This window comes from Holdemania filiformis (assembly GCF_003459085.1).
Classification (GTDB): Bacteria; Bacillota_I; Bacilli_A; order Erysipelotrichales; family Erysipelotrichaceae; genus Holdemania; species Holdemania filiformis.
Genome location: NZ_QRUP01000016.1, coordinates 1 through 57,671, shown reverse-complemented (window position 1 = coordinate 57,671; position 57,671 = coordinate 1). Strand labels below are relative to the sequence as shown.

Annotated in this window: 49 protein-coding genes and 1 other annotated feature (1 of these 50 running past the window's edge); of the genes, 39 read left to right on the top strand and 10 right to left on the bottom strand. The window is 52.5% G+C overall.

Features of this window, described 5'->3' with window-relative positions:
* Positions 1-932, bottom strand: the 5' portion of a protein-coding gene (locus DWY25_RS12540) for an RNA polymerase factor sigma-54 (RefSeq protein WP_181981816.1). Its footprint begins 259 nt before the window's first position; only the first 932 of its 1,191 coding nucleotides appear in the window; its start codon is at positions 930-932; its stop codon lies off the left edge, out of view.
* A gap of 182 nt (positions 933-1,114) precedes the next feature.
* On the opposite strand from DWY25_RS12540, the gene DWY25_RS12535 reads away from it, so the two are divergent.
* From DWY25_RS12535 to nagA, 6 genes are all read left to right on the top strand, one after another.
* The gene (locus DWY25_RS12535; protein WP_117895508.1) at positions 1,115-3,919 is read left to right on the top strand and encodes a sigma 54-interacting transcriptional regulator; all 2,805 of its coding nucleotides are present in this window, start codon (positions 1,115-1,117) and stop codon (positions 3,917-3,919) included.
* Positions 3,920-4,081: 162 nt separating this feature from the next.
* Positions 4,082-4,585, top strand: coding sequence for a PTS sugar transporter subunit IIB (locus tag DWY25_RS12530; protein WP_117895507.1), 504 nt, complete (start codon positions 4,082-4,084; stop codon positions 4,583-4,585).
* 13 nt (positions 4,586-4,598) lie between these two features.
* The gene (locus tag DWY25_RS12525; protein ID WP_117895506.1) at positions 4,599-5,402 is read left to right on the top strand and encodes a PTS mannose/fructose/sorbose/N-acetylgalactosamine transporter subunit IIC; all 804 of its coding nucleotides are present in this window, start codon (positions 4,599-4,601) and stop codon (positions 5,400-5,402) included.
* Positions 5,399-6,223: a PTS system mannose/fructose/sorbose family transporter subunit IID gene (locus tag DWY25_RS12520; protein ID WP_117895505.1), complete on the top strand. Its 825-nt coding sequence runs from the start codon at positions 5,399-5,401 to the stop codon at positions 6,221-6,223. Before DWY25_RS12525 ends, DWY25_RS12520 begins: the two co-directional genes overlap by 4 nt.
* 4 nt (positions 6,224-6,227) lie before the next feature.
* A complete protein-coding gene (locus DWY25_RS12515) occupies positions 6,228-6,647 on the top strand; it encodes a PTS sugar transporter subunit IIA (RefSeq protein ID WP_117895504.1) in 420 nt (139 codons plus the stop codon).
* Positions 6,648-6,704: 57 nt separating this feature from the next.
* Positions 6,705-7,898, top strand: a complete 1,194-nt coding sequence (nagA, locus tag DWY25_RS12510) for an N-acetylglucosamine-6-phosphate deacetylase (protein WP_117895503.1) — start codon at positions 6,705-6,707, stop codon at positions 7,896-7,898.
* Positions 7,899-8,003: 105 nt separating this feature from the next.
* On the opposite strand, the gene DWY25_RS12505 is transcribed toward nagA, so the two are convergent.
* Both DWY25_RS12505 and DWY25_RS12500 read right to left on the bottom strand, forming a co-directional pair.
* Complete coding sequence (locus DWY25_RS12505; RefSeq protein ID WP_117895502.1) at positions 8,004-12,656, bottom strand: diguanylate cyclase domain-containing protein; 4,653 nt, start codon at positions 12,654-12,656, stop codon at positions 8,004-8,006.
* Between the two features lie 349 nt (positions 12,657-13,005).
* Positions 13,006-13,587: an ATP-dependent Clp protease proteolytic subunit gene (locus DWY25_RS12500; protein ID WP_006057391.1), complete on the bottom strand. Its 582-nt coding sequence runs from the start codon at positions 13,585-13,587 to the stop codon at positions 13,006-13,008.
* A 154-nt stretch (positions 13,588-13,741) separates the two neighbouring features.
* Between DWY25_RS12500 and gap the strand changes: the two genes are divergently transcribed.
* From gap to DWY25_RS12485, 3 genes are all read left to right on the top strand, one after another.
* The gene (gene gap / locus DWY25_RS12495; protein WP_006057390.1) at positions 13,742-14,752 is read left to right on the top strand and encodes a type I glyceraldehyde-3-phosphate dehydrogenase; all 1,011 of its coding nucleotides are present in this window, start codon (positions 13,742-13,744) and stop codon (positions 14,750-14,752) included.
* 213 nt (positions 14,753-14,965) lie between these two features.
* Positions 14,966-17,065 carry a helix-turn-helix domain-containing protein gene (locus DWY25_RS12490; protein WP_117895501.1) on the top strand — a complete coding sequence of 700 codons (2,100 nt, stop codon included), beginning with the start codon at positions 14,966-14,968 and terminating at the stop codon, positions 17,063-17,065.
* Positions 17,052-17,318: a DUF4339 domain-containing protein gene (locus tag DWY25_RS12485; protein WP_117895500.1), complete on the top strand. Its 267-nt coding sequence runs from the start codon at positions 17,052-17,054 to the stop codon at positions 17,316-17,318. The genes DWY25_RS12490 and DWY25_RS12485 overlap by 14 nt, the downstream gene beginning before the upstream one ends.
* 175 nt (positions 17,319-17,493) lie before the next feature.
* On the opposite strand, the gene DWY25_RS12480 is transcribed toward DWY25_RS12485, so the two are convergent.
* Both DWY25_RS12480 and DWY25_RS12475 read right to left on the bottom strand, forming a co-directional pair.
* Positions 17,494-19,305: an ABC transporter ATP-binding protein gene (locus tag DWY25_RS12480; RefSeq protein WP_117895499.1), complete on the bottom strand. Its 1,812-nt coding sequence runs from the start codon at positions 19,303-19,305 to the stop codon at positions 17,494-17,496.
* A 3-nt stretch (positions 19,306-19,308) separates the two neighbouring features.
* Entirely contained in the window at positions 19,309-21,039 is a 1,731-nt protein-coding gene (locus DWY25_RS12475) for an ABC transporter ATP-binding protein (protein ID WP_117895498.1), read from the bottom strand.
* 105 nt (positions 21,040-21,144) lie between these two features.
* Here DWY25_RS12475 and DWY25_RS12470 point away from each other — a divergent pair, with 105 nt between their 5' ends.
* The 6 genes from DWY25_RS12470 (at position 21,145) to DWY25_RS12445 (ending at position 31,589) form a co-directional block, all read left to right on the top strand.
* Positions 21,145-21,960, top strand: a complete 816-nt coding sequence (locus DWY25_RS12470) for a MerR family transcriptional regulator (RefSeq protein WP_117895497.1) — start codon at positions 21,145-21,147, stop codon at positions 21,958-21,960.
* Between the two features lie 202 nt (positions 21,961-22,162).
* Positions 22,163-23,854: an ATP-binding protein gene (locus DWY25_RS12465; protein ID WP_117895496.1), complete on the top strand. Its 1,692-nt coding sequence runs from the start codon at positions 22,163-22,165 to the stop codon at positions 23,852-23,854.
* Positions 23,851-27,243: a leucine-rich repeat domain-containing protein gene (locus tag DWY25_RS12460; RefSeq protein WP_117895495.1), complete on the top strand. Its 3,393-nt coding sequence runs from the start codon at positions 23,851-23,853 to the stop codon at positions 27,241-27,243. Before DWY25_RS12465 ends, DWY25_RS12460 begins: the two co-directional genes overlap by 4 nt.
* Positions 27,240-28,190: an AAA family ATPase gene (locus DWY25_RS12455; protein ID WP_117895494.1), complete on the top strand. Its 951-nt coding sequence runs from the start codon at positions 27,240-27,242 to the stop codon at positions 28,188-28,190. Before DWY25_RS12460 ends, DWY25_RS12455 begins: the two co-directional genes overlap by 4 nt.
* A complete protein-coding gene (locus tag DWY25_RS12450; RefSeq protein WP_117895493.1) occupies positions 28,187-29,341 on the top strand; it encodes a DUF58 domain-containing protein in 1,155 nt (384 codons plus the stop codon). The genes DWY25_RS12455 and DWY25_RS12450 overlap by 4 nt, the downstream gene beginning before the upstream one ends.
* 10 nt (positions 29,342-29,351) lie before the next feature.
* Positions 29,352-31,589, top strand: a complete 2,238-nt coding sequence (locus DWY25_RS12445) for a transglutaminase-like domain-containing protein (protein ID WP_117895492.1) — start codon at positions 29,352-29,354, stop codon at positions 31,587-31,589.
* A 236-nt stretch (positions 31,590-31,825) separates the two neighbouring features.
* Here DWY25_RS12445 and DWY25_RS12440 read toward each other — a convergent pair whose 3' ends face one another.
* From DWY25_RS12440 to DWY25_RS12430, 3 genes are all read right to left on the bottom strand, one after another.
* Positions 31,826-32,974 (bottom strand): MupG family TIM beta-alpha barrel fold protein, encoded by a 1,149-nt coding sequence (locus tag DWY25_RS12440; protein ID WP_117895491.1) that lies wholly within the window; start codon positions 32,972-32,974, stop codon positions 31,826-31,828.
* A 113-nt stretch (positions 32,975-33,087) separates the two neighbouring features.
* Positions 33,088-34,206: an aldo/keto reductase gene (locus DWY25_RS12435; protein WP_117895490.1), complete on the bottom strand. Its 1,119-nt coding sequence runs from the start codon at positions 34,204-34,206 to the stop codon at positions 33,088-33,090.
* 60 nt (positions 34,207-34,266) lie between these two features.
* Positions 34,267-34,863 carry a recombinase family protein gene (locus tag DWY25_RS12430; RefSeq protein ID WP_117895489.1) on the bottom strand — a complete coding sequence of 199 codons (597 nt, stop codon included), beginning with the start codon at positions 34,861-34,863 and terminating at the stop codon, positions 34,267-34,269.
* Between the two features lie 308 nt (positions 34,864-35,171).
* On the opposite strand from DWY25_RS12430, the gene DWY25_RS12425 reads away from it, so the two are divergent.
* From DWY25_RS12425 to DWY25_RS12395, 7 genes are all read left to right on the top strand, one after another.
* Positions 35,172-35,876, top strand: coding sequence for an N-acetylmannosamine-6-phosphate 2-epimerase (locus tag DWY25_RS12425; protein WP_117895488.1), 705 nt, complete (start codon positions 35,172-35,174; stop codon positions 35,874-35,876).
* 98 nt (positions 35,877-35,974) lie between these two features.
* Positions 35,975-36,736 carry a PTS mannose/fructose/sorbose/N-acetylgalactosamine transporter subunit IIC gene (locus tag DWY25_RS12420; protein WP_006057367.1) on the top strand — a complete coding sequence of 254 codons (762 nt, stop codon included), beginning with the start codon at positions 35,975-35,977 and terminating at the stop codon, positions 36,734-36,736.
* Positions 36,736-37,587, top strand: coding sequence for a PTS system mannose/fructose/sorbose family transporter subunit IID (locus DWY25_RS12415; protein WP_006057366.1), 852 nt, complete (start codon positions 36,736-36,738; stop codon positions 37,585-37,587). The genes DWY25_RS12420 and DWY25_RS12415 overlap by 1 nt, the downstream gene beginning before the upstream one ends.
* A 56-nt stretch (positions 37,588-37,643) precedes the next feature.
* Complete coding sequence (locus DWY25_RS12410; protein WP_006057365.1) at positions 37,644-38,123, top strand: PTS sugar transporter subunit IIB; 480 nt, start codon at positions 37,644-37,646, stop codon at positions 38,121-38,123.
* Between the two features lie 58 nt (positions 38,124-38,181).
* Positions 38,182-39,105 (top strand): hypothetical protein, encoded by a 924-nt coding sequence (locus DWY25_RS12405; protein ID WP_117895487.1) that lies wholly within the window; start codon positions 38,182-38,184, stop codon positions 39,103-39,105.
* Between the two features lie 101 nt (positions 39,106-39,206).
* Positions 39,207-39,650 carry a PTS sugar transporter subunit IIA gene (locus DWY25_RS12400; RefSeq protein WP_117895486.1) on the top strand — a complete coding sequence of 148 codons (444 nt, stop codon included), beginning with the start codon at positions 39,207-39,209 and terminating at the stop codon, positions 39,648-39,650.
* A gap of 222 nt (positions 39,651-39,872) precedes the next feature.
* Positions 39,873-40,601 (top strand): DUF2238 domain-containing protein, encoded by a 729-nt coding sequence (locus DWY25_RS12395; protein WP_117895485.1) that lies wholly within the window; start codon positions 39,873-39,875, stop codon positions 40,599-40,601.
* A gap of 125 nt (positions 40,602-40,726) precedes the next feature.
* Here DWY25_RS12395 and DWY25_RS12390 read toward each other — a convergent pair whose 3' ends face one another.
* Positions 40,727-40,909, bottom strand: coding sequence for a hypothetical protein (locus tag DWY25_RS12390; protein ID WP_117895484.1), 183 nt, complete (start codon positions 40,907-40,909; stop codon positions 40,727-40,729).
* Between the two features lie 325 nt (positions 40,910-41,234).
* Between DWY25_RS12390 and DWY25_RS12385 the strand changes: the two genes are divergently transcribed.
* The 15 genes from DWY25_RS12385 (at position 41,235) to DWY25_RS12320 (ending at position 52,176) form a co-directional block, all read left to right on the top strand.
* Positions 41,235-41,636: an SHOCT domain-containing protein gene (locus tag DWY25_RS12385; protein ID WP_117895483.1), complete on the top strand. Its 402-nt coding sequence runs from the start codon at positions 41,235-41,237 to the stop codon at positions 41,634-41,636.
* 13 nt (positions 41,637-41,649) lie between these two features.
* Positions 41,650-41,860 (top strand) — a binding site (T-box leader).
* Positions 41,861-41,975: 115 nt separating this feature from the next.
* Positions 41,976-43,304: a cysteine--tRNA ligase gene (gene cysS, locus DWY25_RS12380; RefSeq protein ID WP_117895532.1), complete on the top strand. Its 1,329-nt coding sequence runs from the start codon at positions 41,976-41,978 to the stop codon at positions 43,302-43,304.
* Positions 43,304-43,705 (top strand): Mini-ribonuclease 3, encoded by a 402-nt coding sequence (locus tag DWY25_RS12375; RefSeq protein ID WP_117895482.1) that lies wholly within the window; start codon positions 43,304-43,306, stop codon positions 43,703-43,705. The genes cysS and DWY25_RS12375 overlap by 1 nt, the downstream gene beginning before the upstream one ends.
* Positions 43,706-43,989: 284 nt before the next feature.
* Positions 43,990-44,718 (top strand): 23S rRNA (guanosine(2251)-2'-O)-methyltransferase RlmB, encoded by a 729-nt coding sequence (gene rlmB / locus DWY25_RS12370; RefSeq protein ID WP_117895481.1) that lies wholly within the window; start codon positions 43,990-43,992, stop codon positions 44,716-44,718.
* Positions 44,719-44,732: 14 nt separating this feature from the next.
* Positions 44,733-45,371: a sigma-70 family RNA polymerase sigma factor gene (locus DWY25_RS12365; protein WP_181981814.1), complete on the top strand. Its 639-nt coding sequence runs from the start codon at positions 44,733-44,735 to the stop codon at positions 45,369-45,371.
* A gap of 101 nt (positions 45,372-45,472) precedes the next feature.
* Positions 45,473-45,628 (top strand): 50S ribosomal protein L33, encoded by a 156-nt coding sequence (gene rpmG, locus DWY25_RS12360; protein WP_006057355.1) that lies wholly within the window; start codon positions 45,473-45,475, stop codon positions 45,626-45,628.
* Positions 45,629-45,640: 12 nt separating this feature from the next.
* Complete coding sequence (gene secE / locus DWY25_RS12355; protein ID WP_006057354.1) at positions 45,641-45,826, top strand: preprotein translocase subunit SecE; 186 nt, start codon at positions 45,641-45,643, stop codon at positions 45,824-45,826.
* Between the two features lie 3 nt (positions 45,827-45,829).
* Positions 45,830-46,378, top strand: a complete 549-nt coding sequence (nusG, locus tag DWY25_RS12350; RefSeq protein WP_006057353.1) for a transcription termination/antitermination protein NusG — start codon at positions 45,830-45,832, stop codon at positions 46,376-46,378.
* A gap of 257 nt (positions 46,379-46,635) precedes the next feature.
* On the top strand, positions 46,636-46,764 hold the full coding sequence (locus tag DWY25_RS18050) for a hypothetical protein (protein WP_261795727.1): 129 nt from the start codon (positions 46,636-46,638) through the stop codon (positions 46,762-46,764).
* Positions 46,749-48,659, top strand: a complete 1,911-nt coding sequence (locus DWY25_RS12345) for a BglG family transcription antiterminator (protein ID WP_117895479.1) — start codon at positions 46,749-46,751, stop codon at positions 48,657-48,659. The genes DWY25_RS18050 and DWY25_RS12345 overlap by 16 nt, the downstream gene beginning before the upstream one ends.
* A 113-nt stretch (positions 48,660-48,772) precedes the next feature.
* A complete protein-coding gene (locus DWY25_RS12340; RefSeq protein ID WP_117895478.1) occupies positions 48,773-49,195 on the top strand; it encodes a PTS sugar transporter subunit IIA in 423 nt (140 codons plus the stop codon).
* Between the two features lie 3 nt (positions 49,196-49,198).
* Complete coding sequence (locus tag DWY25_RS12335) at positions 49,199-49,669, top strand: PTS sugar transporter subunit IIB (RefSeq protein ID WP_117895477.1); 471 nt, start codon at positions 49,199-49,201, stop codon at positions 49,667-49,669.
* Between the two features lie 12 nt (positions 49,670-49,681).
* Entirely contained in the window at positions 49,682-50,443 is a 762-nt protein-coding gene (locus DWY25_RS12330) for a PTS mannose/fructose/sorbose/N-acetylgalactosamine transporter subunit IIC (protein ID WP_006057347.1), read from the top strand.
* Between the two features lie 12 nt (positions 50,444-50,455).
* On the top strand, positions 50,456-51,286 hold the full coding sequence (locus tag DWY25_RS12325; protein ID WP_117895476.1) for a PTS system mannose/fructose/sorbose family transporter subunit IID: 831 nt from the start codon (positions 50,456-50,458) through the stop codon (positions 51,284-51,286).
* Positions 51,286-52,176, top strand: coding sequence for an N-acetylmuramic acid 6-phosphate etherase (locus DWY25_RS12320; RefSeq protein ID WP_117895475.1), 891 nt, complete (start codon positions 51,286-51,288; stop codon positions 52,174-52,176). The genes DWY25_RS12325 and DWY25_RS12320 overlap by 1 nt, the downstream gene beginning before the upstream one ends.
* A gap of 173 nt (positions 52,177-52,349) precedes the next feature.
* Here DWY25_RS12320 and DWY25_RS12315 read toward each other — a convergent pair whose 3' ends face one another.
* Positions 52,350-52,943, bottom strand: a complete 594-nt coding sequence (locus tag DWY25_RS12315) for a TetR/AcrR family transcriptional regulator (protein ID WP_006057344.1) — start codon at positions 52,941-52,943, stop codon at positions 52,350-52,352.
* A gap of 174 nt (positions 52,944-53,117) precedes the next feature.
* Here DWY25_RS12315 and DWY25_RS12310 point away from each other — a divergent pair, with 174 nt between their 5' ends.
* Positions 53,118-55,196 carry an efflux RND transporter permease subunit gene (locus tag DWY25_RS12310; protein WP_117895474.1) on the top strand — a complete coding sequence of 693 codons (2,079 nt, stop codon included), beginning with the start codon at positions 53,118-53,120 and terminating at the stop codon, positions 55,194-55,196.
* Complete coding sequence (locus tag DWY25_RS12305; RefSeq protein WP_117895473.1) at positions 55,193-57,355, top strand: phage tail tape measure protein; 2,163 nt, start codon at positions 55,193-55,195, stop codon at positions 57,353-57,355. Before DWY25_RS12310 ends, DWY25_RS12305 begins: the two co-directional genes overlap by 4 nt.
* Positions 57,356-57,671 lie beyond the last annotated feature (316 nt).

The window sequence follows — 57,671 nt, the reverse complement described above, 5'->3', positions numbered from 1 at the left end:
TACTTATCCTGGATTGCCCGTGTCAGCGTGGAAGGATGAATACCCACGCGCCGGGCGATCGTTTTTTTCTGGCAGACATGCAGCGGCATCCGGCGGATTAGCGGGAGTTCCTGAACTTGAAGCAATTCGTTCATAATCAGGCTTAACGTGAGCGAACGCCGGTTCAGGGCGTCGAGAAAGAACCGCGCTTCCTGAAGCGCTTGAGCCAGCTCTGGCTTCGGTGTTTCGTTTAATTCCAGGTCCGGCTCCTGGAGGCTTTCCAGGACGCAATGATCATCTTCGATACGAACTTCAAATTCCGGCAGAATCCAGCTGACCGCTTCCGGTTCATCAGCGGCGCAGGGAAACGGCGTGCATTCTTGAAGCTGTTGGAAATATGCCTCAATTTCCTGTTCGCTGCACCGCATTTGGGCCGCAGCACCGGCCCAGTTATGGGACAGAATCTCAGCTTCACATTGCGTTAAAAAGTTGATCGCGCCGGTCTGACCGCGGCGCTGCAGCTGCAGGATCAGGCATTCCTGCGCGGAACGGGCCGCGATGCCCGCGGGTTCCAGCTGCTGCAAAAGCCGCAGTTGTTCTTCCCAAACAGACAGCGGGGAATGAAACGTTCGCGCTAATTCCTCGAGCGATTCATCAAGAAGGCCCCGGTCATTCAAGGATTCGATCAAGATCTGACAGATCGTTTCCTCATGCGGTTGATTTAAAGTATGCAGCTGAGTATAAAGATCCTCCTTAAACGAGGAAGATTGAGTCTGAAAATCAAGCCAGCTGGATTTCAGATCCCGCAGATAAGGATTGGTTCGCTGCCTTCGGCGCAGCTGGGCGATCAGCTCAGCCCGGTTCCAGGTCAGGATCTGCAGCGACTGGTCAAAAGCCGGCGTATAACGCAGGGCTGGTTTAGGAACCGGCCGGATTTTAATTTCTGATCGCATTCGGAACTCCTTTCTCATTTCACTCAGGTTTACGTGGAAAATATTTTTTTGAGAATGTAAAAAGCTGGAATAAATTGGTTTCAAAAAAGATTACAATCACCTTAACTATAATTGATTCATTCTCTTAAAATGATTATACTAAATTTATTAAAATACTACTATTTTTCTTTGAAGGAGATGCGATGAGGGAAAATCAAACCTGGATTCAGAATGAGATTCTATCGGTTTTAAAAACGACGCCGTTATGTGCTGAGAATGCCGAACGGTTTACGGCCGCCTGGTTATCGCAGAAATTGAATTACAGCCGGAATTTTATCAGTCAGTTGCTTAACGACTTAGTAACACAGAAGCAATGCGTGAAAATTAACACCCGCCCGGTATATTATCTGAGTCGTTCCCAGCTTTTAGCTCAGGGGTACAGCGTTCCTGATTCCGTCAGCGTTTTGCCGGGATGGCGGGAGCTGGAGGGTTACAAGACTTCCAGCGAAAGCGACGTCTTCGATCGCCTTATCGGTAAAAACGGAAGTCTGGCCTATGCGATCGAGCAGGCCAAGGCCGCGATGACCTATCCGCCGCAGGGGCTGCCGATGCTGCTGACCGGTGCGACGGGAACCGGAAAGAGTTTTTTAGCGCGGTTAATGGTACAGTATGCCCGCAGTCAGGGAACGCTTCAAGAGAATTGCCCGTTTGTAACGATCAACTGCGCGGAATACGCGGATAACCCGGAATTGTTCCTGATCCATCTGTTCGGTTATAAAAAAGGCGCGTACACCGGTGCGGACAGCGACCGCCAGGGTTTTTTAGCCGCGGCTGACGGCGGTGTGCTGTTTCTCGACGAGGTCCACGCGCTGAAACCTGAGTGTCAGGAGAAAATCTTTCTGTTTCTGGATCAGGGCATTTATCACATGATCGGCGATCACGACACCTGGTATTCCTGCAAAGTGCGGGTGCTGATGGCGACGACGGAGAATCCGCAGGAGATTTTATTGAAGACGCTGCTGCGGCGGATTCCAATTCTGGTGCAGCTGCCGGATCTGGATCATCGCCCGCCAACAGAAAAACGGGAGTTGATTTTATCGCTGCTGCAGAAAGAACAAGCCAAGCTGGGCTGCTCGGTCTTGATCAGCGATCTGGCCTATCATACGCTGGAAACCGCACATTTCCCGGGGAATGTTGGTCAGCTTGAAAACACGGTGAAGGTCAGCGTCGCTAATGCTTTTCTGCGCAGAACCGAGAACCGGCTGGAGATTCATATTCAAGATCTGCCCGCATACTTGGGGTCGGGGATGACGTTTGATCTGCTTCAATGCTCGGATCAGACTTTGCATCCGCTGCAGTCTGTCGCCGGAGAGACACAGGTTCAAAGTGGTTACGGGGTATTCAATCGGGCGCTGCTGCATACGTTTCAAAGCTACCTTGACCGGCAGATGAGCTTCGACAGCTTTCTGGCCGTTGCTTATATCAAACTGGAACAATATGCCGACACGCTGATTCAAGACCGCTGGATCACACCGCAGGAAGAAATCTTCCGCAATTTGTCCGGGCTGATTCTGTCGCTGACCTCCGCGCACAGTTCCCGCCGCCGACTGTCCAACAATAAAATTAAAATTCTGACCCGCTATTTAGCTGACGCTGCCCGCCAGCGCCAGCAGGAGTTTCCGCTGGACGCGCAGGATAAGGAAACTGTGGAAGCGTTTCAGGCCCTGATTCAGCAGCGATACCCGCTGGAAGCGAGGCAGATCCGTGAAATTCTGGAATTGGCGGTCAACACCCTTTCGCTTTCATCGACCCTGCTGCCGACGCTTGATTTGTTTGTTTTCCTCCAATATTTCAGCCGGGATCTGCAGCGATCGTCGGTGCCCGTGGTCATCCTGGCGCATGGATATGCGGTGGCCAGTGGGATTGCCGAGGTGGCCAATCAATGGCTGCGGACGCAGATGTTCGATGCGATCGACATGCCTGCGGACTGCCGTTTCGACGATGTGACCGCGCGGCTGAACGAATATATCGATTCGCTGGAAGGGTGTCTGGAACTGATTATTCTGGTTGATATGGGTTCCTTGGAAAATATCAGCGAAACGCTGGGACGCGAACGGAAGATGAACATTGGGATTTTGTCCAATGTTTCAACCAAGCTGGCCTTAGATGTGGGGGCAATGATCATGGAAGGCACGCATTCATTAAAGACAATTCTGGAAGAAGCCTGCAGGCGCAGCGTACATCGTTATGAAATGATCGAAAATCAGCACAAAGCCAACGCGATCCTGGCCGTTTGTTCGACGGGAATTGCAACGGCGGAAAAAGTATTGGCGTTGTTTCAGTCCAGTCTGCCGGCGACTGCCAAGGTAGAACTGATTCCGGTGGACTACGCCTCGCTTCATCAGGGCCGGATGACGAGTTTAAGTGCGCAGTACCATGTCCTGCTGATCGTCGGCACCCTTGATGCGGCGGTGCCGGGGATCCCGTTTGTTTCTGTGGAGGAGTTAGTCGATCAGAAAAATATGGACGTCCTCGACCGTTGCCTTAAGGGGATCCTGACAGAGGATCAGATGCGGCGATTCAAACGCGGCATCATCAAGAACTTTTCTCTGGAGAATCTGTTGAACTATCTGACGATTCTCAATCCAAACCGGATTTTAGTCTACGTCGAGGAAATTCTCGACCGGATCCAGGAAAAATGTCAGTGCAGCTTCAGCGGCCGCACGATCATCGGACTGTATCTGCATATCAGCTGTCTGATTGAACGCTTGGTAATCGGCAAGGAACCGGCGCAGTATCCGGATCTGGAAACGTTCACGCAGCGTCAGGCTGAATTTATTCAGGTTGTCCAGGACAGCTTCGCTCCCGTCTGCAAGGCCTACAACATCACGCTGCCTGTCAGCGAAATCGGCTATCTTTACGATTATATCGAACAAGGCAGTGTCGCAAACAAGGCAGACAGTGTCGCAGAGATTCAAAATGACGATTTTTTTGATGTCCATTCGTGAAGATCAGAGCAGTACAATAAAAAAAGAAACAGAAAAAAGCGCGAGAATCCGAGAAAAAAAACGGAAATTGCGTCTTTTTTTCTCTTTGGGCCGGAAAACGACAGGTTGCCACGAAAATTGCTAGGAAGAGGGCAGAACAACCTAGAGGAGGTGGAAAAAAGGATGATTAAATTATTGCGCGTGGACGACCGGCTGATTCATGGACAAGTGGCAACAACGTGGACGAAAACGCTGCAGGCGGATTCCATTATCGTCGCGAATGATGAAGTCATTCACAATGAGCTTCAGATCATAGCGCTGAAGCTGGCGGTACCGGCGGGGATGAAGGTGGCAATCCGCAGTGTGGAAGATGCGATCGGTCTGCTTCAAAATCCGAAAGCTCAGCCGATGAAAATCTTCGTCGTCGTCAATCATCCCCGGGACGCGCTGCGCATTGCAGAGGCGGTTCCGGAAACTGTGGAGGGAATCAACATCGGGAATTACTACGGAAGCAAACAGCTGCGGACTGAGGAAAAAATCAAACTCGACCGCAATATCTATCTCGATCCTCAAGACGTCGATACGTTGAAGAAAATCTGCGCCCTGCCGATCGAGTTTACCATTCAGATGGTACCGCATGAACCGAAGAAAAAGGTCAGCGACTGTCTGCAGCACCTGGGATGTTAAGGAGGAATAAAAAATGATGATCGTCCAAGGTTTGTTAGTCGGGCTTGTCTACTACGTCTGTGATTTGCTTTCCCTGGCCTGGTGTGCCAATCCGATGGTGAACCGTCCGATTGTGCTGGGGCCGCTGGTTGGTCTGGTTCTTGGCGATTTGCAGCAGGGTATCCTGATCGGCGCTTCAGTGGAATTGGTTTTCTTAGGCGTCGCCAGTATCGGGGCGACAATGCCGGCCAACGCGGCGCTGGGCGGCACGATCGCTACGGCGTTCGTCATTCTGACTGGCGCGGATATGGAGGTCGCCCTGGCCTTAGCCGTGCCGATTGGGATGCTTGGTGTATTCACGAACGAGCTGCGCAAACTGATCACGGCGAATTTCCTGCCGATGTTTGACCGCTTCATCGAACAGGGGAATATCAAAGCCTATGACCGTTCGATTTTGTGGGTTTCCGCGCTTGTCCAGTCGTTCCAGGCGATTCTCGTCTTCCTGTGCGTAGCGTTCGGCACGCAGTCGATCGACGTTATGTTAGCGGCCATTCCCACCGCGATTATCGACGGAATTAAGGTTGCCGGCGGAATGCTTCCTGCGTTAGGCTTAGGCATTCTTACGATTATGCTTCTGGGGAAGAAAGGCGCGTTTCTGTACTATCTGCTCGGTTTCGTGCTCGTGATTTTCTTTAACGTTTCAACGACAGCCGTTGCGTTGATCGCTTTCATTCTGGCGGGGATTGAACTTTACCGGGAACTGGACTTCCAGGCTTTAGTCAAGCTGAAACAGCCGGCGGCGGATCCTGCGGAAAAAGAGGAGGAATTCTTTCTATGAATAAAAATTTACAAGCCTATCCAAAAGAAGAAGTCACCGCTTTAAAACGGATGTACTGGCGTTCCAATTTTCTGGAATCCTGCTTCAACATGGTTCGTCTGCAGGGGCTGGGCTTCGGCTATGCGATGATTCCAATGCTCGAGTATTATTATAAGGATAACCCGGAAGGCTTAAAAGAAGCCTTAAACCGGCATACGCAGTTCTTCAACACCTGCCCGAACGTCGTTACGTTTAATCTTGGCGTGGCAGCGGCCATGGAAAAAGAAGCGGCCTCCAATCCGAACTTCGATCCGGCCGCAATCAATTCTGTTAAGACCGCGCTGTTAGGCCCGACAGCGGGAATCGGCGACGCGATCTTCTGGGTCGTCTTACGCACGCTGGCAGCCGGCATCGGGATTTCTTTAGCCCAGACGGGTTCCATTTTGGGGGCTATCGTATTTGTTCTGTTCATTAACGTGCCAAGTTTCATCGGCCGTTGGTATCTGGAAATTGCTTCGTACACTACCGGAACCAAACTGGTTCAGAAAATGGATGAAAGCGGTCTGATCACCTTGATTTCCAAAGCCGCTGGAATCATCGGTCTGACGATGGTCGGCGCTATGGTCGCCTCCAACGTGAGCTTGTCGACTCCGCTCACTTTAAATTTCGGCGACGTTCCGTTTGAGCTGCAGAGCGCCTTCGATATGATTATGCCGGGATTTCTGCCGCTGATGCTTTCACTGCTGGTCATCGCACTGCTGCGTAAGAACGTCAAAGCCAACTGGATTATTATCGGGATGATGGTCGTCGCCATTGCGGGACGGTTTATCGGGATCCTGTAAAACGATGCGGAAGTTCTTAATCGCAACGCACGGCACACTGGCTTCAGGCATTCAGAACGCGCTGCGGATCATCACGGGCGAGATTGACCGGGTCATGGTCATCGACGCCTTTGCCGGCCCGGAAAATCCGGTCAATCAAATTCAAATCTATTTTGATCAGCTAAACGATCAGGACGAGGTGATCATTCTCACCGATTTGCCCGGGGGCAGTGTCAATCAGATGCTGATCCGGTATGTAAAGCGGCCGCAAACTCATCTGGTCAGCGGCGTGAATTTAAGTCTGGTTTTGGCGTTGATACTGGATCCTGGCGAAATGGATACGTGTTCGCTGATCCGTCAGGCGATCCCGGAGGCCCGGCAGCAGATGCTGTATATCAATGAAAAAGTCGAACAGATGAGTGCGGAGCTGAATGCTTTTTTCTAAGCGCATAGAAATGGAAGTCTGTTCCATAGACTACAAAAAAGAAAGGTGGAATGGTTCATGAAAAGTATTCGCAGTCATCACATCGTTACGGAAACTGAAGTCGTTGACGGGTGGCTGACAATGGATGACGAAGGCCGGATTGCGGCGATTGGCGATACCCCTGTTGGAGAACGGATTGAGGAGGTTCAGGACGACTGGATTTTACCTGGTTTAATCGATCCTCATCTGCATGGCTTTATGGGCTGGAACGCATCAAAAACAACGGATGAAACCCAGATTCTCCGCATGGCTGACGCCTTGTTGTGGGCGGGCGTAACGGCGTTTGTTCCCTCTTGTATTTCCTCTTCGATGATGCTGGACAACGTCCGTGCGCTGCATGCCGCGAGAACGCATCAGCGGCAGGGTGCTGAAATCTTAGGCTTATATATGGAAGGCCCGTTTTACAATCCGGAGTATAACGGCGGAACACCGGTCCAGTATTTCCAGGCGCCTTCGATCGAGCGGGCCTTGCGCTTTTATGAAGCGGCGGGCGGTGATTTAGTCAGTCTAGGCTTGGCGCCGGAGTTGCCGGGGGCCATGGAGGTGGTTTCGTTTTTGAGCCAAAACGGCGTGCGGGTTGGAATCGCACATACGGGAGCCGACTATGAACAGACGATTGCCGCCATTGATGCCGGCTGTAAGATGGCGACGCATTCGTTCAACGCGATGCGCGGATTACATCACCGTGAAGTCGGAGTTACCGGTGCAATTTTGCTTGATCCGCGGATATACAATGAAATCAACTGCGATTTTATCCATGTCTGCCCGCAGATGATTGAAATTCTGCTTAAGATGAAATCCTGGGATAAAATCCTGATGATGACCGACAGCGACAGTCTGACCGGGATGCCGCCGGGGACTTATCAAATTGGCGAAACCCCGGAAACGCTTGAACAGAATGGAAAAATCCATTTGCCGGACGGTACAATTTACGGCAGCGGCCGGCTGCTTCTTCAAGATGTGTTCAACCTGATCGACATCCTGAATATTCCAGTACCGGAAGCGGTAGCCATGGCGTCGCTGAACGCCGCGCGCTTCCTGAACGTCGACGACCGGCTAGGTTCGCTGAAAGTTGGGAAACAGGCCGATTTCATCGTCGTTGATGATCAGCGGCGGTGTCGGATCACCGTGCAGAAAGGTGTTAAAGTCTGCGATATGAATCAACGTTCTTCCTTGGTCAATCCTCAGTTTATGAACTTGAAAATCGCATAACGAAAAAAAGAGAACGCTCCGCTTGGCAAACCGGACGTTCTCTTTCTTTCTGATTTTTATGGGCGTGAGGAAGCTTGTTTTTCCGCCCCTCTCTGGAAATTTAAGTTATTCCCCATTCTTATTGAACAACGTGCGGAAATCCCCTACCGGCATCGGCTTGCCGAACAAGTAGCCCTGGCCTAATCCACACTGCAACTGGCGGAGCATATCCCGCTGCGCTTCGGTTTCCACCCCTTCGGCGATGACGCTGACGCCCAGCTGACGGCACATGGAAATAATGCTTGCGACGATAATCTGATTCTGCGGGGAAGCGACCAGCTCCTGAATCAAACTGCGGTCCAGCTTTAACACATCAAAATCCGCGACGGTCAGCATGCTTAAATTGGTATATTTGGTCCCGAAATCATCCAGGGAAATCCGCAGATGCAGCCGTTTCAACGACTGAATGACCGTGCGCAGCGTTTCCTTTTCAATTTCGCCGACCGTTTCGGTGATTTCAATTTCGATCAGGGACGGATCGAAGTCGTAATGCGAAAGAATTTTTTCCACTTCCAGCGCCATATTTTCTTCCAGCAAGGTGAGCCGTGAAAAATTCAGAGACAGGACTACCGCATCCCGGCTCTGCTGCTGACGGCGCTGCTGCATCCGGCAAACTTCGTCAAGAACAAATAAGTCGATGATCCGGATCAAATGCTCATTTTCCAGGACGGGGACAAAGCGCGCCGGCGGAATAACGCCGAGCTGCGGATGCAGATAGCGGATCAAGGCCTCCCCGCCCAGAATCCGTCCGCTTTCCAAATCCGCTTTCGGCTGGATATAAACGGTAAACCGGTTTTCCTTGAGTGCCTCCATGACCTGCTGATAGGTTTCCGGCCGGTAATGCTTAGACAAATTGTAAGTCGTTTTATAATAATTCTGCTTGGCGATATACATTAACTGGTCGGCATGATTCATCAAGGCGTTGATGTCCGGTTCATCCCCGCTCCAGCTGCTGCCCATCGACACGCCGTTGACGATGATCGTAAACGCGTTTTTCAGCCGGGCCAGCCGCTGTTGAAATTCCGCGTAGGAAATCTCTTCGTAAACGGCGATGAATTCATCGCCGCCTAAGCGGAATAACTGATCCGGCCGGGCATGCAGATTCAGAATACGCGCGAGTTCGATCAAGACCTGATCGCCATAGTGATGACCATACAATTCGTTAAGCTGCTTCAATCCGTTGACATCGCACACCAGCACGCCGGCCTGCGAGAGCGGATGTTTCTGCCATTTCTGGAGCTGTTCGACATACCGGTTGCGGTTGCCCAGCCCGGTCAGCGGGTCATGATAACTCATAAACCGCAGCTGCTCCACCGCCTGATATTTGAGCAATTCACTGACTAAGAAAGCCGCCAGCGATTCGACAAAGCTTAAGTCCTGTCCCTGTGCCGACGAATTGACAATCGCGCAGCAGCCGATGATCTTTTCCTGGGAAAGCAGCGGCACTACGAGCAGCGACCGCACGCCCAGCCGCAGAAAGGCCCGCACCAGTTCGGCATTCTGACTTTTTAACAGGTCGATGTCCATTAAAACATACGCGTCATGCTTATGAAAATAGGCATAACCCGGCTCCAGCAGAACTTCCGCCAGGCCGTTCCAGGCTTCTTTGAAGGAGGTCTGCTGAACGGACGCCCATTCATAAACGGAGTCGTTTTCCTCCAAAAAACTAAGCAGAACCCGGTCTGCCGCATAGTAGCGGCCGATCCCTTCCAGACTCTCATCAATTGCCTGACTGACAGAATCAGCGTCTACGATCTGGCGTACATTACGAAGCAGGGCGTTGCCGCGCTCCAGCTGTATCGACAGTTCCTTGCTTAGATGATTATGTTCCGCGATATCCATCGCAAATTCCATCCGCGCGGTCCGGCCCTGCCACTGGATCAGCTTATCCTTAACGATGAAATCACGGTTCATCAGCTCGTTGGTATGCTCCCAGACATAATATTCGTTGAATTTCAATTTATCGTTTGTGCAGAACGGACATGGCGTATCGCGCCCTTGCAGCACCTTATAACACTTTTTACCGATATAGTCGTCGATGATGTTGAGATCTTCTTTGATCGTTCGGTTGATGAATAATAATTCGTAGGTTTTCGGATCGCTGACATAGATGACGTCATTCAATTCCTCAAGCAGCTGGGAGGTCAGATGTTCCTCCATTTCCGGCGCCGCGATGACCGGCATTTCCGTTCGCAGCTCGTCAATTTCAGTACTGTTGACCGTCCAGCTTTCCTGCTTCATCGACGGCAGGTAAAACTGGACCTGATTCTTACCCTGACGTTTGGATTGATAGAGCGCAATATCCGCATTTTGATAAAGTTGATAGAAATAAGTTCCATCCTTGGCGAAAAAGGAAACACCGATGCTGCAGGAAACACCGTCAGCGAACAACGTCGTCAGCTTCTGACACAGCTGTTCCGCTTTGTCGCGGACAATCTGTTCCGTCTTGCAATTCTTCATTAAAATTGCGAATTCATCGCCGCCGATCCGGCCCAGAACATCGTTTTCGCGGAAAACCTCGCGGATTTGCCGGGCAATCCGGGACAGGACCTGATCGCCGTAAAGATGGCCGAAGGTATCGTTAATTTTTTTAAATTCATCAATATCCAGAACTAATAATGCATGCAGCGCCTGCGGATCGTTTTCCAGAACCGACTGGATCTGGGCTTCAGTGGAGCCTTTGTTTAACAGACCGGTCAGCGAATCCCGCTGGGATTGATATTGCAGAATCAGCTCATGTTTCTTTTCCTTATCGATATCGCGGATGAAAAATAATACTTTCAGATGCTGCGTCGCCGGATCCTGAATGATATGCGCGGTCGTTTCCACCCACACCATCTGACGTTTCTGCGATAAACGCCGGTATTGCAGAGGAATCTCCCGGCGTTCCTGATTGTATGCCGTTTTCAAGGCTTCCCGGCTGAACGTCTGAAGGAATGCCCGGCGGTCGTCAGGATGGATCTGTTGGCGGGCAACGTTTCGCTGAAATTGATCGTAAGGTGTCCGCGTTGCTTCGTCGATCAGAAAGCTCCAGTCACCGCTGATTTTTTCCACAAGATTGTCGCACAGATTGATTTCAATCATCAGGCAAGCCCCGGCTGCGATAGCCTTGCGGTACTGCTGTTCCTTGGCATAGGCCAGCTCCGCGTCTTTCTGCAGCGTGATATCTTCAATGATGCCGACAGCCTGCCGGGCGCAGCCGAATTCATCAGCCAGCGTGATCAGCGTTAACTGCGACCAGTGAACGATCCCGTCATGATTGCGGTTTTTAATAATGCAGCTGACGCGTTCTTCTCCCTGGCGCAGCCGGTGAATCATGGTGAGAAACGATTCGCCGAAGGGGGAAAGAATCAGCCCGTGATCGATAAAATATTCCGGGTTGACAGCCTCGGCCGGGAAGTCATAACGAGCGCAGGCTTGCGGTGTTCCAAGAATTTGATTGGTTTTAAAATAATAGTCGAACAGGACGCAGCCGACCTGATCAAGCGCTTTTGTCATGCGCTGCTCGTTCATCGCGATGTCCAACTCCCGCTGTTTGCCCTCAGTGATATCCAGTACGACACAGTTAAGGGTCTGAACGCTGCCGGTCAGCGCGAAGGACGCGAAAACCAGCAGGTACAGAAGTCCGGAATCTGTCTGAATCCGCAGCTGATATTGTAAACCGGGGAATCCGGCGGTAAAGGCCTCTTTGATCTGTTTTAGCACGGAAGCCTGGTCGTCAGGGTGGATCATCCGGCCCAGCTCGTTTTGATAACGCTGCCGGATTTCCTCGTCTGTGGTGTGCAGCAGCTGATAAAACCGGCGGTTGCCATAAAGCAGCGTCTGCGCGTCATCGAGCTGGATCAGGCAGATCCCGCCGGGCAGATTGTCCGTCAGCATCGTCATTTCTTCGCTGCGCCTGCGCAGCTGGTCCAATTGGGCTTCAAGTTCCGCCTGGCTTTCTTTCACGTTTTGGATATCGGCGAAATAAAGCAGAACCGCGACGCGGCCCTGAACAGTCAGAAAGCGGAAGCCCTGGCATTGCCGCCACAGGGGTGTCCGATCCTTGCGCACAAACCGCAGCTGAATCTGGAATTCGTTGCCCAGCTGAAACGCGGCCTGACATTGAGCCTTAATAGTTCCGACGTCGTTGGGCATCAAGATCAGATCCAGCTGATTGCGGCAGTGCCCATAGAATTCTTCATAGGTAAAGCCAAGCTGGGCGAGCAGGGAAGAACTGATATAAAACAGCGGCATGTTGGTTTCCAGGTAGACCCCGGCCATTTCCGCCATCATCTCCGGTTCCGCCAAAGTGAACGGCCGCGGATGCGCGGTAAAAAGCTGCGGGACGAAGGCCAGCGAGACAGGAAGATTAAGATCCAGCCGGACATAGACAGGCTGGGATTGTTGTTCTTCTACCGTTGCCCGCAGCTGGATGCAGGCGGACTTTCGTTCGGGATAGTCCAGCTCAAATGCAGCGAACAGGGCGTATAAATGCGGTTGTTCGCGCAGCACTTCCAGACTGATCCAGCGGATCTGCTTCGGCGGAAGCGTCTGCTTATAATACCGGCTTAACGATAAAAGCAGATCGTCGCGTCCGGCCATCATATCCGGGTAAAGCCCGCTGCAGATCAGCGCTTCGCTTAACGCTTCCTTCAACGCCGTCAAATCCCGGCGGATAAAGACAGCTTGCGCTAATTGTTCAAAAGCAGCGCGTAATTTGACTGTGTTTTTTTCCATGATCTATCTGCCCCATTTTCGATGTAACCCCATGCTTTACTATAACTTAATAATATAAGGATAGCATAACCCCAGGGTAAAAACCAGCGTGGGGTAAGCGGCCCGTCTATTTTCGGCGGCTGTTGATCAGAAAGCGGAGGATTGTCTGACTAGGCGGCGGAAGGCGCTGGAGTCCGGCACGGGGCAGCTTATCTTATCGTAATGGATAAACCGTGTGCGGGATTGGGAAGAAGCGATAGAAAAGGAAGGAGGGAAATCGAAAAAACCGTCCCAGAGGGGAACGGGAAGAAACCGGCTTTTTTGACGGAACAAAATCAACAAGGCGATCAGTCCGATTTGAACGGATTGTTTATTTCTGCTTATGCACCAAGTCGTCGATCAAACCATAATTTTTAGCTTCCTCAGCGCTGAAATACCGGTCGCGGTCGCTGTCTTCGGAAATTTCCCGCAGGCTGCGGCCGGTGTCGTTCGCCAACAGTGTGTTTAAGCGCTGGCGGATCTGCAGGATATGCTCGGCGGCGATTTTGACGTCGGCCGCCTGCCCCTGAACTCCGCCTAAGGGCTGGTGAATCATGATTTCGCTGTTAGGCAGCGCATAGCGCTTGCCGCGGGTACCCCCGGCTAACAGGACGGCGGCCATGCTGGCGGCCATTCCCATGCAGATCGTCGATACGTCACAGCGGATCAGCTGCATCGTATCGTAAATGGCCAGCCCGGCGCTGACGCTGCCGCCGGGAGAATTGATATACAGCTGGATGTCCTGGGAAGAACGCGACGCCAGATATAACAGCTGCGCGCACAGATTGCCGGACACCGTATCGTCAATTTGCGAGGTCAATAAAATGATCCGTTCCTTTAACAAACAGGAGATCAGATCGTAAGCCCGGTCGCTGCGGGCGGACTGCTCGATAATCGTAGGAATTAAGGTCATGGAGAAGACTCCTTTCCTTTTACAGTATGCCAGAATTCAGCCGATCAATACCCAGATGAAAAAAATATGTAAAACAGTCAAGTGAAGTCATTCACAATTGACATTTTATGCCTTAAACACTATAATTAAGTCGTGTCATAAGGAGGTCTATAAAATGACAGTAAAAGTTGCGATTAATGGTTTTGGACGCATCGGACGTCTTGCTTTCCGCCAGATGTTTGTTGCCGACGGTTATGAAGTTGTAGCCATCAACGATCTGACAAGCCCGAGAATGTTAGCTCATCTGTTGAAATATGATTCAGCTCAGGGCCCTTTCACAGGACATACAGTTGAAGCGAAGGAATCTTCGATCGTTGTCGACGGACACGAAATCGAAATCTATGCGAAGGCTGATGCGAAAGAACTGCCTTGGGGAGAACTGGGCGTTGACGTCGTTCTGGAATGCACAGGCTTCTATACATCGAAGGCAAAGGCTTCCGCTCATATCGAAGCTGGCGCTAAGAAAGTCGTTATTTCCGCACCTGCTGGAAACGATCTGCCAACGGTTGTCTTCGGCGTTAACGAAGGCGTTCTGACAAAGGAAGATACAGTAATTTCCGCAGCTTCCTGCACCACGAACTGCTTAGCTCCAATGGCGAACACATTGAACAAATACGCTCCGATCGTCAGCGGTATCATGACGACGGTTCATGCTTACACAGGCGACCAGATGACTCTGGACGGCCCTCAGCGTAAAGGCGATCTGCGTCGTGCTCGCGCGGCTGCGATCAACATCGTTCCAAACAGCACCGGCGCTGCTAAAGCAATCGGTCTGGTTATCCCGGAACTGAACGGCAAGCTGATCGGCTCCGCTCAGCGTGTACCGGTTCCGACAGGCTCCACAACGCTGCTTGTTGCAGTAGTTAAGGGCAAAGACGTAACCAAGGAAGGCATCAACGCAGCGATGAAAGCAGCTTCTAACCCTTCTTTCGGATATACTGAAGAAGAACTGGTTTCCAGCGATATCATCGGTATCACTTATGGTTCTCTGTTTGATGCAACACAGACCATGGTTACAAAGATTGACGACGAAACATATCAGGTTCAGGTTGTTTCTTGGTACGATAACGAGAACAGCTACACAAGCCAGATGGTTCGTACAATTAAATACTTCGCTGAACTGTAAGAGCAGAAGTCAAAACCAAGAGAAAAAGCAGCGGATGATTCGCTGCTTTTTTTGCGCTTCCCGCTGAGAAAATGATCAGAAACGACAGGAAATCCCGGATAAAATCGGACTTTGCGGCGCTCAACAGTTGACAATCGGAGTGAAAACAGGGATGATATTAATGGATTTTTATGACCCTTTTTGTAGCAAGGATGGAGAAAGGAGTGCTGAACGATGAATAAGCTGCCTGAAAAATTAACACAGCTAAGAAAATATAACGGGTTTTCACAACAGACCGTGGCCGAGAAAGCACAGGTTTCAGTTCTGGATTATATGGCATGGGAAAATGGGAGAGCGATTCCGGATGTGGATCATTTGATCCTGTTGGCGGATTGTTTCAATATCAGTCTGGACGAAATGATCCGCAACGAGGTGCCGGTGCTGCCGGAGAAGGATCTGCATGAAACGCTGGATATTCCGTTTATGAAGAAACCGGAGGAGGAAATTCCTGCGCCGGGGATCGCGGCGGAGCCAACGATGACGCAGAGTGAACCAGCCAATCTGGGACAGACGCGCGTCATCCCGGCGGTGAAGGATTTGGAAAAGACAAAACCATTGACCACCGTGAAGGAGTCTCCAACTTCTTCACAGAGCAACGGTACAGCCCGGCCGAAATCCAGCCCGGTACCAGTCAAAAAGAAGAATCAGCAGACGAAGCTGATCGGCGCGGCTGTAGGAATCGGCTTGGTTGTCCTGCTTCTCATTCTGTTGCTCAGCGGTTTAGGCGGAGGGAAGAAGGATGAAGTCACCACGATCATGACCGCAGAAAATCGGCTTGCGGCCGGCGATGAGTTCACGTTAGTTCTGAATACCGACGGAACGGTGAAAGGCCAGGGAAGCAACGATGAAGGTCAGCTTGATGTCGGCAGCTGGGCGAATATCACCTCTATTAAGGCTGGAGCACGGCACAGCGTCGGCCTGAAGAAAAACGGCACGGTCGTCGCGGCCGGCAGCTCCCGGATGAACCAAACCGACGTTGAGGGATGGAGCGGGATTACCGCGATTGCCGCGGGCGAGAATCATACGCTGGGATTAAAGAAAGATGGAACTGTCGTCTGCACGGGCGACAACGGTGCTAAACAATGCGAGGTTTCCGAATGGAAGGATGTTGCGAAAATTGCGGCGGGCGCGGACATCAGTGTCGGTATTACTCAGGAAGGCAAAGTTCTGATCGCTGGCAGCAGCGCCGACGTGTCTTCCCTCAGCAGCGTGCAGAACGTTGTGATCAGCGGCGATACGCTTTTGATCCTCACGCAGTCCGGAAGTCTTGACTGCATTTCGGGCAAGCGTGGAGTCTGTCCGGCAAAGAAGCCGTCGAACATCACGATGGCAGCCGCTTCCTCAGACCATGTTTTGTTCCTTAACCGCGACGGCACCGTGAGCGCGGAAGGCGATAAGGAATACGGACGGCTGGAAGTCGGAGAATGGAAAGACGTGATTGCGGTGGCCGCGGGTGAGAAGCATTCCGTTGGACTGTTAAAAAATGGTACTTTGGTGGCCGCCGGTGATAACAGCCGCGGTCAAAGCGAAATGAGCGGAAACAGCGAAGAAGAAAAACAGCTGGACACGGTGAAAAATATCAAAATCAGTCAGGATGGCGATCAGATCAAAATCAGTTGGGATAAGGTAGAAGACGCGGATTATTATGAAGTGTCCGCGGCGCTGAAAAAGGAATACTCCGCCAAGATCGACGGCACCTCCGTTTCCTTAAACGGTAATTTGTTCGAGGATGGCAAGCAGGTAACCTTCAGCATCGTCGCGTATTCCCGTCAGGATAACCTGAAGCCGTCGGAAGCTTCGACGCAGGTCTTTAATTATTTTGCGCCGACAGCGACGCCGTCGCAGACCCTGGCTTCCGTGGCCAACGTCAAGATCAGTCAGGATGCCAACAATGTCCGGATTAGCTGGGACGCGGTGGAGCATGCCGACTATTATGAAGTCAGCGTGACCAATCTGAATGGCTATCATGAAAAGGTCAGCGGCACTTCCGTTACTCTGCCGAACAGTTCTTTCGAGGATGGCAAGCAGGTGACGATCACGATCATTGCCGGTTCCAACAGTACGTTGTATGAGAATTCAGTTGAATCGATCACGAATTACAATTATATCGCGCCGACACCAACGCCGACCCCGACGCCGGTGCCAACGCCGGAGATCACCCCGGAACCTACGCCGGTTCCAACTCCGTCAGAAATACCGGAGCCTTCTTCAACCCCGGCAGGAGAGGGCGAAGGCGGCGACGAAGAAAGCGAGGGCAGCCATGGAAACGAATAATCGCTGGTATGTGCGCAGAAAAGATGGAAAAAAGGACGGCAGTTTCTCGGATGCGGAGCTGGCCGCTTTGATCAGCAAGGGCATCGTGGAACCTGAGGATGAAATCTGGACGGTGAAGATGGCGGATTGGATGGTTTTAAAAGATTCCATTTACAGCTTCTATCTGCCGCATGAAGAAACGCCGTTCATTCTGGAAGACACGGAAGAAGAACTCAAAGTAGAAGCAGAGACTCTCCGCGATTCCGAACGGTAAGGTTCTTGGAAAATCAGAAGGCACACAAATATAAGAAAAGGCCAGATCCTCTTCAATCAGGGGAACTGGCTTTTTTCTGTTTTTCAGCCTTAATTTATCATCTAAAGGGAAATTATGGTTAAGTCTTCTTATAGAATGCACTGCTTTTTCAGGTGAGACAGCTTGTACTTCTGAGTTACCCTTCCGCGTATTGACTGTTAACCAGCGCCGTATAGAAACCGTTTAACGCCATCAGTTCCCGGTGATTTCCCCGCTCCACGATATCGCCGTCGCGTACGACCAGGATCTGATCGGCGTTTTGGATGGTGGACAGCCGGTGCGCAATGACAAAGCTCGTCTTATCCTGCATCAAGCGGGCCATCGCTTTTTGAATTTCCATTTCAGTGCGGGTATCGACACTGGACGTCGCTTCATCCAGAATCAAGATCGCGGGATTCGTCAACATGGCCCGGGCAATCGTAAGCAGCTGCATCTGACCTTGTGAAATTCCGGGATTTTCCCCTGAAAGCACGGTGTCATAGCCCTGCGGCAGCGTGCGGATGAAGTGGTCGCAGCAGGCAGCCTTAGCGGCCGCTTCGATTTCCTGCCGGCTGGCGTCGCGTTTTCCATAGGCGATATTCTCCGCGATCGTGCCGGCAAACAGCCAGGTGTCCTGCAGCACCATGCCGATCCGCCGGCGCAGGGCCTGCCGTCCCATCGTTGTGATGGACTGACCGTCGATCGCAATCGTGCCGCCGTTCAGTTCGTAGAACCGCATCAGAAGATTGACTAGCGTTGTCTTGCCGCCGCCGGTCGGCCCGACGATCGCGACCTGTTGGTTTGGCCGGACCTCCAGATTGAGATCGTGGATCAAGGTCGATCCGGGACGATAGCCGAAGCGGACATGCTTAAATTGAACATGACCGGCGGTAATTGCTTCCGCACCTTTTCCGGCATCCGGAATTTCCTCGGGTTCATCAAGCAGGGCGAATACTCGTTCCGCTCCGGCAATCGCGGCTTGAAGCGAAGTGATGACGTACGCGGTTTCTGTGACCGGCTCGGCAATCTGATTGACATACTGCACAAACGCCTGCACCGTGCCCAGCGTGATGACGCCGTTGAACGCCAGCCCTCCGCCGATGACCGCGGTCGCGATAAAGCCCAGCTGACCCAGCGCCCGAATCGCTGGATAAATGACGAAATCAGCGAACTGCGCGTTGCGCTGAGCGCGGAACTGACGCTCGATTTGAACTTCTGTTTCCGCTGTCAGGACTGCCTGCAGGTTGAAGATTTTGACGACGCGGTTGCCGGCGTACAGCTCTTCCAGTTTTCCGGTCAAAGCGCCCATGGACGCCAGATTTTCACCATACGCCCGCTGCGCCAGTTTAGAAACATACCCGGTCGCCGCCATGCTGACCGCCAGTGAAACCAAGACGACGCCAAACAGAAGGAGATTCAGTTTGATCATGACGAGGACCGCGAACAGAATGGTGAACAGGGACGCGATCAGCTGAGGCAGGCCTTCCTGCATGATCGCCGATACCTTTTCCAGATCGTTGGTAACCCGGCTCATAATTTCGCCGGTTTTGTGCGCGTCATAGTACCGCAGCGGCAGCCGATTGAGCTTGGCGCTGATGTCCTGGCGGAAGGACAAGGTCAGCTGTTCGCCGACGCTGGCGATCAGAAATTGCTGAAGATAGGAGAACAGACTGCTGGTGAGAGCGGCCGCGGCGATCATCAGAACCGGGATCTTTAAGGCCGAAACGGCGGCGGTCCAAAATTCACCGGCGGGAACGCCGGTTTGAATGAGCTGCGCCAGCGCGTCAATGCCGCGGCCGACGGCCAGTGGTAAAAGCGCGTAAGCGGCGCAGCTGAACAACGTTGATATCAGGATGACGGCCAGCTTTCGTTTCTGCCGGCCTAAGCGATGAAGCAGACGGCGGAGCGTCGCCAGAGTGTTTTGCGGAAGGTCTTCATTCCGCAGCGTGTCCTGTGGATTATTTGTCATTGTTTAAGCCTCCTTTCGCTGACTTTGGCTGGCCGCGATTTCGCGGTAGGCCGGACAGCTCTGCATTAACTGCTCGTGCGTTCCGCAGCCGGCCAGCCGGCCCTGATCGAGGACCAGAATTTGATCGGCGTCGCGGATTGTGCTGATGCGCTGGGCGATGATTAATTTCGCCGGCCGGGTTAACTGCGCGCGCAAAGCCTGCCGCAAAGCAGCGTCGGTCCGACCATCCAGCGCGGAAAAACTGTCGTCAAAAATAAAGATATCCGCTTCTTTCACTAAAGCCCGGGCGATGGCCAGCCGCTGCCTTTGACCACCGGAGAAGTTGGTTCCGCCCTGAGCGACCGGTGCGTTTAAGCCTTGCGGCAGCTGGCGGACGAAATCCTCGGCTTGAGCGATTCTCAACGCCTTCCATAACTGATCTTCCGACGCGTCCTTTTGTCCCATGCGAAGATTCTCGGCGAGGGTGCCGCTGAACAAAAACGCTTTCTGCGGTACGCAGCTGATGTGATCGCGCAGCGCTTGCTGAGGATACTCGGGCAACGCCGTTCCGTGCAGCCGGATCTGACCGGTCTGGAGATCGTGCAGCCGTAAAATCAGATCGGCGAGGGTGCTTTTCCCCGATCCGGTGCTGCCGATAACCGCGGTGGTCTGACCGGAAGACAGGGAGAACGACAAATCGCTGATCACCGGTTCTTCCGCGCCTTCATAAGCGAAAGTAACATGATCGAAGACGAGAACCGGTTCCGTCTTTGCGGGGGCGGCTGCCGTAACCAGTCCGCCGTCGTTGACTGCCGGCCGCAGCTCGAGCAGTTCGTTCAGCCGGCTCAGACAGGAACTGGCTTTGGGAAGGGTCGTCATGACCGAAGCGGCCATGATCAGATAAGCCATGGTCATCATGGAATATTCTGACACGGCGCTGATCTGTCCGAGGGCCATTGCCTGACTGAGCACCAATCCGCCGCCGACGCCCAGAATCAACGCCATTAGCGCGCCCATCATCAGCCAGACGATCGGATTGACGATGGCAAAGAGCCGATTCAGCCGGATCATCGTGTCTGCGTAATCGCGATAAGCGCTCCCCGCCCGCTGTTCTTCATAATCCTCATTGCCGAAAGCCCGGATTACCCGCACCCCGGTTACTGCTTCACGGACGACCTGATTAATTCGGTCCAGGCGAACCTGCACGGTGCGGGAGAGCGCTTCCGAACGCTTGAGGACAAAGGCCGCAAGGCCTAAAAGCAGTCCCATAAAGAGAAATTGAATCAGGGCCATGGCGGCATGAGCGCGTACCGTCATGATAATGGAAACGATCACAATCAGCGGCGCGGGAACGATCATCTGAAAGACCATCCCAATCGTCCGCTCTAAATTGGCGATATCTGAGGTCGTGCGGGTGATCATCGACGAGATGCCGATCTGGTCAAATTGCTGAATCGCCAGCGCCTGACTTTTCTGGACCACCTTGAGCCGTATTTCCCGGCCGAACGCCGCGCTGAGATCGCTGGTTGCCCAGCTGCCCCAAGCCGCCGCGGCGGTGGCCAGGCCGGTCACCGTGAGCATTTTCACACCGGTATTCCAGATCACGGAGATGTTGCCCGCAAGAATACCCTGATCGACCAGCTCGGCTAACAGCGCCGGAATCAACAAAGTTCCGACGACCTGACCCAAAAGCAGCAGCACAGTTAAAAGGACTTTGCCTTTGTGCTGAAATAAATATTGTTTTAAATAAATCATGGAAACCTCCTTGGATAAGTGCTTGTAACGGATCCGACAAGGGGTATAATAGACCTTGGAGTGACTCCAATGTCAAGCCTGATGAAGAACTTTTCAGGAGGTTTTATGGGACAAAAAAAGAATTTATCCATTTTGGAATATTCCCGGCTGACCGGAATCAAACGGGATAACCTGCGTTTCTATGATCGGATCGGCTTGTTAAAGCCTGAAATCCGCGGTGAAAACGGCTATCGCTACTATACTCGCCGGCAGCTGAGCTCAGCCTATCTGATCAGCGGTCTGCGCCTGCTGGGCGTCGGTTTGGAAGATATCCGGCACTATTCGGCGGAACGCACGCCGGAAAAAATGCTGGGTTTGTTTGCTGAACAGGAAGCGAAAATTCAGGCGGAGATCAAAAAGCTGCAGGAAACCAGCGAGATCTTAAAGCTGTATGCCGATATGGCCCGGGAAGGGCTGCGTCATACCGAGGGGGAATTGACGCTGGAACAACGCGAGGCGGAACCGATTTTCCTCTGCCCGCTCCCTCCAGCTTCTTTCAGCGAAGATGAGGCGGAAATTTATGCCTATGAATCCGCGGGGGAACAAGGCGTGAATCTGGGCTATCCGATGGGTGTAAAAATTACGATGAAAGATCTGATCTGTCCGGGTGAAAGTCCGGTCTATCAATATTATCTGAAAGCGAAGACGACGCCCAACACGGTAAAACCAGCTGGATTGTATGCCGTGGCCTATGGACGAAGCAATCTGTTGGAAGCTATGGATGTCTTCGAGCGGCTGATTCAGTTTATCGACGATCAAGGACTGGTGATCGCCGGTGATGCCTACGGCGAATTTCTATTGGATGATCTGGCGGTGCAGGAGCCGGCGCAGCTGTTTGGAAGGATTGAAATTCAGGTTCGCCAGGCTGATCCGCTGGAGTGAGTTTTCCCGCCGGTCAGTCCGGTGCAGAAATGGAGAACGAATTTTCATTGCGGAATGGGTTTCGAAAGCTTCTTAGAAGATAAGAAATGTTCAAGATCGGTTGAGTTTCGGAGGATTCTGTCCTGCTTCTATACTTTTGTAAGGAATAATGCTAAAATAAAAGCGATGACATTTTTGCTTGCCGAAAGAGGGTAAGACTACGATGGGGACGCTGTTGACGAAGCTCGGTCCGGTCTTGATGCTGGGTTTGTTTTTTCTCGCGGAATTGCTGGCCGCGCTTTTTCTATTCTCCTTCTGGCAGCATTTGAAAGCCGTTCAGAAGAAAAACAAAAGGGAGTCGTCAGCCGAAAACCAGGGTGATGAGCTTCTTTTAAAAAAGACAAAGGCCGCGCTTTTGACACTGCGGTTAAGCGATGCCATGCCGCTGGCGATGTCCCGCAGTTTCAGTACGCTGACCGGCCTGTCGTTTTCCCAGCTGCAGGGGGATATCCGGAAGCTGATGGAGCTGGCTGATCCCGCGGAAAGCCGGGCATTTTATAAACGGTATAAGGAGTGGGATGGAAAAACATGGCTTTGTCAGGAATTCAGGGCGGCGGCCACCGGCCGTTGGCTGCGGTTAACGGTAGAACGCAGCGCCGATCAGAAGTCCGATTTATTCCTGTTCGAAGACTGGACGGAAAATGAGCAGCGTCTGCGGGCGTTGGAGGCACAGCTGGAAGAAGCACAAAAAGCCAGTCAGTCTAAAACCACATTCCTGTCCAAGATGAGCCATGAAATCCGGACGCCGATGAACGGAATCGTCGGGATGCTGACGCTGGCGCATCACGCGCTTGACGAAAACGCGCCGGCGATCGTTTATTTGCACAAAGCTGAGGAATTGGTGCAGTACATGCTTTCACTGATCAACGATATTCTCGATATGTCCAGAATTGAAGCCGGACGGATCGAGTTGGAAGAAAAAGTCTTTGATATTGACGACTTAGCGGAGAAAATGCGCAGTCTGTTCCAGAAAAACATAGAAAGCAAGGGTGTGCGGTTTATCGTGGAGCAGCTTGATTTTGACGTCCATAATTTAATCGGCGACGAGCTGCGGATTTCCCAGGTCGTGATTAATTTTATCTCCAATGCCATGAAATTTACGGAACAGGGCGAGATCCGCGTGACATTTCGTCAGATGCAGCGCAACCACGGACGGCTGGATCTTTTGATTCGTGTTCATGATACGGGAATTGGCATGGAACCGGAATTTATCAGCCGGATGTTTCATCCATTTGAACAGGAAAGCACGGAAGTAACGAAAAAATATGGCGGAACGGGTCTGGGCATGGCCATCACGGACCAGCTCGTGCAGCTGATGGGCGGCGAGATCGTTGTGGACACGGCGCCAGGTCAGGGGACAGATTTTACAGTGCTGCTGAATCTGCCGGTGGCCGCGGATCAGACGGTGAAACCGAAACACGCGGCAGCCTCTTCAACGTCCGCGGAATCCGCCTCGCTGCAGGGCCGGCATTTCCTGATGGCTGAGGATAATGAAATCAACGCGGAAATTGCCGAGAGTATGCTTGAAATGGCCGGCGCGACATTGGATATCGCCCATGACGGCGCTCAGGCGGTCGCGATGTTTGACGGACAGGCTCCGCAGACCTACGACGCAATATTAATGGATATCCAGATGCCGGTGATGGACGGCCGGACCGCCGCCCGCAAAATCCGGGCTCTGCCCCGGGAGGATGCCCGTCAGATTCTGATTTACGCGCTTTCCGCCGACGCTTTCGTCGAGGATCAGCGGGCTTCAATGGAAGCGGGAATGAACGGTCATTTTTCTAAACCGATCAACTTTGAGGAAATGCAGAAAACACTGGCGGAAGCGCTGAAAATGAGGGATTCTCTATGAAAGACAAGAAGCAGGCGATTTCACGCATGAGCCTGGCTGCCGTTGGAATCCTCGCTCTGATTGCGGCGGGGATGACGTTGTGGAAGCTTTATCAGTCCGGCAATTTATTTGATCCGTCCCGGATGACGCTGAACGATCAATTTCAGGAGAATCCGATTCTCTTTTCCGATCAGGATCCGCTGGACACGCAGGCGGGCGGTGAAAATGAAAATGATCTTTTAAAGCAAGACCCCGCGGCTGAGGATCGTCAGAAACCGAAACAAAATCCCGGAATTGAAGACAGGCTGCAGGAAACCGGCGCGGATGACGCGCATCAGCTGGTAATCGGCGGGGAGGGCCAGGGCGCGCAGATCATCATCGATCCGGACAGCGGCAATGTGATTGTACGGCCGGACGGCGATCCTCAGAACGGAACGGAGCCGAGTGAAAAACCAGATGTCGATCCGATTGTGGATCCGGATCCGGTCCCTGAACTGCCGCCGGATATCTTCGAATTCTGGGGTACTCTGCCGTTTCCTGAGGAGGGGCTGCCGGCAGGAAGTGATCAGAAACTGGAAATCAGCATCTATGAAGGCGATCTCAGTTTGATTTATTACGGCGCTGTGTTAAACGACTGGAAGCTGTTATGCGCTGCCAATTTCTACATCCGGGAAGGCGGCGAAATCTACCGGATTGAAGGTTACGGCGAAAACTTTGAGATCGGCGAATATCCGCCGGTTGCTTTGGAGGATTTTTCCGTTGAATTTCGGATCCGGAGAAATCCACAAAGTCCGTGGCAGACAATCACGGTTGACTACACGATTCAGCCTTATAAAATTTTTGTCCAGAACTGGCAGACCGGCGACTATCTGGCTTCGTACAGTCCGGGGGCGCAGATCAATCTGATTTACTATTATCATTCCATGATGGAACAGGAAGGACCGCTGGACAACTTGTTTTTAGGCTGGTCGCGGGATGGAAAAACCGCGGTGAATCCGCAATATGTTCCGGATCAGCCGGGACGGCAGGTCCTGCTTCCGCTGCCGTTGGTCAAACTGGATAAAAATCTGGAAGTCTATTGGAAACAAGATCCGGATGAGGATTCGTTCGCATTTCTGGAGTCCGTACAGACGCTGACCGGATGGGCGTTGCCATCACCGTCGCTTGTTGTTCCGGAGGGCGTTCAGTGGGTCGATCTTTCCGCTTCACCCGATACGGTTTTCCTGCCCCAGTCGGTGTATAAGGTCAGCGATCAGAAGCTGACGCCGGCTTTGAGCTGGTCGGTTGATCCTGAGAATCCAGCGTTAAGTTCAGAGGCGGGCTACCTTTATAATAAAGAAAAGACGGAGCTGCTTCAGATTCCGCTGTCGATAAAGGAAGTCAGGGTTGGGGAACAGGTGGAAAAAGTAAATCTGTCCGCAGGCAATCAGATTCAGCGGCTCGTTTTGACTTCCGATCAGCCGCCGGAGATGGATCTTAGCCAGCTTCACCAGGCGCAGATCGTTGTGCCTTCCGGCGCTGAGTGGCATTATCTTTCCCGTTGGGGGCGCAAACTTGACGATAACCAGCTGGTCCGCGAAGATGGACTGGCTATCCGCTACCGGATTGATGGCGAAGCGCTGCTTTCAGAAGACGGCACGCAGCTGTTGGGGATGCTGGAAAGCGCGGAGGGGATCGTCCGGATTCCTGAAAACGTTGTTGAAATCCTTCCGGGTGCTTTGGAAAATCTGGAACATGTGGGTTTACTGCTTTTGCCTGCCAGTGTGAAACAATTGGATTCCGGCAGCATTCCTGCGAACATTCCGCAGATCGTGAGTCTGGGTCAGGCACCGGAGATTCAGTCGGACACCTTTGCGGATGCGACGGCCGTTCAGGTCTGGGTCAGCGCCGCGCAGGCGGAAAGTTACCGCAGCCGCTGGGCCTCTTTGCTTCAGGAACAGCCGGAGCTGCTGCAGACTGCGGAAGAACTGACGCTGAAGAGTGAACCAGACTATGAAATTCTGACGGTGGGTCAGGAACAGATTTTATTAAGCATGACGAATTGTCCGGCATTCTTACAGGCTGGCGACTGGCCGCAGGCGGTGACCGTGATCGGCAGCCGGGCCTTCTTGGGAAATCCCGCGCTGATGGTGGTGGAAATTCCGGAAAGCGTGCATACTCTCGGCCGGCATGCCTTTGCCGAATGTCCTCAGCTGGAAGGCCTGGTCAGCCTGAATACCCAAAAGATAATCGTGCAGGATCAGGCGCTGGAAGGCGCGCCGAAGCTGCATTTTGCGGCGTTCAATGCCAAAAATGCGGAATTCTCTGACGGATACCGGCCGTCAACCGCAGGGTTCGCGCCGGAGGATACCTATTCCCAATATGAATATCCATGGAGTTTCAGCTTTGTAAATCAGCGCTATTCACTGGAGCGGATAACGGATGCGGCTTTGTTATACGGCCGCGGATCGGCTCAGGATCCTGATTTGCTGGCGGCGCTGCAGGCGACATGGAATGTGACGGGAGAAATCGAACTGCTTCCGCATACGCAGGGGATCGATGAAGCTGCGTTTAAAAATTGCATTGAACCGTTTACGCTGACCAATATGGGGGATCTGGTTTGGATCATGGATAACGCGTTTGAAAATTCAGGAATTTCCGGAACGTTAACGCTGCCGGAGAGTTTGGAATATATCGGAATTCAGGCTTTCGCTGATTGCCGGAATTTAGAAGCCGTCTGGTTTCCGGGGTCGGCTTTGACTCAGATCGAGTCTTTCGCCTTTGCCGGCTGTACCTCACTGGCTTCCGTTGAGTTTGCTCAGAACAGCGTAATGGACATGATCAGCGAAGCCGCGTTTGCCAATACCGCATTGAAAACCATTGAACTGCCGGCCAGCCTGACGGCGCTGGGCACGGAGGTTTTCTTTGAATGCCGTGAGCTGAAAGAAGTTGTTTTCCATAGTCCGCAGCCGCCGATGCTGGTCGTACCGAGTTATGCGATGCCGTTTTATTTCGGCGATTCGCTGCCGGATGATTTTCGTGTGATCCTCGCAGATCCTGCCTTAACGCAAGTCTATGTCGATCAATGGAAAACGCAGCTGATGGGTTACGGCAGTTTGGACGAAATGACGGAAGAACAACAGGACGAAGGGGAACAACGGGCATGGCAGCTGTTCGGCGGTCAATCCGTCAGTCCGGCTTCGGCTCCGACCCTGCCGGTTCCGTTGGAAGCTTCTTCGAATGAAGCGGAAGACATGCAGAAACCGGAAATCACGCCTTCGCCAACGGATCCGGCTTCCCCGCCGCCAACAACCACACCAGCTTCAGCTCCAGAGGAGGAAGAACCAGCCGCTCCGGCAGACACGCCGCCGGCTGAAACAGCGCAGCCGTCATCCGGCGAAATGCCGCAGACACAGGAGGGACAGTCATGATTATTGAACAATCAGAACAAATTATCCGCGAGGTATCCAAAGCCTTTACCGGCAAGGATGAAATTATCCGCAAGGTGCTGATGACGATCTATGCCGGCGGGCATATCCTGCTGGAAGACTGCCCGGGCGTGGGGAAAACCACGCTGGCTCTGGCTTTTTCCAAAGCGCTGGGACTGGATTATCAGCGGGTTCAGTTTACGCCGGACACGCTGCCCTCCGATATCACGGGTTTCAGCATGTTGAACCGCCAGACCAATCAATTCGAATACCGCGAAGGCGCAGCGGCGTGCAATTTGCTGCTTGCGGATGAAATCAACCGGACTTCTCCCAAGACTCAGTCCGCACTGTTGGAAGCCATGGAAGAGCACCGCGTCACCGTCGATGGGCTGACGCATCGCCTGCCGGATCCGTTTATCTGCATTGCGACGCAGAATCCGCTGGGAACGACGGGGACGCAGCCGCTGCCGGAATCCCAGATGGACCGATTTATGGTCCGGCTGTCGATCGGTTATCCGACCACGGAAGATCAGGTGCGGATTTTAAAAGCCCGGCGTTATGTGAATCCGTTGGATGAAATCACAGAAATCGCGTCGCGTGAGAATATCCGCGAGGTACAGAATTATCTTACCTCTGTCCGGATTCATGACGATGTGCTGCACTATTTGATTCGTTTGTGCGAACGGACGCGGGAACTTCCGGCAGTCGAGCTGGGTGTCAGTCCGCGCGGTGTTTTAGCGCTGACGCAGATGACGAAAGCCCACGCCGTTTTAAAGGAACGAAATTATGTGCTGCCACAGGATGTCCGTGCGGTGTTCAATGATGTTTGCGCGCATCGTTTGATTTTACGGCCGCAGGCCCGGGTTGAAGGGATTGTGCCGCAGACTCTGCTCGAAGCCGTGCTGGATGAAATCGCGCCGCCACAGAAATCCGGAGGCCTGGGGGCATGAAAAAATGCCGGCAGGGCTATCTTGTTTTCTTAACCTCCTGTCTGCTTGCCACCTGTTTTTTCAGCAGTAAACTCACGTTTTGGGTTTTGCTTGCCGGACTGTGCCTGCCGCTGGTTTTGGAAATTCTCCTGTTTTTGGACGTCCGGCGGATGCGCGCGGAAGTCAGTTTGGACAGCAGTGTGCCCAGAGGCACGCCGGCAGCCTATCGGCTGACTCTGAATCCTGCGCTGACGTTGGCGGCCGGACATTTGCATATCCGGCTGGAGGTTGACAATCATCTGACCGGACAAAGAGGGGAACAAACGGCAGTTTTTGCGCTGAACCGGGAAACGGACTTGGCGATAGAACTGATACCGGAGGGCTGCGGGGAATATACGATCCGCTGCCAGCGGCTGGAAGTCAGCGATCTGTTCGGCCTTTGCGTCCGGTCTTTGCCGCCGCTGCCCGAGCAGCACTTAACCGCATTTCCGCGGCCGATCCCGGTCGAGTTAAAGATCAGAAAGATGCCGCACGGGATTCAGGAAGGCGAAACAGCCTATGAAAACCGCAAAGGCAACGATCCCAGCGAGGTTTTCGATCTGCGTGATTATCAGCCGCAGGACGATATCCGTCAGATCCACTGGAAGCTTTCAAGCAAGCTCGATACCATGGTGGTCAAGGAAGCCAGCGATACGAGCCATTACGATACAATTTTAATGCTGGACGCCGGATGGAATAACCAGCCGGCAGCGGTACTTTCCGCGGCAGTGGAGCTGGCGTTAGCGCTCAGTCAGAAACTGATCGAACAAGGCATCGGCCATCAGGCAGTGTTCGCGGCAGAGACCCAGCTGGCGGAACAGGCCGTGCGGTCAGCGGCGGAGGAACCGCAGCTGGCGGCCTTCTGGATCCGTTTGCGGCTGCCTGCCAGTCCGGGCAACGGTCTGCGGTTGTTTGCGGGCCGCTGGGATCAGAAGCAATATAATAAAATGATTTATGTGACCGCCGGAGATTTCCCGCCGATGCTGAACCTGCTGGATCCGCAGCTTGACGTGACGGCGATCACAGTTAAAGCGGATCAACAGACGATTCACATGGCGGAAAAAGGCCGCTGTCAACAGATTGAGCTGCCGCTGTCCGCGTTGGATAATACTGCGGTGCAGCTGTTGATTTAGGAGAAAAAGCATGACGAAAAATCGGCGTCAGAAGAAAAATGAACAACAAACCTGTTCAGCGATGGAAATCATCGCGGGTTTTCTTCTGCTTGCCGGATTTGCCGCGCAGCTGGCCGCGCTCTGTGCAAGACCCGGCAGCGAACTTGCCGGTCCCTGGCTGGGCGGCGCAGCGCTGCTTCTGCTTCAGGCAGGATTGTTGAAAATCAACCGGCCGCGGTTACGCAAATGTTTGCCGCTGATCTGGCTGGGATTGATGCTGTGTCTGCTGCCATGGTTGTTCTCTGGGGCACTGGCCTGTGCAAACGGATTGATTCAGGCTTGGAATCTTGCGGAGGAAGACGCCCGCCGCCTGCTGGCGAATCCAACGTTGACCCGCTTATCCTATTCCGTCTTTTTTACGGCAGTTCTGACAGGCCTTGCGATTCTGATCTGGACCGGGCGCAAGCGTCCAGGGTGGATCGGCCTGGGAATTTTGATTTTCGTATTGCCCGGACTGCGGGTGCGCTGGATGTCTGCGTGGGCGTTGATCCTTCTGCTTGCCGGACTGGCGGCCCTCTGGCTTGACTGGGTGGGCGCGGCCTCAAAGGGAAAACGCTGGCTGTGGCTGGGAATGATCGGTCTTCTGCTTCTGCCGCTGAGCGGGAGCGATCCGGAGCTGGCGGAAATGACGCAGCTGCGCAAGACGCTGGCAGGGCGTCTGGATACGCTGCGGTATGGCGGGGACTCCCTGCCCCAGGGTAATCTTTGGGAAGCCGCGCAGTTATTAACCGGGGACGCGCCGGCGCTGACCGTCACGACGCAGCAGCTGAAAACCTTTTATCTGCGCGGTTATACCGGAAGCCGGTATGAAGCGGGCCGCTGGCTGCCTTTGCAGAAGGCCGCCTATGCGGGAAAGCAGGAAGGCATGCTGGAATGGCTGGAAGCTGAGAATTTCCCTGTAGCCGCACAAGCTGCTGCCGCGCTGACACAGAGCCCGGAACCGGCGCTTGAAGCAAACCGGATGCGCGTAGAAAATCATGGCGCAAACCGCAAATATCCCTATCTGCCTTATTCTGCGGAAGCAGAGAGCATTGCTGGCCCGGTCCGGCGTTGGCAGGATGCCGGCTATCGCGCCAGCGCTTTGCGCGGCGTTCAGCATGTTGAATTTGAAGAATGGTCAAGCGATCAGCCGGGCGAGCTGCTTCATGCCCCGGAATGGATCAAAGCGCCGCAAACCGAAACGCAGACTCGTTACGTTCAGGCCGAAGCGATATACCGCAGCTTTGTTTATCAGTGCTATCTGGATGTGGATCCGGAAACAGAATTACTGATTCAAAAACTATTTCTAAAAGAGCCGATGACCTCTCCGGGAATTTATGAGGCTGTGACGCGGATCCGGGATGTTCTCGAAAAACACGTTCACTATACTTCAACGCCGCCTCAAGCGCCGTCTTCTGCGGATCCGATTCGTTGGTTTTTAAGCGAGAGCCGGACAGGCAACGCGGTGCAGTATGCCTCCGCGGCGGTCATGGCTTTCCGCGTCATGGGGATCCCCGCCCGCTACGCGGAAGGATACCGGCTGACAAAGGAACAGATCGGCCCGGATGGAACCGCTGAGCTGACGGAGAAGGACAGCCACGCGTGGTGCGAAGTCTATCTGGATGGTTTGGGCTGGATTCCCGTCGACGTGACCCCCGGCTGTTATTACGATACGTTTGCACTGCTGCAGCTGGCGGAACAACCGCAGGAGATTAAGACCACGGCCGCCTTGGAGGATTCAGACGATCTGGGCGAGCTGCAGGACAACCCGCCGCCGGTGCCGGCGGAACCGGAAGTGTCGGCGGCAGTATCAATTCACGGAATTCTGGAAGCGCTTCTGGCTCTGGCTGATCTTGGCTTAATCGCACTGGCTGCCCTTGAAATCCGGCGGCAGCTGCGGATGAGATCCTGGCGGCGGCGCTGGAAAACGGAGTCTGCGCGGGATAAAGTGCTGCAAGCGCTGATGATCAGGCTGATGAAAGCGCTGGCGGTAGATTATCAGCCAGGCTGGAAAGCAGAAGCTACAGCCCAAGCTGTAAATCAGAAACTCCCGGGCATCGCTCCGGCCGATATGCTGCGGGTACAGGCGCTGATTGAGAAACAGATCTATGCGGAATTGCCGCTGCAGCCTTATGAACAACGAGTCTTGATCGATGAGATCGAACAAATATTCGCAAACCGGAAGTCGTTGAAATGGAAGGAACGGCTGCGGCTGCGCTATTGCCTGTAATGAAAAGAGATAAACCGCAGTTGGTAAAGGGATAAGCAACCTTTGTCTGACTGCGGTTTTTAGATGGCGGCGAGGATCAAGCAAGAACGCAAACCTCGCAACACACATAAAAAGCAGCCCAAGATGATCAGCGCTGCTTTTTATTTAGATTTGAGGCTTTCCCAATGAGGAAAACGATTTTATCTGGAAGGACGGCGGTTGTGCTGCTGAGTCACAGAGCGTCATTCCCCGGGAAATCATTCCGATTGCGTCTGTTCCTGACCTACCGTGGCATTCTGAATCTTTTCAGCTTCAACCAAACGGAAGGCAACCTTGCCATAGCGGATCAGGGAAATCAGATTTTCAGCCAACATATCGACCTGACCGATGACCGTGGCATATTCTACCCCCGGCATACTTTTCAAAGCAATCTGCAATTCCCCTTCATATTTACCGGATAATTCATTGTCGAGCGTAATGCAAAGCTTATCGCGGTCCAGTCCCGGCTGAGCTGCCACCGGGCCTAATCCGCGGGTCTGCGTCGCCCGTAAAATGAATTCCGGCTGATCGCTGCGGGATTTCAGCACCGCGTTCAAAAGCTTCTGACGCAGCGCGTCGTCCAACCGGGAATTAAAGTAGACCGGAACGGAAACGCAATGCTGATGAACAATTTCCTGAACCTGTTCCATTTCGGTACGGGAAGGATTGCCGTCGCCAAAGAAGATGTAATCGAACATCCCTGTCGCCGTCAGTTCCCCGGCGCTTAAATAAGCCGGCTTGTAACGGTGGTTTTCCACAGTGCATAATCCATGACCATACGGAAACAACAGATTGTCGGCATCCAGCGAATTGATGAACACGCCGGTGCGGATGCCGCAGGCTTTAAACAGCTTCGCGTTTTTAAACGTATCGGTAAACGACATGCCGGTATCCGGGTGCGGGAAGAAGTTATGCACAGCGATGTAATTTTCAAGATTGCCGTGGCGCTGGATCGCCTTGATCCGGTTGATCGGCTCCGCCTGCATCGACGCGTTGTCTTCGATCAAAACGCCGTCTTCGTTGCAAGTCATCTGCGCGACCAGCTCGTGATCTTCCTCGAAGCCGAAATCCAGCCGGATGATCCGGATGCCCAGATGGATAAACGGCGATAAATCTTGAGGTTCAGCGCGGACCTGATCCAGGATCCGGCGGTTGATATCAACGTGCAGCGTCAGCCCCAGTTTCCGGCATTCGCTGATCAGCCATTGAAACGGAGGTTTTAGCTGCGTGGGACCGTCCCAGGCCTGAGGAGATTGAATCGTCGTATAGACCTGGCTGTAACCGAGCGTGACCGCCAGGTTTAATTGTTGTTTCATCACCGCTTCTGACTGCAGATGCGGGTAGAGAGAGATCCCTAAAAGACTCATGGTATTTTCCTCTTTCTTGTTTTTCCTTTTTCATTATAACGCACTCCGGGTAAAAGAAAAAGGCGGACTTGATCCGGGATAGAATCCGGAACGACTCCGCCTTAACGCTGAGCTTATTTTTCAAATTCCCGGACGACTTTTTCCATTTCCGCCGGGATGTCGATATGCTGCGGACATTTCGTTTTGCAGGCGCCGCATTTTTGACAATGGGATGCTTTCGCGGCGACGTCCATCGCGTCGTAGCCTTCCTTCTGGGCGGCCTGGACATTGTAGACGTGAGCGGTGTTTAACAGCCGGAAGTTTTTCGGAATATCCAGACCGAACGGACACGGCATGCAATAGCGGCAGCCGGTGCACGGCACCTGAATCCGGGCCTGGAACAGCTGGCGGGCCTGTTCAATGGTCGCTTGTTCTTCCGCATTCAGCGGCTCAATTTCGCTGAATGTTTTGACGTTGTCGATGACCTGCTCCATCGTACTCATGCCGGAAAGCACGGTCTGGACGTTATCGTGGCCGCCGACCCAGCGCAGCGCCCAGGAAGCGTCGCTCCAATCCGGATGAACGCGCCGGAATTCCGCCTGGATCTCATCCGGAACGTTCGCTAACATGCCGCCCTTGACCGGCTCCATGATCGTCATCGGAATATTCCGGGATTTTGCCAGCTCATAGCCGCGGATCCCGGCCTGAATCTCAGTGTCCATATAATTGAATTGAATCTGGCAGAAGTCCCAGTCATAAGCGTTGAGGATTTCTTCAAAGACCTCGTAATCGTCGTGGAACGAGAAGCCGATCCGGCGGACCTTGCCGCTGTCCAGCACCGATTTCAGATGCGGAAGCAGGTTCATTTCCTTGATATGCTCCCACCGTTCGCGGCTTAAGGCGTGCAGCAGGTAAAAGTCGACGTAAGAGGTCTGCAGCTTGGTCAGCTGTTCCTCCAGGATCCGGTCGAAATCGGCGATGTCCTTGCACATCCAGGTTGGGGATTTGGTGACCAGGTAGAAGCTGTCGCGGGGCTTGGTGGCGACCCACTGACCGACGACTTCTTCGCTTTCATAGTTGTGATACGGATAGGCGGTATCAATATAGTTTACGCCGTGCTCGTAGGCGTAATCGAGCATTTTCATCGTTTCCGGACGGTTGATTTTACCATCTTCGTTAACGGGGAAACGCATACAGCCGAAGCCCAACAAGGAAGTCCGTGCCGGGATTTTCCCTTTTTCTCTGGTTTTCATAACAATCCTCTTTCTATGATTCACAACGGTGTCCGCTGTTCAATCCATTACTTAATTTAATTATACTGCATCGAGATTGCGGATGTATTTATAAAACGTACTTTTTTTGATTTGCAGCTGGTCTAAAGCCTGCTGCAGTGTGCATTCATGCCGCAGATAGCAGGCGGCCACGAGGCTGAAATTTTCCGGCGGGATGTAGCGGGGCCGGCCTAAATGCTTGCCCTTTTCCTTAGCGATCCGAATTCCTTCCGCCTGGCGCGTTTTGATGTTGATCCGCTCATTCTCCGCGACAAAGCTCAGAATCTGGAGCACCAGATCGCTGATGAAGCAGCCGACAAGGTTATCCGGACGGCTGCGGGTGTCCAAAAGCGGCATATCCAGCACGACGATTTGAACTTCCTGCCGTTTTGTTAAATCTGCCCATTCCTCCAGAATGGCCTGGTAATTGCGGCCTAGCCGGTCGATGCTTTTAATCACTAATAAATCCTGCGCCCGCAAAATTTCTTTCAGCTGGCGATAAGCCTGACGGTCAAAATCCTTTCCGCTCTGCTGATCTACATAAAGTTGGGACTCCAATAATCCAAATGCTTTTAATTCTTCGATCTGGCGGTCCAGATTCTGACTTCGAGAAGATACTCGCGCATAGCCATAATTCACGTTTAATTCCTCCTTGACAAACGTTTGGCACGGAAAACAAAAACAGCTATCCCCTCCCTTGAATAGCTGAAATTGTCTGCCGTTTATAAAGGTACACCTTTATAAAAGCGCTTTCATGTTTTTATTATAACATCATCGTTCTGAAACGCAAGCGCTTTCAATTCATAACTAAATAAAATACCCTGAAATAACATTTGCAAAATGAATAAATAATTTAATTTTTACCTCTTTTAGTTCTGTTCCACGCTATCTTGCATAAGTTTTATAAAGGTGTACCTTTGCGGACACGAAAAGAGAGAGGAGCCGTTATGAGAAAAGAGGAAATTTTTCAACAGATTCGAGGAAAACTGATCGTTTCCTGTCAAGCCAACGAGGAAGAAAATCCATTTAATCCCCCGGAGGAAATGACGAGAATGGCCAAAGCCGCGGCGATCGGCGGCTGCGCGGGTTTCCGGGCGAACCGGCCGGAGAATGTGCGGATGATCAAAGAAGCCTTTCCGGATAAAGTCATGATCGGAATCTGGAAAGTGGTCACTGAAGGCTGCGACGTGTATATCACCCCGACGATGAAAGAAGTCGAAGTGCTGCGGGAGATCGGCAGCGATATCATCGCCGTAGACGGCACCGACCGGATTAACTGCAACGGACGCAAAGCCTATGAGCTGATTCGCGAGATCAAGGAAACGTATCCGGATCAGGTCGTGATGGCTGACATCGCCACGATCAACGACGCCCGTCACAGTGTGGAAGCGGGTGCGGACATCATCTCGACGACGTTGTCCGGGTATACCGAGGACAGTCTGGATCGTTACGCTCTGGGAACGGATTTTGATCTGATCGAACAGATCCGCAAGGAATTCCCGGAGGTCTTCATCAATGCCGAAGGCCGGATCTGGACACGGGAAGAAGCGAAAAAGGCGTATGAATGCGGCGCCGACGTGATCGTCGTGGGCACGGCGATTACCAATCCGATGAGCATCACAAAACGATTTGTTGATTATATCAAGAAGTAGGCATGGTGGGACTGCCTGCTGAATTAACTAGAACAGGAGGTTGGGAAAACAAAAAGAGAGGGCGGCAATAAAGGTAAATCCTAGAGAGGAGGTACAATATGAATATTGGACTAGGATATGCTTTATTTGTTTCTGTTGTGTGTGCATTCTTTGGATGGACAAACTATGGCTTCGTCAACTTACAGACAACCAAACCGGTCGTCTGCGGCGCTTTGGTCGGTCTTATTTTGGGGGATTTAAGAACGGGCATTATTATCGGCGGTACGCTGACGTTGGTTTACATGGGCGTGCAGGGCGTCGGCGCGGCGATTCCGGTCAACGCCACAACGGCGACGACGGTAACGACGGCGCTGTGCATCATTACCGGCGTTGAAATGGAAACGGCGATTGCGATCGCGGTTCCGGTTTCCGTTATGGGTCAGCTGGGCCGGATGGCGGCCTGGACGATCAACACACCGTTAATGCATATTGCGGATAAATACGCGGAAACGGCGGATTACAAGAAGATGACCCGGCTGCAGCTGGTCGGCTCGCTGGTGTTCTTCATTACGGAATTCATCCCGGTCTTCCTGTGCATTTACTTTGGTTCCAGCTTTGTTACCATGGTCAACGAAAATATGCCGGTCTGGATCTCTGAATGGCTGACAGCCGCTACGGGTATGCTTCCGGCGTTAGGCTTCGGCATGCTGCTGGCGATGATGTATAAAGTCAAATACATTCCGTTCTTTATCGTCGGTTTCGTAATGTGCGCCGTTTTCGGCGGCTCGCTGCTGGCGATCGCGCTGCTGGGCGTTTCGATGGCAATCTTTGTCTTCTTCTTCGGCCCGCAGGGTAAACGGAGAAAAGGAGGTGCGATCTAATGACGGAAAACAGAATGGAACAGCCTGTTAACGAGAACAAGATCATTTCGTTGGAACGCAAAGAACTGATGGGCGTCTTCTTACGCTTCGCCTGCTTCCCGATGGTCACGATCAACTACGAACGTTTCCAGACGCTGCAGTATTTCTCGGCGCTGGCTCCGGTTCTTAAAAAATTATATCCAAACAAAGAAGATCAGATTTCTGCGGCAAAGCGCCACATGGCGTTCTACAACACGACGCCGGAATGGATGGGCTTCACGCTCGGTATGAACTGCGCGCAGGAAGAACAGATCGCCAATATGCCGTATGGCGAGGAACGCACAGCGCTGGAAGAATCCGTCAATACGATCAAGGCGTCCTTAATGGGACCGCTGGCCGGCATCGGCGATTCGCTGCGGGCGACCGTTGAAGCGATCATCGGCGCACTGGCCGCCGGCTTCGCAATGAACGGCTCGATCTTCGGCGCGATCCTGTTCTTTGTCTTAGGCAACGCGTACTACTTTGGAATTTCCTATTTTGGATTCTTCTATACCTATAAGAATGGTATGAAGGTTATCCGTGATATGAACAAGTCCGGAATTCTGGACCGCCTGATGGAAAGCGCCACGATCTTAGGTATGACCGCGGTCGGCGCGCTGATTCCTTCCTGGGTCGGCTTCAAGCTGACCAGCGCGATTCAGATCGGCGATTACGTTTTGAACATTCAGCAGGAATTGGACAACATCATCCCGGGTCTGGCGCCGTTAGCGCTGACGATCTGTCTGGCATGGCTGTATAAGAAGAACGTTTCTTCTTTAAAGCTGGTCGGTTTGATCTTCGTCTTCTCGCTGATCATTTCCCTGATTCTGTAATTTCCAATATGTAATCCAGGGCGGAATTCACTACGATTTGAAAGGAGAAATAGAATATGGCAGTTATTCAGTATCGGCTGGACGGAAGAATGCTGCACGGCCAGGTCAGTAACTTTGCGCGCGCGCTGAACATCGAGGAGTTTGTGGTGATCAACGAAAAAACGGCGAACGATCCGACCCAGGTCATGCTGCTGGAACTGGCGGCGCTCAACGCCGAGGTTGACGCGGTTTCCCCGCAGGACGCCTATGAATTATTGACCAGTGATGAACTGGAAGACTACCGCGTGATGGTTGTTTTCAAAGAGATCTTCGACGCCGTGGAGCTGGTCAAACTCGGCTATTCCATGAAGGAGATTGTCATCAGCGGCATGTACGCCAAAGATAATGAAAATAAGGTCAAAGCGGAAGCTTGCTTGTTTGTCGACGATAAAGATAAAGAAGCGTTCCGTTTTCTGGAAGATCATGGTGTTCTGCTCACGCATCAGATTTCACCGGAATATAACAAAAAAATGGTTCATGATCTCGTAAAGTTTTAACGGAACAAGGCCGGCTGTGTGCGTCGGCCTTTTCTCACTGGGAAAGGAAAGAAACGCGATGGAGGTTCAGGATAACATGAAGGAACGCCTGCTGACGATGTGTCAGCGGATGGCGCGGCGCAAGAGCGCAGGTCAGAAGAAACGAACGCTGCTGCAGTTAAGCGAGATGCTGGGAACGTTGGGCTACCGCACGGCGTTGATCGGGAAAAGAGGAATTCATGGGCAGCAGCTGATCGGCGGCGATCCGGAACATGCCCGTCTGATCGTGGCCGCGGATTTCAATTTGCGCGAAGCACGGATGATTCCCGGCCGGCAGCGGCTGCTTGATCAATCGGCGAACCGGAAAAATCAACTGGATAATCTGACGGTGACGCTGGTGCTGAGCGTGCTGCTGGCTGTGATGGGCGTGCTGCTGTGCATCGCGGGAACCAGGGAGGACGGCCGGTGGTACTTGTTTTTAATGGCGGCGCTGACTTTCCTGCTTGCTTTCGGACTGGGACGCAGACAGGCGGCGGGCAATGCCGGAAAGAATGCGGCGTTGTTTGCGATGCTGGAATGCGCCCGTACTTACCGAAATCGGCCGATCGCGTTCTGTTTCCTGGAAGAAACCGGAACGGAGCTGGGTTTGCAGCAGCTGCGCGAGCATTTTCCGCAGGCAAGGCTGGTCTATTTGAATCAGCTGGGCCGGGAAAAAGCGCTCTGCGCTATCCTGAAAGGAAAGGAAGCGAAGCTGCGGGAGCATTGCGCACAAGGGTGGCCGGAAATCACGGTACAGGCGGCAGAGGAACCGGATGACAGCTTGATCCGCAGCTGGAACAGCGGCATTCTGATCAGCACGGCGGATCCCGCTTCAATGACCTGTGAAATGCCGGGCGGCAAGTTCGACGTGCAGATGGACAGCGATCAAATCCGTCAGGCAGTCAGTTTGATCGGCGGACTGATCCAACCGGAGAATAACGCAGCGAATCCTTCATCAGTGTGAATCTGATAAAAACACATAGGATGAAATCAAAAAACGAAAAAGAATCAAGAGAAGAAAGAGACAGGCAGTCTTATCAGAAAACGGACTGCCGGGAGGTAGCTATGAAAGGTATTTTGTTAATCAGTCACGGACCGTTGGCCGAAGGAATGTTGAAAACGGCGGAAATCTTTTTCGGTGAAAACATTCCGCAGATGAAAGCGGTCGTTTTGAATACGCAGGATGATCCGGAAGATTTCCGCGGCCGGCTGCAGGAAGCGGTCAAGGAGGTTGATACCGGCGAGGGTGTGCTGGTCTTCGCGGATTTGTTGGGCGGTACGCCGTGCAATCAGTCGGCATTTGTGCTGAACGAACAGATCACGGTGCTGACGGGCATGAATCTGCCGATGGTTATGGAATGTCTGGGTCTGCGCATGGGCGGTGAAATTTCAACGGACACACTGGAAGAAACCGCAAAAACCGGCATTGTCAATTTCAATAAGATGCTGGAAGAAAAGAAAAAAGCGGGACGCAGCCGTCGCCGCAGTAAGGAAGAAACAGCGGAATAATCCCTGTCAACGACGCAAGGTTGAAATCAGGAATCAGAGCGGCCTACCGCTATGGTCTCTGATTTTTTTGTCGTTGCCGCATCCGGCAGAGGCCGGTCAGTTGATGAAATCCGTGTAAAGGGAGAACAGATTCCGTTATTTTAAAACGAAACGGAGAATAATCGTTGCAAGTCATGGGCGTCCTGATTAAAATAAGTACTATGTTTGAAAAGAGGGAAAGACATGAAGAAAAAATTCAACTGGAATTCGTTTATTTATAACTTCGTTTTTGTCACAATGCTTCTGTCCGTTATCTTCCTGGTCATTCGGATCACCATGGCGCCGGCGGAAGCGGTGGCGGAGGATGTGCGTGTTAAGAGCGACTATCTGTTAATGCTGGTGCAGTGCATTCTGGGCGTCGTGGCGATGCGGCTGCCGGATTTTATCGAGCACAAGATCCAGATTCATATTCCCAGCAACATGCTTCTGTTGTACGCGGTTTTTCTGTACTGCGCGATCTATCTGGGGGAAGTGCGGGCATTCTATTACAATGTGCCGCATTGGGATACAATCCTGCATACCTTCAGCGGGGGGATGTTGGGAGCGCTGGGCTTTTCCTTCGTCACGATCTTAAATAAGTCGGAAAAGATCCCGATGAACCTTTCCCCGGTCTTTGTCGCGGTCTTCGCATTTTGCTTTGCGGTGACGCTGGGCGTCTTCTGGGAAATCTATGAATTTACCTTTGACGGCATCCTGCGTCTGAATATGCAGAAGTTCATGTTGGAAAACGGGACGCAGCTGATCGGCCGGGCGGCGTTATTGGACACGATGAAGGATCTGATCGTCGATTGTCTGGGAGCGTTTATCATGTCCTTCGTCGGCTATTTGTCGCTGCGATACAAAACAGGTTTTATTGAAAAGCTGCAGCTGAAATGGCGCAAGGGCGCGATCAAGGATAACAAAACGGCGTAGCGGATAAGCGGGCAGTTTGAGAATAACCGGGGCAAAAAACAAATTGAGAAAAAGCCTTGAAATAACTCAAGAATGGAATATACTATAGGTGTAGGGACGCTTGAGAAAGCGATACCCATCGTTCGCTATCTCTTCATTGAAGGGAAGCGGTGGATAGATAAGTGCCGAGTATCTTTGTGGGATGCGGCACTTTTTCTTCTGAGTTCTATAATTTTTAAGATGCAGTCCAGGCTGGTTGTCAGAAGCTGGGCAACCGCCAGAATGTCCCTCATCGTTAAAGAAGACAAAAGTTCCATGAAAAACTTCATAGAAAGCCCCTCCTTTCCAGAGCTGAGAAAACAAGCTCGAAAAACAAATGAATCAAAAGGTGATCCATCCAGGACGGGCAACCGCCTTATCAAAGACCCTACATCTTTAATATTGCGCAAAATTCAAAAAAGCCTCCTGAGAAAATGAAAAAAGTAAAATTACTTTTGAGGTTTAGTAAAACTCTGCAGGGAAGAAATTGATATTCAGGCAGCCTGCAGGCTGCCTGAAAAGGATGTGACGGCGGACATGGCTGATTCAGCGGGATTGTGATATACTGGAAGCAAGAGTAAAAACGCAGACCTGAAGGGTCAGGAGGCCGCGGCAATGAGAAGAAAAACAGAGATCCGCACAACACGTTCCAGCGCGGTAAGCAATATTATCGCCGGTATCGCGTTTATCTTATTTGGACTTTTTGTTCCAAACCTGCTTCATCTGGACGGAATGGGGATGGGATTCGGCGGACCTTCCATGAATCCGGCTCTGTTCTTCACCGCCTTCGGCTTGATCGGCGGGATCGCCAGTATTCTCTACGGGGTGATCGCGCTGAAGCGCGGCGGTATTGCGGAACATGAGATTGTAACGGAAACGACGGACGAGCCCCGATGGAACTCAGCCTCGGATCCGGCGGAACAATTAAAAAAGCTGAAATCGTTATATGACGACGGAATCTTATCTTCCGCGGAATATGAGATGAAAAAGAAAGAAATTCTGAGCAAAAAGTGGTAGAATAAGAAAGGACAAAAAACCGAGGACAAGAACGAGTAATCCGTGAAAGCTCCGTCAAGAGAAGGTCTGGCCGGTGAAAAGACCAGGGAGCGTCCGGACGAATGCCTCTTGGAGGGCCAGCCTGAAATTCAGTAGGGCGGACGCAGCCGGCGTTAACGGAAGAATGAGCGGAACAGATCATCTCTGTTCAATAAAAGTGGAACCGCGCCTGAAGCGTCTTTTAAATTAGAGATGCTTTTTTTGTGGAAAACCAGCGGGTTGACAACGTGGAAACATTCCGGAAAAGCATCCGCAGTCAAAGGCAATGAATCTGAAACCAAGGAGGAAAAAGTGATGAGTATTCGTCTTTACAACACCCTGTCAGGGAAAATTGAAGAATTTAAGCCGATAAAACCGAATGAGGTCAGCATGTATGTCTGCGGGCCGACGGTGTATAACCATGCCCATATCGGCAACGCCCGTCCGATCATCGTCTTCGATACGCTGCGCCGTTTATTTGAAGCGCAGGGGTACACGGTTAAATACGTGTCCAACTACACGGACGTCGACGATAAGATTATTAAGAAAGCGCATGAGGAAAACGTGGCGGAAGGCGTCGTGTCCGCCCGCTATATCGAAGCCTATCAGAAAGTCCGGGACAGTCTGAACACAGAACCGCTGTTCGCGACCCCGCGGGTAACGGAAACGATGGATGAAATCATTCATTTCATTGACGAGCTGGTCAAAACCGGCCATGCCTATCAGGTCGGCGGGGATGTGTATTTCCGCGTCGGCAGCGTGCCGTCCTACGGAAGCTTTTCCAAGCAAAATCTGGAAGACCTGCAGGTCGGGGCGCGGATCGAGGAAAACACAAAAAAGGAAAATCCGCTGGACTTCGCTTTGTGGAAAGAAACGGATATGGGCATCAAATGGCAGTCGCCGTGGGGCGAAGGCCGGCCGGGCTGGCATACGGAATGCGTCGTTATGATCCATAAGGAATTCGGCGATCAGATCGACATTCACGGCGGCGGGATGGATCTGCGCTTTCCGCATCATGAAAATGAAGTCGCTCAGTCGCAGGCGTTGTTCCACAATTCCATTGCGCATTACTGGCTGCACAACGCGATGATCAACATCAACGGTGAAAAAATGTCGAAGTCGCTGGGCAACGTTTCCTGGGCGAAGGACGTCATTGAAAAGCTGGGTGCGGATTTAGTGCGCTGGCTGATGCTGAGCGTGCATTACCGGGGAGAACTGAACTTCTCGGATGAAACCATCGAAACCGCCCGCAAGGAACTGGACAAAGTCAGAACACCGATGAAACAGGCGTATATCAAGAGCCAGCTGGCGAATGTCACGGTAATCGGGTGCGATGAAGACGCGGTGAAGCGGTTTATTGACGCGATGAACGATGATCTCAACACGCCGAACGGCTATGCTGAAATTTATGAAACGGTAAAGAAGCTGAATCAGGCGCTGCGTCAGCGTGAAATCCAATGGAATCAGGTCGGCGCGGAAGTCGGCGCTCTGGAAAAGATGCTGGAGGTATTGGGCATCCGATTGCCGAAAGTGACGCTGAGCGAAGATGACAAGCAGGTGTTCGCGGAATGGAACGCAGCCAAGGCCGCTAAGGACTTTGCCCAGGCGGACGTTAAACGGGCGATTCTGATCGAAAGAGGTCTGATGTAATGCAGCCTAACGAGCTATCCGGAAGCACGCTGGCCTATATCGGCGACGCGGTCTGGTCGCTGCTGGTGCGGGAATACCTGGTCGAGCTGGGCTATGGCCGGGCGAAGGATCTGCAGCGGCTGAGCGTAAACTTTGTCAGCGCCAAGGCGCAGGCGCGGTTTTATGAACAGCTGCATGCCGCCGGGACGTTCAGTGAGGAAGAGGAAGAAATCTTCCGGCGCGGCCGCAACTTTAAAAGCGGCAGCGTTCCCAAGAACACCGACGTGCAGATCTATCGGATTTCAACCGGCTTTGAAGCACTGACCGGCTGGTGGCATCTGACCGGTCAAACGGCGCGGCTGCACGAGATTTGGGAACAGGTCAGGCCGACGGTCGGATTGGAATCCAAGCTTATGGCATAAGATTAAAGACAATAGAAAAACCAGAATGGAAGAAGCGTTCGTCTTTAAGGCAAAAGGGCGAACGTTTTCTGTAGGCAGAACAGGGAAATCATGAAACCGCAGGGGTGCGGCAGACTAATAAAGTAATTAGAATCGTCAGGGCCTTGATCTTTATCCAGGCTTTGTTGGCTAATTCAATTGCTTTTCCGGGTTTCCCATTGTATAAATAAAGAAGCAGTTTCACGAGGATGAAACGATTTGGAATAAAAATGGGACAATTCCAGGACGAAACGGGAGGTCAAAGTATGGCACAATGGATTTATGGGAAAAACGCAGTAATGCAGATCCTGAAAAGCAAGAAAAAGGTTGAAAAAGCACTCGTAGCGGAAGGGGCAAAGTTTCCGGAGGCGGAAACCTTATTGAAAAACCGCAGAATTCCAACCCAGCGGGTCAGTCGCAAGGAGCTGGATAAGTGCTGCATGGATACGCATCACCAGGGGATCGCGCTGTATTGCGAGGATTACAAAACGGTCAGCGTAGAAGAAATGCTGGAACGCATCCCAAGCGGGAAGCTGGGAACGATCGTCATTCTGGATGAGCTGGAAGATCCGCACAATCTCGGCGCGGTCTTGCGAACGTGCGACGCGGTCGGAGCCGACGGTGTGATTCTGCGCAAGAATCGCTCGGTATCGCTGAATTCGACAGTCGCCAAGGTGTCCACCGGTGCGATTGAAACGGTGCCGGTCGCCATGGTCGCGAATCTGACTCAGACGCTGAAACAGTTGAAAGAAAAGGGATACTGGGTTTACGGTACGGATATGCGCAATGCCCAGGATTACCGTCAGCCTACTTTCGACACGCCAGTGGCGCTGGTGATCGGCTCGGAGGGCAAAGGCATTTCCCGGCTGGTCAAGGAAGAATGCGACGTAATGCTGACGCTGCCGATGGAAGGCACGATCTCCTCGCTGAACGCTTCGGTGGCCTGCGCCGTCTTGCTTTATCAGATTCATGCGAAACGTTTTCCTCTGAAATAACAGGAGGAACAAGGATGACCGAGGAAGTGTACACCGACAATGAATTGTTGTATATGATCCGTCAACAGGACGACTGGGCAGTGGAAAGTCTGCTGAACAAATACAAACCGATGATCTGCGGAATGATTTTCCGGCTGGGACAGTTCGAGAACTGTTCTGTTTCCGGCGACGCGTATAAGGAAGATCTGGAACAGGAAAGCCGGATGATGCTGGTCAGCGCCGCCGACAGCTACCGTGAGGATTATCCCTGCAGCTTTAAGACTTACTTGCAGAATTGCCTGCGGAAACGGCTGCTGACGATATACAGGCACTCGCAATGCTCCAGCGACGCCGCGTTTTATGCCTGCGATTCCCTGGATATCATGGTCGGCGAAGACCGGGAGACCTACAGGGCGGATATGCTGGTATCCAACGACCGGTTCTTTGATCCGGTCTACCGTTTTACGCTCAACGAAGCGTCAAAGCAGGTCAAGCAGCTGCGCCGCTACTTCACGCCGCGGGAATGGCAGATTCTGTGCCTGTCGCTGGATAACACGTCTTATCAGGACGCTGCGGCAATTTTAAACATTTCCCGGAAGAGTTATGGCAACCAGCTGGGACGGATTCGAAAGAAACTGGACTACATCCTCAGCAAATTTTCGGAAGAGGCTTGAAAAGCCGGCGGGATGGTGCTATAATCCGCTTAAGTTAAGGGTTATTTGACGAGCCCTTTTCTTTATGGTAAAGTGGATTAGCACGGTAAGGAGGGACCTCGATGGCGAAAGAAACAAAAGTGATTCTGACATGCACAGAGTGCCTTTCACGCAACTATGTTACACACCGGAATCCCAAGACGCATAATCAACGTCTTGAACTGATGAAATTTTGTAAAAAATGTGGAAAACATACACTTCATAAAGAAACGAAGTAGGAGGATACAGATATGTTAAAATGGTTTAGTTTCAGCGGTATCTCCAAAGAAGTCAAGCGGATTCGCTGGCCGAAGAAAGAAGAACTGGGCGGAAATTCAATGGAAGTTTTGATCTTCTGCGCATTTTTCGGCGTTTTCTTCGTCGCCTGTGAATTTTTCGTTTCCTTCTTCCTCAAATTAATCGGGATCGGAGCTTAAGGTATGACAGAGTCCAAGAAAGAATGGTATGTCGTCAATACGTATGCCGGTCATGAGAATCGGGTCAAGGAAAACCTGCAGCGTCGTGTCGACACAATGGGCATTTCCGATTATCTGTTCCGCATTCTGGTCGCTGAGGAACCGGAGATCGAATACAAAAACGGCAAAAAAGTAGAAAAAATGCACAACCTGTTCCCAGGTTATCTGTTCGTGGAAATGATTATGACGGACGAAGCCTGGTATATTGTCAGAAATACGCCGGGCGTTACCGGATTTATCGGATCCAGCGGCGGCGGAGCGAAGCCGTTCCCGGTTTCTCCGGAAGAAATTGATTCAATCCTGCGCCGCATCGGCATGAGCGACCGCAAGGTCAGCGTCAACTTTACGACGGGCGACCGTGTTAAGATTTTAACCGGACCGTTCAGCGGCATCGAAGGCTCGATCGACGCGATGAACGACGATACCCAGACCGCAACCGTTCTGTGTATTCTGTTCGGCCGGGAAACGCCGACGGAGATCGCCTATAACGATCTGGAAAAAGTTGAACTGTAAATAGGGTAAGAAGCAGTCCTGAGATTCAGGGCTGTTTTTTTGTGCTTTTTCGCTGAAGAATCATGAAATCCAAGGCTCGAAGCCAAAGCGTCTGTCGGCGATAACGGAAGACCTTTTCAATCCTTTCCTCAATCAAAGATCCTCGATGTTCTATTTCCCTGCACGGTCGTTCGTGCAAAAGCTCAAACACCAGATTGCACGAATTAACAAAACAGGAAAAGGCTTATGCTAAGATGAGCTTGGGAAGGAGAAAGCTTATGAAACAGAAACAGTTCATCCCATCTCAACGCTGCCTGACGCCGCGTTTTCAAACGGGAACGCCGCAGAGTATCGGAACTTTTAAAATCAAACGCTCTGTGGAAGCGGCACGGTGGCAATCGTGCTGACACAGCGTCAGCAAGGCCTTCTGCGTTGGCTGGCAGAGAATGGCGGACAATATCATTCGGCGGCGACGCTTGCGGCAGCCCACGGCATCAGCGTGCGCACCGTCAAAAGCGAGATCGCGGCGATCCGCCTGGAAATTAAGCATTCCCCGGCCCTGGAGCTGACGTCGCTGCCCTCCAAGGGCTACCAGCTGATTATTCATGATCCGCCGCAGGCTGCGGCGCTGCTGGACCGCATGCAGAAGACATCGCAGAACACCGCGCTCAATGAACAACCGATTCGGATCAAAACGGTTCTGCTGAATCTGCTCGATCATTCAGGCTATGTCCGCAAGCGAAAATTGCAGACCCAGCTGAACATCTCCGATTCCACACTGTACCTGGATTTGAAAGCCGTGCGGAAAATACTGAACAAGTACAATCTGGAGCTGGCGTACCGCTCCGGCAGCGGCTATCGGGTCGAGGGGCGGGAAACGGACAAACGGACCTGTCTAGCCCGGGAAGATATTTATTCGATGATGGAGGAAGCCCACGAAACCCAGGCCAATCTGAAACGCATCACAGACCTGAAGGAACTGCTTGTTGAAATCTTTCTGGAAAATGAATACAAGATCAGCGAAGTGCTGCTGGAGAGTCTGATCCTCCATTTGCTTCTGACGCTGCAGCGAATCGAACGGGGCTATTTTATCGAAGCCGGCACAACGAAACGCAACGGCGGAGAGAAGGAAACGCGGATCGCGGGCGATATTCTGCGCCGCTGCACAAGCGTGCCGGTTTCCCGGCTGAGTGAGGAAATCAACTACCTCGCCGTAAATCTGCGCGGCAAACGGGACTATGACGACTATTCCGGCGTCTCGGAGGAAATCAACGCCTTCATCATGGATTCACTGGAAAAGATCCACGTCGAATACGGCGTCGACTTCACCCGCAGCATCGATTTGAAAATCGCCTTGGCGCTTCATTTTGTACCGCTGCTTTCGCGCATGCAGAATAACCGGCAGTTAAAAAACGTTCTGCTGACGGAAATCAAGCAAACCTTTCCGTTTGCTTTTGACATCGCGAATTATTTCAGCCTGTTGATCGACGATCATTACCACGTCCGCATCAGCGAAGATGAAGCTGCATATTTCACGCTGTATTTCAACTACGGCCTGGAGAACATCACGATGAATTCCGAAGGCAAGAAAATTCTGGTCATCAGCCGTCTTAAACCGAGTGAAACAATTCTGCTGCGGCAGAAGATCGATCAATGGTTCCGAAAACAATTGCTTCAGCTGGATTTTGTGAATCCGCTGGACTTAAGCCGGATCGATCCGGGTGCTTATGATGCGCTGTTCACCACGGAAACCAAGGACACCGTCACCCGCGGCGCTGCGGTGCGGATCAGCCTGTTTCCCAGCGAGAAGGATTTTGCCAAGATGAATCTGGCGATCAACGGCTACGACAGCGTCGATTCGATTCTGTCCCGGTTTTCCAGCGATTTGTTCTGGCGCGGGCAAGCGAAAAACCGTCAGGAGATCGTGGCGCGCCTGATCGCGATGGCGTCCCGCTCGTATCATCTGCCGAAGAAATTTGAGGAACTGGTATTGGAACGGGAGAAGCTGAGCTCGACTTATTTCGGCAGTCAGGTCGCGATGCCGCATCCGCTCTATCCGATTACCGCCCAGACGTTCATCGCCGTCGCCGTGCTGGACAAGCCGGTCGCCTGGACAGAAGATCAGAAAGTTCGGATTGTCCTGTTAGTGTCCACGGAGATGAACAACCCCAAGGCGTTTCAGCTCTGGCCGTATTTATCCTCGCTGATTTCCAGTCCCCAGCAGATCCATGAAATCCTGCGGGAGAGTACCTATGAAAATTTTATCGCCGTTTTCCGGGCGGCGCTGCTCGACAAATTTTGACTTTGCACGAAGTGACCGTGTAAAGGATAAAACGTTTTCAGGAATCAGGAATGATAGAATGCAGATACAACCGATGATCTGCATTTCCTCATAAAAAAGAAAGGAGGGACAACGTGACAGGCATTCTCATAGCAACCCATCACAATCTGGCCGAAGCTTTTTGCGAAACAGTCGAAATGATCGCCGGTAAGCATGATTTTGTGGAAAGCGTCGGGCTGCGCGCGGGACAGGATCCCGAGGCGTTTGGTCAGCTGATCGCCGACAAGGTCGAACAGTTTCACCAGCGCGGTCATGAAGAAGTGGTGGTGATGCTGGATTTGTTCGGCGGTACGCCGTGCAACCAGACGATCCGGCTTTTGCGTGCGTATTCGCTGCAGGTGGTGGTCGGCGTCAATCTGCCGATGATTCTGCAGGCGGTGCTGGCGAACCGCGAAGGCGTGACGGCCAGCCAGCTGATCGCGATGGCCGTGGACAACGGCCGCGGCGGCATCTTTGACGCCGGCGCACGGATTCAGAGTTTGACAGAGGAGGAATAACAGATGAGTATCGTATTGGCCCGTATCGACGACCGGCTGATTCACGGACAGGTCATGACGTCCTGGCTGAATTATACCGGTGCCAACAAAATCATCGTCATCGACGACGTTACCGCTAACGATTCATTTCTGACGATGATCATCAAAACGCTGGTTCCTGCCAACATTGTGACGCAGGTGACGACAGTGGCCGACAGTGCGGCGGTGATTGCCGGACTGCAGGATCATGACAAAGCGATTATTTTAGCGAAGACCCCGGAAGCCTACGTTCATCTGGCGGACAGCGGCGTTAAGCTGGCGAAGGTCAATATCGGGGGCATGGGGATTAAGCCGGGGCGGAAAACGGTCTATAAGAATATCTCGGCCAGCGAAGCGGAAACCGATCAGCTGAAACAGCTGATCCAGCGCGGGATTCTGGTTGAAATTCAGATGGTAGCGGAAGATCCGGCAATGGATTTCAAACGGTTTATTTAATTAGAAGAGGTGATGGATGTGAGTATTTCGTTGTTTCAAGCCTTTCTGATGGGCGTCGTTTATTATCTGGGCATCATCGGAACGCCGTGGACGACCGTCCTCGGTTCAGCCAGCTTGTTTCAGAAGCCGTTAGTAGCGGGGACGTTGGTCGGCCTGATTCTGGGACATCCGGCGGAAGGCGTCATCATCGGTGCGGCGATTCAGCTGCCGTACATCGCGTTTATTTCAGCCGGCGGTACAATTCCATCGGATCCGGGTCTGGCCGGGGTGCTGGGCACGGCGTTTGCGATCGTCGGCAACGTTGATCCGGCAACCGCGATCACGATTGCGATTCCGTTTGGTTTGTTAGGCACAGTGGTCTGGGTACTGCACATGACGATTGACGTCGCGTTTGTCCACATGGCGGATAAAGCGGCCGAGCAGGGCGATCTGAAGAAGGTCTGCTTCCTGCATGTTGTTCCGCCGCAGATCGTGGCATTTGCGATCAGCGTCATTCCGGTCATGCTCGGCGCGTATTTCGGCGCGGATTATATGGCGCGCCTGGTTGCGATGTTAAGCAACGACGTGCTGCATGTCCTGCAGGTCATCGGCGGCGTGCTGCCGGCCCTGGGCGTGGCGATGAATCTGCGCTCGATCAGCCGTCCCAACAGTATGGCCTTCTACATGCTCGGTTTTATCTTAAGCGTATATCTCGGCTTGGATACGATCGTCATTGCCGTGCTGGGCTTCATCATCGCCTGGTTCTACACCCAGCTGCAGAAAGAGAACGGATAGGAGGGAACGATTATGGAACAGAATACAGAACGGAAAACACTGAGTAAGAAGGACGTTGTGAAGTCCTTCTGGCGCTGGACCTTCTTCTCTCACGCCAATTATAACTATGAACGGCTGGCCGGTACGGGCTTCTGCCATGCGATGGCGCCGATCATTGAAAAGCTGTACAAGGACAACCCGGAGGAATACAAGGCGGCGGTCCAGCGGCATATCGAGTTCTATAATACGGAACCGCACTTCGGCGGCGTGATCAACGGCATGGTCATCGCGATGGAAGAAGAACGGGCCAACGGCGCGCCGATTTCCGACGAGGCGATCAACGGCATTAAAACCGGTCTGATGGGACCGTTTGCCGGAATCGGGGATACGCTGTGGCAGGGAACCTTGACACCGATCCTGCTTTCGATCGGAATCTCGCTGGCGTCCTCCGGCAGTCTGGCCGGACCGCTGGTCTATGCCGTCTTGATGATGGGGATCATGTTAAGCATTGCGTATTATGTCTGGATGACCGGCTACAAGCTGGGCAAGGAAGGCTTGCAGCGGATTCTGGAAAGCAATCTGATCAAAAAGGTCATCACCGGAGCCAGCGCTCTGGGCGCAATTGTCATGGGTGCGCTGACGGCAGGGTTTGTCAGTGTGTCGACACCGCTGATGATCAACATCCAGGGCGCCGGCATGAGCGTGCAGACGGATATTCTCGACAAGCTGTTCCGCGGCCTGCTTCCGCTGGCGCTGACGTTGGGGACGTTGTATTTATTGAAGAACAAGAAAGTCAAAGCGACGAAAGTCATGGCGCTGCTGATCGTCGTGGCGGCGGCCGGCGCGATCATCGGGATCTTCTGATGCGTGATAATTTAATGACGCTGACCAGCGAGGAACGCAATCCCGCGTCAATGAATCTGCCGCACATGAGCGTCGCGGAATCGACGGCGCTGATGAACCAGGAAGACGAAGCCTGCACCAAAGCGGTCAGAGAGGTTCTGCCGGAAGTCAACGAAACAATTGAACAGTGCATCGCCGCTTTGCGGCGCGGGGGCCGGATCATCTTTACCGGCGCGGCGCATTCCGGTTATCTGGGTATGCTGGACGCCTACGAGGCCAATGCAACCTTCGGCACCCACGGCGAATTTGTTTCCATTGTGGCGGGCAATTTCACCGATATCATGAAGACCGATGGCGGCGCGGAGGACAGCGCGGAAAACGGCGCGCTGGATTTACAGGCCCGGGAGGTTACGGCTAAGGACTTTGTGATTGGAATTAGCTCATCCGGCCGGACGCCGTATGTCATCGGCGCGCTATCCTGGTGCCAAAAACAGGGGATTCCCTGCGCCGGACTGGTCAATAACAAGCATTCGCTGGTCAGCGAGGTCTGCGATCGGGTCATGGCGCCCACGCCGGGCCCGGAAGTGATTACCGGATCGACGCGGTTAAAGGCGGGAACCTGCCAGAAGATGATCCTGAATATGATCACGACGGTGACGATGGCGCAGCTGGGCAACGTGTATGAGAATCTGATGATCAACGTACCGCCGGTCAGCGACAAGATGCGCGCCCGTCTGGCCTACATTCTGACTCAGGCTGCGGGCTGTACGCTGGAAACGGCGCAGGCGCGGCTGACCGAGTGTAATTATCAGATCAAACCAGCCTTGATCATGGAACTGAAGCATGTCAGCCGTTGTGAAGCGGAAGCACTGCTTAGCGACGCGGACGGCAACCTGAATCAAATCTTATAGAAAAAGGGTAAAAGACCAAGCGGGCGGGCAAGAAAAACAAGTGAAACCCACTGGTAAAGCAACGAAGCGAAGCAAACAAAACAAATAAGCAAGACAAACAAGTAAATTTGAATTATAAGAAAAGCGAAGCCTGCCGGAATTCCGTCGGTTTCGCTTTTTTCGTTATCCAGTCTTTAAATCAAGATTTTCTCCACCATTCGGTATAACGTCGGCTTCAAGTGATCGATCGGCGCCGGCTGTTCCTCGATGATCGAGGTGTAGCAGACTGAGCCGACCAGCTCGACAATCATGTAGATCATCCGGAACGCCTCGTCCCGGTCAAACCGCCGCAGCTGCGGATAATTTAATAATTCCTCCAGGATCTGCGTGATCTCCTCCTGGTTGCCTTCGCTGAGATATTCCATCACTAACGGCCAGGAGAAATTCCGCTCGATCAGTTTCAGCACCGCTTTATTCGCTTTGAAATACTCGATGATCGTATCGATGAAGCACAAGACCGCCGGCAGGAAATCCGGGATGTTGCGTTCCTTCGTTTTTGTGTATGCCCGGATGACGATCTGCGAGCTGATCTGGATGACAAGGTGTTTCATGATGTCTTCTTTATCATGAAAGTACAGGTAAAACGTACCTTTGGCAACCTGGGCACGGCGGACGATATCGTCAATTGTGGTTTTGGCGAAGCCTTTGGTCAGAAAACACTGATACGCGGAATTTAACAGATCGCCTTGCTTCTGTTCTTTCTGTTGTTTTAATGTACGCTGGGCCATAAACTCACTTCCTCTGCCTCATTGTAACATACCTTAAAGCAGTGTCAAATCAAAATGACTAAAAGTCAATCCGTTAGACAAATCGGCCGATCCGTCTATTGACCATCAGTCATTTCGGGGGTATTCTGTCTGACGTAATGACCGATAGTCATTTGAAAGGGAGAGTGATCTGCAGTGAGAAAAATTGCAGAACAGATCGTAAAAAAACGAATTCTGATTCTGGTCTTGGCTACGGTGCTGTTGGTTCCGTCGTTGATCGGCTATATCAACACCCGCATCAATTATGATATTTTGAGCTATTTGCCGGATCAGCTGGATTCCATCGAGGGTCAGGACATCCTGGATCAGGAATTCCATTCCGCCAGTATGGCGATTGTTACCGTTGAAAACATGGAGAAGAAACAGGTCGACCGGATCGCGGACAAAATCCGCGCGATCGACGGCGTCCGCGACGCGATGTGGCTGGGGGATTTCTTACAGACCATGCCTTCGGAAATGATTCCGGAAGACCTGCGGGGGATGCTGGATAACGGCGACTGCCAGCTGATGATGGTTACGTTTGAGGAAGGCAACGGATCCGACCGGACGCTGAAGGCCGTCGATGAGATGAAATCGCTGATGAATTCCCAGATGTTCTTAGGCGGTCTGGCGGCTGTCATCAACGACACAAAAATGTTGATCGAACAGGAACTGCCGCTGTATGTGGCGGTCGCGGTCGGATTATCCTTAGTCGTTTTATTTCTGGGCTTACGTTACAGTGTGGCGCCGTTCATCTTCTTATTGGGGATCCTGTACGCCGTGCTGTATAACTTCGGAACCAATATTTTCTTAGGCGAGGTTTCCTATATCACCTCCGCTCTGGCGGCAATTCTGCAGCTGGCGGTGTCGATGGACTTCTCGATCTTCTTATTGGAACGCTACGACGAGGAACTGCATAAGGGATTGAAAAGTCAGGAAGCGATGACCGAAGCCGTCGTCAACACCTTTACCGCGATCAGCGCCAGTTCACTGACCACAATCGCCGGCTTCTTGGCGATGTGCATTATGGATTTGAAGCTGGGCACCGATATGGGCGTCGTCATGGCGAAGGGCGTTGTGCTGGGCGTGTTCTCGGCCGTGGTGATTCTGCCGGCGCTGATTCTGGTCTTCGATAAACCGATTCACAAACATAAGCACAAGGTTTTAATTCCCAAGCTGCAAGGCGTTGCCAACTTTACGACAACTCACTATAAAGGCATTCTGATCGCGGCCGTCGCACTGTTGATTCCGTTTGCCGCGGCGCAGAAAAAAACCGACGTGTACTACAACTTGCTGGACTCGCTGCCGCAGGATCTGACATCCACCGCCGGCACACAGAAGCTGCGCGATGAATTCGACATGCCGACGACGAACTTCATCCTCGTCAGCGATCAGCTCAGCAGCACGCAGATGGACGCCGTGCTGGAAGCAATTGAAACGACGGACGGAATCAATTCCGTTGCGACGTTAGACCGGTTTTTAGGCGCCGGGATTCCCGAAGACATGCTTCCGGAAAGCATCCGTTCCGTCTTCGACGCCGGCGGATGGAAGATGATCATGGCAAACTCCAGCTACACCTCGGCGACACATGAACAAAACGCGCAGATCACCGAGCTGGAAAACCGCGTCAAGGCGATCGATCCAACAGCCTTAGTCACCGGGGAGGGCGCGCTGAACCGCGATCTGGTGCTGATCGCCGATCACGATATTCAGATGGTCAACATCGTCTCCATTTTGGCGGTCTTCCTGATCATCGCAATTTCATTTAAGTCGATCAGCGTCCCGATTGTGCTGGTCGCGGCGATTGAAATGGCGATCACGATCAATATGGGCATTCCTTATTTCCAAGGGGAAACGATACCGTTTATCGCCAGCATCGTCATCGGGACGATCCAGCTGGGCGCGACGATCGACTACGCAATTCTGACGATGACGCGCTATCAGGAGGAACGCCGGCGGGGCAAGGATCGGAAAGCGGCCGTACAGACAGCGGTCTACGCGTGCAGTTCGTCGATCCTGACCAGCGGCTTAAGCTTCTTCGCGGCCACCGTGGGCGTGTCGCTGGTTTCGAAAATCGATTTGATCCGCTCGCTGTGCGGCATGTTGGCGCGGGGTGCGCTGATCAGCATGGCGGTCATTCTATTCGTGCTGCCGGCCTTGTTGATGGTCTTCGGCGGCGTTATCGAAAAAACATCATTTCAATTTCTGAATAAAAAAGGAGAGGAATCACGATGAATAAAAAAGGAAGTTGGCTGGCGCTGGCCCTTTCCGGGGTGCTGGCGCTGAATCTGTGCACGCCGGTCCGGGCGGAGGACAAGCCGGACGAAGGCACGAAAAAGGAAGAAACCGTCTATGCCTTCCTGGATTGGCAGGGACAGCTGAAATCCGCGACCGTCAGCGAATGGCTGCATAACGAACAGGGTTTCCGCCAGACAGCGGATCAAAGTATCCTGGAAAATATCAAGAATATCAACGGCGATGACCTGCCTGAACAAAACGGCACGTCGCTGGTATGGAATTCTGACGAGCACGACCTGTACTACCAGGGCACGACGACGGCGGAACTGCCGTTAACGATGGAGGTCAGCTACCAATTCAACGGCAAGACTGTAGATCCGCATGAGATTGTCGGCCAGAGCGGCTCTCTGACGATCACGATCAAGCTGATCAATCATCTGGAAACGACGGAAACGATCAATGGGAAGACGAAATATATTTCCACACTGTTCCCCTGCGCGATCGTCACCGATCTGCCGACGGAAACGTTCAAGGACGTGAAAGCGGAAGACGGATTGATTTTGAATGAATCGAAGAACCAGATCGTCGCCCTGGCCACGGTGTCGGGGATGAGCCAGATGCTGAGGGATTCCGACGTCAGCGCGCTGGATGACGTGAAGGATAAGCTGAAAGATGAGTTTGTGATCACGGCGAATGTGGAAAACTTTGAAATGCCGTCGATCATTCTGGCTGCGGCCGGGACTTCCAATCTGGAAGACAAGGAGGTCGACCGCAGTGATCTCGATAAACTGACTGACGGCGTCGATGATCTGAAGGACGCCACGGCGAAGATTTTAGACGGCACGGTGCAGCTGCATGATGCGAATATTGAACTGAACGATAAGATGGGAGAATTCCAGTCAAAATACAAGGAATTCTCGGACGGGTTAAATACCGCTGCCACTTCATCGAAGGCGCTGAAGGAAGGGGCGCAGAAGCTGTCCAGCGGCGTTGGTCAGATCCAAACGCAGCTAACGGCAATGCTGCAGAAATACAACCTGACAGACGAACAGCTGACGGGACTGTTTCAACAGCTGAACGGCAGCCTGACGCAGCTGCAGGACGCTTCGGCATTAATGGAACAGCTGGCTGGCAGTATGCAGGCGCTGGCAGCGATGCCGCAGGCAACCGGCGATGCGATTCGGGCAGCCGGTCAGAGCGATGCGTTTAATAACACCTGGGCCGGCGTAACCGAGCAGGTGAGGGCCGGCGTAAAACAGAATTTACCGCCGGTGAATGTGGAAATCGATCAGAACGCGTTAGTCTCCGCGATTGGCTCTGCGCTGGCGGAACAGGGCGTGGCTGAGGAGCAAATTCCAGACTTAACTCAGGCGATTGCGGGAAAAGTCGGTGAACAATTGAACTCTCAGCTGGGTGCAGCACAGGAAATGATCGCGGCCGGCTTAGGCCAAGCAGTGGATGCCGGTGTCGATACAATGAGCAGTTATGGTAAGCAGGCGGCGGTGGGAACGGTCGATCAGATCGCTCAGACCGTGCAGGATACAATGAGCGCGAAGGTTCAGGAAATGGCCGGCTTGATGAGCCAGGCGCAGCAGCTGACGACGGAAATGACGGCGATGATCAACAACATCAACGGCATGATCGAACAGATCGGTGGCGTCGATGAACTGAAAAACGCACTGGCCGGCTTGCAGCAGCTGCCGGAAGGCTTGAAGGATCTGAAGGACGGTACAGATCAGCTGGCGGCCGGAACGGCGGCGATGAATGCCGGGCTGGATAAACTGAACGGCGCGTCCGGGGACATTACCGACGCAATCAATAAGTTTAAAGATGCAACACAGGAGCTGGCAGAGAAAACCGGCGAATTGAACGACGGCGTCGACGAATTCAGCCGTGAAGGAATCGATGAGTTAAGCGGGAAAGTTACCGATGCAATGGACGATCTGAACGATGTGCTCGATACCGCGAAAGCAGCGCTGGATCAGTCGAAGGAATACCGCAGCTACGCCGGCGCCGCGGACACGATGGAAACTTCAGTGAAGTTCATCATGAAGACGGATGAAATTAAACTGCCGGAGGAAAAAACAACGACGGTGGAAACAAAGACGGAAGTTAAGACCTCTTTTTGGGATCGGGTAAAGAATTTATTCCATTAATAGATATGAAAGCTTAAGGAAATACACAAGGAAATCGGACAGCCATGTTCAATTTCCTTTTTTCTGTGAGGATTGAAAGGGAAGACTCATGGGGGAAATTGTTTTTCAGCTACCTATGAAATCCGAGGAAGTCTGTTTAAAAGGCCTTCTTTTTTTTAGAAAGGGGAAGTGAAGGAAGGGCTTTGATAACGCCGGCGGAGTCCCGGGAAATCTTGAACTGGATGAAACACTTTTCATAAAAATTTTTGATTTTTAGCGATTTATGTCAAATTTCATCAAAATAAACAAGGCTTTTTCAAAAAAACCGCAATATTAG

Excerpts from the sequence above, each read along its gene's own strand:
- DWY25_RS12485 (WP_117895500.1), top strand. The coding sequence starts at position 17,052 with ATGGAAACGAATAATCGCTGGTATGTGCGCAGAAAAGATGGAAAAAAG.
- DWY25_RS12315 (WP_006057344.1), bottom strand. The coding sequence starts at position 52,943 with ATGGCCCAGCGTACATTAAAACAACAGAAAGAACAGAAGCAAGGCGAT.
- rpmG (WP_006057355.1), top strand. The coding sequence starts at position 45,473 with ATGGCGAAAGAAACAAAAGTGATTCTGACATGCACAGAGTGCCTTTCA.
- DWY25_RS12445 (WP_117895492.1), top strand. The coding sequence starts at position 29,352 with ATGACGAAAAATCGGCGTCAGAAGAAAAATGAACAACAAACCTGTTCA.
- DWY25_RS12440 (WP_117895491.1), bottom strand. The coding sequence starts at position 32,974 with ATGAGTCTTTTAGGGATCTCTCTCTACCCGCATCTGCAGTCAGAAGCG.
- nusG (WP_006057353.1), top strand. The coding sequence starts at position 45,830 with ATGACAGAGTCCAAGAAAGAATGGTATGTCGTCAATACGTATGCCGGT.
- DWY25_RS12530 (WP_117895507.1), top strand. The coding sequence starts at position 4,082 with ATGATTAAATTATTGCGCGTGGACGACCGGCTGATTCATGGACAAGTG.
- DWY25_RS12305 (WP_117895473.1), top strand. The coding sequence starts at position 55,193 with ATGAATAAAAAAGGAAGTTGGCTGGCGCTGGCCCTTTCCGGGGTGCTG.
- DWY25_RS12420 (WP_006057367.1), top strand. The coding sequence starts at position 35,975 with ATGAATATTGGACTAGGATATGCTTTATTTGTTTCTGTTGTGTGTGCA.
- DWY25_RS12435 (WP_117895490.1), bottom strand. The coding sequence starts at position 34,206 with ATGAAAACCAGAGAAAAAGGGAAAATCCCGGCACGGACTTCCTTGTTG.
- DWY25_RS12460 (WP_117895495.1), top strand. The coding sequence starts at position 23,851 with ATGAAAGACAAGAAGCAGGCGATTTCACGCATGAGCCTGGCTGCCGTT.
- secE (WP_006057354.1), top strand. The coding sequence starts at position 45,641 with ATGTTAAAATGGTTTAGTTTCAGCGGTATCTCCAAAGAAGTCAAGCGG.
- DWY25_RS12450 (WP_117895493.1), top strand. The coding sequence starts at position 28,187 with ATGAAAAAATGCCGGCAGGGCTATCTTGTTTTCTTAACCTCCTGTCTG.
- DWY25_RS12335 (WP_117895477.1), top strand. The coding sequence starts at position 49,199 with ATGAGTATCGTATTGGCCCGTATCGACGACCGGCTGATTCACGGACAG.
- DWY25_RS12405 (WP_117895487.1), top strand. The coding sequence starts at position 38,182 with ATGGAGGTTCAGGATAACATGAAGGAACGCCTGCTGACGATGTGTCAG.
- DWY25_RS12525 (WP_117895506.1), top strand. The coding sequence starts at position 4,599 with ATGATGATCGTCCAAGGTTTGTTAGTCGGGCTTGTCTACTACGTCTGT.
- DWY25_RS12395 (WP_117895485.1), top strand. The coding sequence starts at position 39,873 with ATGAAGAAAAAATTCAACTGGAATTCGTTTATTTATAACTTCGTTTTT.
- DWY25_RS12325 (WP_117895476.1), top strand. The coding sequence starts at position 50,456 with ATGGAACAGAATACAGAACGGAAAACACTGAGTAAGAAGGACGTTGTG.
- DWY25_RS12475 (WP_117895498.1), bottom strand. The coding sequence starts at position 21,039 with ATGATTTATTTAAAACAATATTTATTTCAGCACAAAGGCAAAGTCCTT.
- DWY25_RS12470 (WP_117895497.1), top strand. The coding sequence starts at position 21,145 with ATGGGACAAAAAAAGAATTTATCCATTTTGGAATATTCCCGGCTGACC.
- gap (WP_006057390.1), top strand. The coding sequence starts at position 13,742 with ATGACAGTAAAAGTTGCGATTAATGGTTTTGGACGCATCGGACGTCTT.
- DWY25_RS12515 (WP_117895504.1), top strand. The coding sequence starts at position 6,228 with ATGCGGAAGTTCTTAATCGCAACGCACGGCACACTGGCTTCAGGCATT.
- DWY25_RS12400 (WP_117895486.1), top strand. The coding sequence starts at position 39,207 with ATGAAAGGTATTTTGTTAATCAGTCACGGACCGTTGGCCGAAGGAATG.
- DWY25_RS12490 (WP_117895501.1), top strand. The coding sequence starts at position 14,966 with ATGAATAAGCTGCCTGAAAAATTAACACAGCTAAGAAAATATAACGGG.
- DWY25_RS12390 (WP_117895484.1), bottom strand. The coding sequence starts at position 40,909 with ATGAAGTTTTTCATGGAACTTTTGTCTTCTTTAACGATGAGGGACATT.
- DWY25_RS12410 (WP_006057365.1), top strand. The coding sequence starts at position 37,644 with ATGGCAGTTATTCAGTATCGGCTGGACGGAAGAATGCTGCACGGCCAG.
- DWY25_RS12365 (WP_181981814.1), top strand. The coding sequence starts at position 44,733 with ATGACCGAGGAAGTGTACACCGACAATGAATTGTTGTATATGATCCGT.
- DWY25_RS12330 (WP_006057347.1), top strand. The coding sequence starts at position 49,682 with ATGGATGTGAGTATTTCGTTGTTTCAAGCCTTTCTGATGGGCGTCGTT.
- DWY25_RS12425 (WP_117895488.1), top strand. The coding sequence starts at position 35,172 with ATGAGAAAAGAGGAAATTTTTCAACAGATTCGAGGAAAACTGATCGTT.
- nagA (WP_117895503.1), top strand. The coding sequence starts at position 6,705 with ATGAAAAGTATTCGCAGTCATCACATCGTTACGGAAACTGAAGTCGTT.
- DWY25_RS12385 (WP_117895483.1), top strand. The coding sequence starts at position 41,235 with ATGAGAAGAAAAACAGAGATCCGCACAACACGTTCCAGCGCGGTAAGC.
- DWY25_RS12500 (WP_006057391.1), bottom strand. The coding sequence starts at position 13,587 with ATGACCTTAATTCCTACGATTATCGAGCAGTCCGCCCGCAGCGACCGG.
- DWY25_RS12375 (WP_117895482.1), top strand. The coding sequence starts at position 43,304 with ATGCAGCCTAACGAGCTATCCGGAAGCACGCTGGCCTATATCGGCGAC.
- DWY25_RS12505 (WP_117895502.1), bottom strand. The coding sequence starts at position 12,656 with ATGGAAAAAAACACAGTCAAATTACGCGCTGCTTTTGAACAATTAGCG.
- DWY25_RS12465 (WP_117895496.1), top strand. The coding sequence starts at position 22,163 with ATGGGGACGCTGTTGACGAAGCTCGGTCCGGTCTTGATGCTGGGTTTG.
- DWY25_RS12520 (WP_117895505.1), top strand. The coding sequence starts at position 5,399 with ATGAATAAAAATTTACAAGCCTATCCAAAAGAAGAAGTCACCGCTTTA.
- DWY25_RS12415 (WP_006057366.1), top strand. The coding sequence starts at position 36,736 with ATGACGGAAAACAGAATGGAACAGCCTGTTAACGAGAACAAGATCATT.
- DWY25_RS12320 (WP_117895475.1), top strand. The coding sequence starts at position 51,286 with ATGCGTGATAATTTAATGACGCTGACCAGCGAGGAACGCAATCCCGCG.
- DWY25_RS12455 (WP_117895494.1), top strand. The coding sequence starts at position 27,240 with ATGATTATTGAACAATCAGAACAAATTATCCGCGAGGTATCCAAAGCC.
- DWY25_RS12535 (WP_117895508.1), top strand. The coding sequence starts at position 1,115 with ATGAGGGAAAATCAAACCTGGATTCAGAATGAGATTCTATCGGTTTTA.
- DWY25_RS12480 (WP_117895499.1), bottom strand. The coding sequence starts at position 19,305 with ATGACAAATAATCCACAGGACACGCTGCGGAATGAAGACCTTCCGCAA.
- rlmB (WP_117895481.1), top strand. The coding sequence starts at position 43,990 with ATGGCACAATGGATTTATGGGAAAAACGCAGTAATGCAGATCCTGAAA.
- DWY25_RS18050 (WP_261795727.1), top strand. The coding sequence starts at position 46,636 with ATGAAACAGAAACAGTTCATCCCATCTCAACGCTGCCTGACGCCGCGT.